The organism is Streptomyces sp. NPDC059875, from assembly GCF_042731085.1.
In the GTDB taxonomy this organism is placed as follows: Bacteria; Actinomycetota; Actinomycetes; order Streptomycetales; family Streptomycetaceae; genus Streptomyces.
Genome location: NZ_JBHWJZ010000032.1, coordinates 1 through 57,497, shown reverse-complemented (window position 1 = coordinate 57,497; position 57,497 = coordinate 1). Strand labels below are relative to the sequence as shown.

At 71.4% G+C, this 57,497-nt stretch carries 47 protein-coding genes and 3 pseudogenes (1 of these 50 running past the window's edge); 25 read left to right on the top strand and 25 right to left on the bottom strand.

What is annotated here, in order from left to right; translation table 11 throughout:
• Positions 1-2,305, bottom strand: the beginning of a protein-coding gene (locus ACFV9D_RS30890) for an RHS repeat domain-containing protein (RefSeq protein WP_385153474.1). It extends 4,163 nt beyond the left edge of the window; 2,305 of the gene's 6,468 nt are visible here — the first part of the coding sequence; its start codon is at positions 2,303-2,305; the stop codon falls past the left edge of the window.
• A gap of 469 nt (positions 2,306-2,774) precedes the next feature.
• On the opposite strand from ACFV9D_RS30890, the gene ACFV9D_RS30885 reads away from it, so the two are divergent.
• The 5 genes from ACFV9D_RS30885 (at position 2,775) to ACFV9D_RS30865 (ending at position 12,353) form a co-directional block, all read left to right on the top strand.
• Positions 2,775-6,347, top strand: coding sequence for a ricin-type beta-trefoil lectin domain protein (locus tag ACFV9D_RS30885; protein ID WP_385153471.1), 3,573 nt, complete (start codon positions 2,775-2,777; stop codon positions 6,345-6,347).
• A 101-nt stretch (positions 6,348-6,448) separates the two neighbouring features.
• Positions 6,449-6,898 carry a DUF1992 domain-containing protein gene (locus tag ACFV9D_RS30880; protein WP_385153468.1) on the top strand — a complete coding sequence of 150 codons (450 nt, stop codon included), beginning with the start codon at positions 6,449-6,451 and terminating at the stop codon, positions 6,896-6,898.
• Positions 6,899-7,092: 194 nt separating this feature from the next.
• Entirely contained in the window at positions 7,093-7,608 is a 516-nt protein-coding gene (locus ACFV9D_RS30875; RefSeq protein WP_385153465.1) for a DinB family protein, read from the top strand.
• A 157-nt stretch (positions 7,609-7,765) separates the two neighbouring features.
• Entirely contained in the window at positions 7,766-10,018 is a 2,253-nt protein-coding gene (locus ACFV9D_RS30870; protein WP_385153462.1) for an FG-GAP repeat domain-containing protein, read from the top strand.
• A 106-nt stretch (positions 10,019-10,124) separates the two neighbouring features.
• On the top strand, positions 10,125-12,353 hold the full coding sequence (locus ACFV9D_RS30865; RefSeq protein WP_385153459.1) for an FG-GAP repeat domain-containing protein: 2,229 nt from the start codon (positions 10,125-10,127) through the stop codon (positions 12,351-12,353).
• Positions 12,354-12,450: 97 nt separating this feature from the next.
• Here the strand turns inward: ACFV9D_RS30865 and ACFV9D_RS30860 are convergent, their stop codons facing one another.
• The 3 genes and pseudogenes from ACFV9D_RS30860 to ACFV9D_RS30850 form a co-directional block, all read right to left on the bottom strand.
• Positions 12,451-12,831, bottom strand: a complete 381-nt coding sequence (locus ACFV9D_RS30860) for a VOC family protein (protein WP_385153456.1) — start codon at positions 12,829-12,831, stop codon at positions 12,451-12,453.
• 552 nt (positions 12,832-13,383) lie between these two features.
• Positions 13,384-14,250 carry an MOSC domain-containing protein gene (locus ACFV9D_RS30855; protein WP_385153453.1) on the bottom strand — a complete coding sequence of 289 codons (867 nt, stop codon included), beginning with the start codon at positions 14,248-14,250 and terminating at the stop codon, positions 13,384-13,386.
• A gap of 37 nt (positions 14,251-14,287) precedes the next feature.
• Positions 14,288-14,994: pseudogene (locus ACFV9D_RS30850) on the bottom strand (class I SAM-dependent methyltransferase).
• A gap of 600 nt (positions 14,995-15,594) precedes the next feature.
• Between ACFV9D_RS30850 and ACFV9D_RS30845 the strand changes: the two are divergent.
• Positions 15,595-16,224 (top strand): HAD family hydrolase, encoded by a 630-nt coding sequence (locus ACFV9D_RS30845; protein WP_385153450.1) that lies wholly within the window; start codon positions 15,595-15,597, stop codon positions 16,222-16,224.
• A gap of 57 nt (positions 16,225-16,281) precedes the next feature.
• Positions 16,282-18,267 (top strand): protein kinase, encoded by a 1,986-nt coding sequence (locus ACFV9D_RS30840; RefSeq protein WP_385153447.1) that lies wholly within the window; start codon positions 16,282-16,284, stop codon positions 18,265-18,267.
• On the opposite strand, the gene ACFV9D_RS30835 is transcribed toward ACFV9D_RS30840, so the two are convergent.
• Positions 18,256-18,666 (bottom strand): Zn-ribbon domain-containing OB-fold protein, encoded by a 411-nt coding sequence (locus ACFV9D_RS30835; RefSeq protein ID WP_385153444.1) that lies wholly within the window; start codon positions 18,664-18,666, stop codon positions 18,256-18,258. The genes ACFV9D_RS30840 and ACFV9D_RS30835 overlap by 12 nt on opposite strands.
• Positions 18,663-19,115 (bottom strand): DoxX family membrane protein, encoded by a 453-nt coding sequence (locus tag ACFV9D_RS30830; protein WP_385153441.1) that lies wholly within the window; start codon positions 19,113-19,115, stop codon positions 18,663-18,665. Before ACFV9D_RS30830 ends, ACFV9D_RS30835 begins: the two co-directional genes overlap by 4 nt.
• A 202-nt stretch (positions 19,116-19,317) precedes the next feature.
• Here ACFV9D_RS30830 and ACFV9D_RS30825 point away from each other — a divergent pair, with 202 nt between their 5' ends.
• Positions 19,318-20,463 carry a flavin-containing monooxygenase gene (locus tag ACFV9D_RS30825; RefSeq protein WP_385153439.1) on the top strand — a complete coding sequence of 382 codons (1,146 nt, stop codon included), beginning with the start codon at positions 19,318-19,320 and terminating at the stop codon, positions 20,461-20,463.
• A 105-nt stretch (positions 20,464-20,568) separates the two neighbouring features.
• Here ACFV9D_RS30825 and ACFV9D_RS30820 read toward each other — a convergent pair whose 3' ends face one another.
• Positions 20,569-21,048, bottom strand: a complete 480-nt coding sequence (locus ACFV9D_RS30820; protein ID WP_385153437.1) for a hypothetical protein — start codon at positions 21,046-21,048, stop codon at positions 20,569-20,571.
• Positions 21,049-21,286: 238 nt separating this feature from the next.
• On the opposite strand from ACFV9D_RS30820, the gene ACFV9D_RS30815 reads away from it, so the two are divergent.
• From ACFV9D_RS30815 to ACFV9D_RS30800, 4 genes are all read left to right on the top strand, one after another.
• Complete coding sequence (locus ACFV9D_RS30815; RefSeq protein ID WP_385153434.1) at positions 21,287-23,518, top strand: acetate--CoA ligase family protein; 2,232 nt, start codon at positions 21,287-21,289, stop codon at positions 23,516-23,518.
• An 8-nt stretch (positions 23,519-23,526) separates the two neighbouring features.
• On the top strand, positions 23,527-24,348 hold the full coding sequence (locus tag ACFV9D_RS30810) for an enoyl-CoA hydratase/isomerase family protein (RefSeq protein WP_385153431.1): 822 nt from the start codon (positions 23,527-23,529) through the stop codon (positions 24,346-24,348).
• A gap of 55 nt (positions 24,349-24,403) precedes the next feature.
• The gene (locus ACFV9D_RS30805) at positions 24,404-25,006 is read left to right on the top strand and encodes a hypothetical protein (RefSeq protein ID WP_385153428.1); all 603 of its coding nucleotides are present in this window, start codon (positions 24,404-24,406) and stop codon (positions 25,004-25,006) included.
• A 135-nt stretch (positions 25,007-25,141) separates the two neighbouring features.
• A complete protein-coding gene (locus ACFV9D_RS30800; RefSeq protein WP_385153540.1) occupies positions 25,142-25,732 on the top strand; it encodes a flavin reductase family protein in 591 nt (196 codons plus the stop codon).
• Positions 25,733-25,781: 49 nt separating this feature from the next.
• Here ACFV9D_RS30800 and ACFV9D_RS30795 read toward each other — a convergent pair whose 3' ends face one another.
• Together ACFV9D_RS30795 and ACFV9D_RS30790 are read right to left on the bottom strand one after the other, a co-directional pair.
• Entirely contained in the window at positions 25,782-27,092 is a 1,311-nt protein-coding gene (locus tag ACFV9D_RS30795; protein WP_385153425.1) for an MFS transporter, read from the bottom strand.
• A gap of 88 nt (positions 27,093-27,180) precedes the next feature.
• Positions 27,181-28,455 carry an MFS transporter gene (locus ACFV9D_RS30790; RefSeq protein ID WP_385153537.1) on the bottom strand — a complete coding sequence of 425 codons (1,275 nt, stop codon included), beginning with the start codon at positions 28,453-28,455 and terminating at the stop codon, positions 27,181-27,183.
• Between the two features lie 75 nt (positions 28,456-28,530).
• Between ACFV9D_RS30790 and ACFV9D_RS30785 the strand changes: the two genes are divergently transcribed.
• Positions 28,531-29,505 carry a GlxA family transcriptional regulator gene (locus tag ACFV9D_RS30785; protein ID WP_385153422.1) on the top strand — a complete coding sequence of 325 codons (975 nt, stop codon included), beginning with the start codon at positions 28,531-28,533 and terminating at the stop codon, positions 29,503-29,505.
• A 38-nt stretch (positions 29,506-29,543) separates the two neighbouring features.
• On the opposite strand, the gene ACFV9D_RS30780 is transcribed toward ACFV9D_RS30785, so the two are convergent.
• The 4 genes from ACFV9D_RS30780 to ACFV9D_RS30765 all read right to left on the bottom strand — a co-directional run bounded on the left by ACFV9D_RS30780 (position 29,544) and on the right by ACFV9D_RS30765 (position 33,000).
• A complete protein-coding gene (locus ACFV9D_RS30780; protein ID WP_385153419.1) occupies positions 29,544-30,281 on the bottom strand; it encodes a hypothetical protein in 738 nt (245 codons plus the stop codon).
• A complete protein-coding gene (locus ACFV9D_RS30775; protein WP_385153416.1) occupies positions 30,281-30,841 on the bottom strand; it encodes a hypothetical protein in 561 nt (186 codons plus the stop codon). Before ACFV9D_RS30775 ends, ACFV9D_RS30780 begins: the two co-directional genes overlap by 1 nt.
• A gap of 138 nt (positions 30,842-30,979) precedes the next feature.
• Positions 30,980-32,041, bottom strand: coding sequence for a Zn-dependent alcohol dehydrogenase (locus ACFV9D_RS30770; protein ID WP_385153413.1), 1,062 nt, complete (start codon positions 32,039-32,041; stop codon positions 30,980-30,982).
• A 44-nt stretch (positions 32,042-32,085) separates the two neighbouring features.
• Complete coding sequence (locus tag ACFV9D_RS30765; RefSeq protein ID WP_385153411.1) at positions 32,086-33,000, bottom strand: SDR family oxidoreductase; 915 nt, start codon at positions 32,998-33,000, stop codon at positions 32,086-32,088.
• Positions 33,001-33,101: 101 nt separating this feature from the next.
• On the opposite strand from ACFV9D_RS30765, the gene ACFV9D_RS30760 reads away from it, so the two are divergent.
• Entirely contained in the window at positions 33,102-34,028 is a 927-nt protein-coding gene (locus tag ACFV9D_RS30760; RefSeq protein WP_385153407.1) for a cyclase family protein, read from the top strand.
• Positions 34,029-34,231: 203 nt separating this feature from the next.
• Here ACFV9D_RS30760 and ACFV9D_RS30755 read toward each other — a convergent pair whose 3' ends face one another.
• From ACFV9D_RS30755 to ACFV9D_RS30740, 4 genes are all read right to left on the bottom strand, one after another.
• Positions 34,232-34,690 carry an ATP-binding protein gene (locus tag ACFV9D_RS30755; protein WP_385153404.1) on the bottom strand — a complete coding sequence of 153 codons (459 nt, stop codon included), beginning with the start codon at positions 34,688-34,690 and terminating at the stop codon, positions 34,232-34,234.
• Between the two features lie 401 nt (positions 34,691-35,091).
• A complete protein-coding gene (locus ACFV9D_RS30750) occupies positions 35,092-36,108 on the bottom strand; it encodes an acyl-CoA dehydrogenase family protein (RefSeq protein ID WP_385153403.1) in 1,017 nt (338 codons plus the stop codon).
• An 11-nt stretch (positions 36,109-36,119) separates the two neighbouring features.
• The gene (locus ACFV9D_RS30745) at positions 36,120-37,259 is read right to left on the bottom strand and encodes an acyl-CoA dehydrogenase family protein (RefSeq protein WP_385153401.1); all 1,140 of its coding nucleotides are present in this window, start codon (positions 37,257-37,259) and stop codon (positions 36,120-36,122) included.
• The gene (locus ACFV9D_RS30740; protein ID WP_385153398.1) at positions 37,259-38,449 is read right to left on the bottom strand and encodes an amidohydrolase family protein; all 1,191 of its coding nucleotides are present in this window, start codon (positions 38,447-38,449) and stop codon (positions 37,259-37,261) included. The genes ACFV9D_RS30745 and ACFV9D_RS30740 overlap by 1 nt, the downstream gene beginning before the upstream one ends.
• 133 nt (positions 38,450-38,582) lie before the next feature.
• Between ACFV9D_RS30740 and ACFV9D_RS30735 the strand changes: the two genes are divergently transcribed.
• Positions 38,583-40,103, top strand: coding sequence for a class I adenylate-forming enzyme family protein (locus tag ACFV9D_RS30735; RefSeq protein ID WP_385153395.1), 1,521 nt, complete (start codon positions 38,583-38,585; stop codon positions 40,101-40,103).
• On the opposite strand, the gene ACFV9D_RS30730 is transcribed toward ACFV9D_RS30735, so the two are convergent.
• The gene (locus ACFV9D_RS30730) at positions 40,090-40,608 is read right to left on the bottom strand and encodes an EF-hand domain-containing protein (protein ID WP_385153392.1); all 519 of its coding nucleotides are present in this window, start codon (positions 40,606-40,608) and stop codon (positions 40,090-40,092) included. The two genes, ACFV9D_RS30735 and ACFV9D_RS30730, sit on opposite strands and share 14 nt — an antisense overlap.
• Before the next feature lie 182 nt (positions 40,609-40,790).
• Positions 40,791-41,156: pseudogene (locus tag ACFV9D_RS30725) on the bottom strand (STAS domain-containing protein); the annotation flags it as partial.
• A gap of 222 nt (positions 41,157-41,378) precedes the next feature.
• Between ACFV9D_RS30725 and ACFV9D_RS30720 the strand changes: the two are divergent.
• Positions 41,379-41,960, top strand: coding sequence for a sigma-70 family RNA polymerase sigma factor (locus ACFV9D_RS30720; protein ID WP_385153389.1), 582 nt, complete (start codon positions 41,379-41,381; stop codon positions 41,958-41,960).
• On the top strand, positions 41,957-43,216 hold the full coding sequence (locus ACFV9D_RS30715) for a zf-HC2 domain-containing protein (protein ID WP_385153386.1): 1,260 nt from the start codon (positions 41,957-41,959) through the stop codon (positions 43,214-43,216). Before ACFV9D_RS30720 ends, ACFV9D_RS30715 begins: the two co-directional genes overlap by 4 nt.
• Before the next feature lie 46 nt (positions 43,217-43,262).
• On the opposite strand, the gene purU is transcribed toward ACFV9D_RS30715, so the two are convergent.
• Positions 43,263-44,114 carry a formyltetrahydrofolate deformylase gene (gene purU, locus ACFV9D_RS30710; RefSeq protein WP_385153383.1) on the bottom strand — a complete coding sequence of 284 codons (852 nt, stop codon included), beginning with the start codon at positions 44,112-44,114 and terminating at the stop codon, positions 43,263-43,265.
• A gap of 46 nt (positions 44,115-44,160) precedes the next feature.
• Positions 44,161-44,607: a hypothetical protein gene (locus ACFV9D_RS30705; RefSeq protein ID WP_385153534.1), complete on the bottom strand. Its 447-nt coding sequence runs from the start codon at positions 44,605-44,607 to the stop codon at positions 44,161-44,163.
• Between the two features lie 203 nt (positions 44,608-44,810).
• Between ACFV9D_RS30705 and ACFV9D_RS30700 the strand changes: the two genes are divergently transcribed.
• Entirely contained in the window at positions 44,811-46,115 is a 1,305-nt protein-coding gene (locus tag ACFV9D_RS30700) for an ABC transporter substrate-binding protein (protein ID WP_385153380.1), read from the top strand.
• Between the two features lie 24 nt (positions 46,116-46,139).
• On the opposite strand, the gene ACFV9D_RS30695 is transcribed toward ACFV9D_RS30700, so the two are convergent.
• Complete coding sequence (locus ACFV9D_RS30695) at positions 46,140-47,714, bottom strand: hypothetical protein (protein ID WP_385153377.1); 1,575 nt, start codon at positions 47,712-47,714, stop codon at positions 46,140-46,142.
• A 166-nt stretch (positions 47,715-47,880) separates the two neighbouring features.
• On the bottom strand, positions 47,881-49,263 hold the full coding sequence (locus ACFV9D_RS30690; protein WP_385153375.1) for a transcriptional regulator: 1,383 nt from the start codon (positions 49,261-49,263) through the stop codon (positions 47,881-47,883).
• Positions 49,264-49,535: 272 nt separating this feature from the next.
• Between ACFV9D_RS30690 and ACFV9D_RS30685 the strand changes: the two genes are divergently transcribed.
• The 5 genes from ACFV9D_RS30685 to ACFV9D_RS30665 all read left to right on the top strand — a co-directional run bounded on the left by ACFV9D_RS30685 (position 49,536) and on the right by ACFV9D_RS30665 (position 53,662).
• Positions 49,536-50,222, top strand: coding sequence for a bifunctional DNA primase/polymerase (locus ACFV9D_RS30685; protein WP_385153372.1), 687 nt, complete (start codon positions 49,536-49,538; stop codon positions 50,220-50,222).
• 69 nt (positions 50,223-50,291) lie between these two features.
• A complete protein-coding gene (locus tag ACFV9D_RS30680) occupies positions 50,292-51,134 on the top strand; it encodes an ABC transporter ATP-binding protein (protein WP_385153369.1) in 843 nt (280 codons plus the stop codon).
• Complete coding sequence (locus ACFV9D_RS30675) at positions 51,131-52,747, top strand: transporter (protein WP_385153366.1); 1,617 nt, start codon at positions 51,131-51,133, stop codon at positions 52,745-52,747. The genes ACFV9D_RS30680 and ACFV9D_RS30675 overlap by 4 nt, the downstream gene beginning before the upstream one ends.
• A gap of 2 nt (positions 52,748-52,749) precedes the next feature.
• Positions 52,750-52,893 carry a hypothetical protein gene (locus tag ACFV9D_RS30670; protein ID WP_385153363.1) on the top strand — a complete coding sequence of 48 codons (144 nt, stop codon included), beginning with the start codon at positions 52,750-52,752 and terminating at the stop codon, positions 52,891-52,893.
• A 325-nt stretch (positions 52,894-53,218) separates the two neighbouring features.
• The gene (locus ACFV9D_RS30665) at positions 53,219-53,662 is read left to right on the top strand and encodes an SSI family serine proteinase inhibitor (protein ID WP_385153360.1); all 444 of its coding nucleotides are present in this window, start codon (positions 53,219-53,221) and stop codon (positions 53,660-53,662) included.
• A gap of 99 nt (positions 53,663-53,761) precedes the next feature.
• Here the strand turns inward: ACFV9D_RS30665 and ACFV9D_RS30660 are convergent, their stop codons facing one another.
• Positions 53,762-54,400 carry a hypothetical protein gene (locus ACFV9D_RS30660; protein WP_385153358.1) on the bottom strand — a complete coding sequence of 213 codons (639 nt, stop codon included), beginning with the start codon at positions 54,398-54,400 and terminating at the stop codon, positions 53,762-53,764.
• Positions 54,401-54,815: 415 nt separating this feature from the next.
• Here ACFV9D_RS30660 and ACFV9D_RS30655 point away from each other — a divergent pair, with 415 nt between their 5' ends.
• Both ACFV9D_RS30655 and ACFV9D_RS30650 read left to right on the top strand, forming a co-directional pair.
• Complete coding sequence (locus tag ACFV9D_RS30655) at positions 54,816-55,916, top strand: amidohydrolase family protein (protein WP_385153355.1); 1,101 nt, start codon at positions 54,816-54,818, stop codon at positions 55,914-55,916.
• Positions 55,917-56,172: 256 nt separating this feature from the next.
• A complete protein-coding gene (locus ACFV9D_RS30650; RefSeq protein WP_385153352.1) occupies positions 56,173-57,372 on the top strand; it encodes a hypothetical protein in 1,200 nt (399 codons plus the stop codon).
• A gap of 44 nt (positions 57,373-57,416) precedes the next feature.
• On the opposite strand, the pseudogene ACFV9D_RS30645 reads toward ACFV9D_RS30650, so the two are convergent.
• Positions 57,417-57,497 (bottom strand): annotated as a pseudogene (locus ACFV9D_RS30645) (DUF1772 domain-containing protein); the annotation flags it as partial.

The window sequence follows — 57,497 nt, the reverse complement described above, 5'->3', positions numbered from 1 at the left end:
AGTCCTTGGTGGGCTCGTTGTCGTTCTCCGGAGTCCACCAGACCGGGTAGCAGCGCTTGGAGTTGGTGACGGGGTCGGGCGCCGCGCCGTAGGTGCACTCGGTCGGCGAGTAGCTGACGAGGGTGTCGGCGCCGGTCTCGTTGCTGATCCGGGTGATCCGGTACTTGTTCAGCGGCGGACGGCCCTCGGCACCGTCGACGCGGTTGGCCATGAGCGTGCCGCCGAAGGTGACCGACGGCATGGCCAGGGCGGTGCGGCCGGCCTTGCCGGTGCGCACGATGGAGGCCAGCCACAGCGAGGGGCCGCCCGAGTCGCCGACGCCCGGGAACTGGTGCGTGAACGTCCAGACGTCGATGTCCGTGTAGGCGCCCGCCTTGAGGGCCTGGGTGGTCACCGAGGTCAGGCGGTACCGGGAGAAGAAGGTCGGGGATCCGCTCAGGCAGTCCTGGCCGAGCACGCAGAGCTGGTCGACCGGGGTGTCGGGCCAGTTCGCGGCGTGTGCCTTGTCGAAGGCGCAGTCCGCGGCGGCGGCGGCGAGGCAGCGGTCGCCGTAGCCGTAGCCGACCTTGCCTGCGGGCGAGGCCGTGTAGACCTGGCCGGCGCGGTGGCCGTACTCGATGCGGGCCAGGGTGCCGCCGCGCACATAGGTGGCGTCGGCCTTGGGCTTGGTGGTGGTGACGCCCGCGGAGTTCTTGGCGTAGGCGTTGGCCTCCTGGTTGTAGAAGAACGCCATCGCGTTGCCGTGCGGGTCGACCACGTAGTCCAGGTTCCAGCGCCACGCCTGGGTTTCGGAGGAGTCCTTGAAGGCGGTGGCGTGGCCCGGCTCGTCGGTGTGGTTGCCGAAGACGGGGGCCGTGTACGTCGACTTGGTCTCCGTCTTGCCGGTGCTCCAGCCGGGCAGCCGGTTCTTGCCGAAGAAGTACTGGGTGCCGTCTGTGGTGGTCACCTTCCAGTACTCGTTGTCCTCGTCTCCGTTGGCGGTGTCGGCCGCCGTGCCCTTGATCCGCTCGACGCGGGAGCCGTCGTCGTCGGCGGGGCGCCAGACGTCGCCCTGGCCGGTCTTGACGAGCGGGCTCGACGAGCCGTTCAGGGACAGGACGGCGTTGTCGGTCTTCCAGCACAGGTCACCGGACTTGGTGCCCGCGTTGGAGCCGGTCGCGTTGTCGTCCTTGCAGGCCATGTACTGGCGCTCGATGAAGCCCGGTTCCATGGACCAGCCATCGCCGACCGCGGACGACTGGTTGTTGCTGGCGGCGGTGCGTCCGTCGATGGACGAGGACGAGTAGCCGAGCCCGAGCTTGGGGGTCAGGTCGCCGGGGACGGGCGGGACCTGGAGCGGGTACGACCAGTTGAAGCCGCCCTGGTTGCCGCCCGCGGTCCAGGACCCGGACGGGGAGAGGGAGGTCGCCTTGAAGTCGCCGCCCGCGCCGCCGGCGCCAGCGGTCGCGGCCAGCACGGTCATGGCCGAGGCAGGGGCGGCAGCCCCCGCCTCGGCGGAGGCCTTGGCTCCGGCGGGGGTGGATTCGGACGTGGCCGCCGTTGCCTTGTCGGGGGCGGTGTCGGGCGCGGTGTCGGGGGCGGTGTCGGGCGCGACGTCCACCTCCGCGGTGAGCGTGCCGGTCCGCGTGTCGTTGCGCGTCGGCAGCGACTTGGCCACCTGACAGGCGGCCTTCTCCGGGGTGGTCAGGGCGCAGGCGGGCAGCTGCACCAGCCGAAGCCGGGAGGCCCAGTCGGCGCCGTAGGCCCCGCGGAAGGAGGTGTAGTCGAGCTGGACGGTGGCGCGGCCGGTCGCCGCCTCGCCGTCGGCGCGTGCGACGCCCATCAGCACGCCGTCGATGCCGGCCTTCTGGGTCGTGGCCCGGTCCGTGATGCGCAGCCGCAGTCGGTCCGGGGCGTCCCCGGGGGCGGTCTTGCGCTCTCCGGTTCGGGTGTCGGACGCGGCGAGTCGGACCGGCGCCCCGGGCGCCTTGGTGAGGGAGCGCGCCGGGGCCCCGCCGCCGCGGGCGCGCGCGTCACCCGCGCCGGACGGGACGGTGGTGACGTCGACCTCGGTCTGCCCGGCCTTCGGCCAGACGATCTTGGGAGCGCGCCACGGCTTGCGGTCCGTCTCCGAGGAGACCGGGGTCTCGACGCCGAGGTCCTTGCCCGGGACCGGGTCCGTCTTCTGCACCGGGCGGACCTTGAAGTCGAAGCGCGGGTCGGCCTGGGCCGAGCCCTGCAGCAACGTCAGAAAGAGCGCGCCGGCCGTGACGAGCGCCACGGAGCCGGCCCGGGCCGCCGGGCCGCCCGGCGCCCGGCCGAACACCGGTCTGCGGGCTCTCCCCCCACTTTTTGATCGAGCGTGAAATATCAAAGACCCCACCCCTGCGTAGGAGTTCGCGCGGAACTCTCCGATTACGGATGAAAAGGGCACCCCAACTCGGAGGCGCCGGAGGGGAATTTAACACCCTTGATTCGCGACCCCCGCTCAGTTCTCGGGCGAATTCGGAATGGTGAATTCCACGTTGGCGCGCGAACCACCCCGACCTCCACACCCGCCCGACCTGGGAGAACCGACCACCCTGTGGGCTTCCTATGAACTCCCTTTGTTGGGGCAGCAGTTGACGCGTCTGGCGACCGTGGGGGACGAAGGAAGGGCGAATACCATTCCGGAATATTGCATTCCGCAGCTACTCTCTCGCTCGCACTACGCACGATCCACAATTGAGGGGGCGGAAAACTTGAGGGGTCATCGATCCAGATGGCTTCGGCACCGGCTGCCCACCGCCATAGCGGTGGCAGCGATCGGCACCGGCGTCCTGACACCCATATCCACGACATCGGCCTTCGCCGTGGACGCCCGGCAGTCGGGCGCGCAGGAGGCCGCCGGCACGGAATCCGGCTCTGCCGGGACGTCCGGGGCCTCCGGGGCCTCCGGGGCCTCTGGGACGTCCGGGCAGTCCGATCAGGACACCGAGGAAGCCCGCGCGCAGCGGCAGGCCGCCGAGAGCGGCAAGCAGGTGGAGATCCTCGGCAAGCGGGACGAGACCACCCAGGTCCTGGCCAACCCGGACGGCAGCTTCACCTGGCGCCAGTACGTCCGCCCGGCCTTCGCCAAGGCCGACGGCCAGTGGCGCAAGGCCGACGCCACGCTCCGGCAGGACCCGACCGGCCGTATCAGCCCGGTCGCGGCCACCTTCGGGCTCTCGTTCTCCGGGGGCGGGACCGACCCGCTGGCCGTCATGGACAAGGGCGGGCGGACGCTGTCGATCTCCTGGCCCGACCCCCTGCCCGCCCCCCGGCTGGGCGGCGACACGGCCGTCTACCCGGAGGTGCTGCCGGGTGTGGACCTGCGGATCCGCGCCGATGTCGACGGTTTCGCCCAGCACTTGGTCGTCAAGACCCGCGAGGCTGCCCAGCACCCTCGACTGGCCGAGCTCTCGCTGGGCCTGAAGACCCAGGGCACCAAGCTCAAGGAGGACGGCGCCGGAAACCTGGCGGCGACCGACGCCAAGGGCGTCAAGCTGTTCAGCGCCCCGGCCCCGGCGATGTGGGACTCGGCCCATCTGGCCGCGCCCGAAGTGGAGAAGCTCCGCAAGGGCAGCACGGCCGAGCCGGCCGAGACGGTCCCGGCCGAGCTGGTCGAGATGGACACCGCGGTGGACGGCGACCGCCTGCGGATCACCCCCGACGCCGCCATGCTCGACGACCCGAAGACCGTCTACCCGGTGGTCATCGACCCGATCTTCTCCGGCGGCCAGCGCAACAACTGGGCGATGGCCTACAAGCAGGCCGGCAACTCGTCCATCGCCAACACCGCGTACTGGAACGGCGGAACGTTCAGCGACAAGCTGGCCCGGGTCGGCCACGAGAACGCGACCGACGGCACGGCCCGCTCCTTCTTCCAGATGAACACCAAGGGCCTGGACGGGGCGACCATCCTCAAGGCCACCTTCCAGGTGTTCAACAGCTACTCCTGGTCCTGCACGGCCACTCCGGTGGAGCTGGGCCACACCGGCCCCATCTCCACCGCAACCACCTGGAACAAACCCCCGATCTGGCACAAGACCCTCCAGACGAAGACGTTCGCCCACGGCTGGAGCCCCACGCAGTGCGGGCCCGAAGGCGAGGACTTCGCGGACGGCAACCTCAAGACGGTCGTGCAGTCGATCGCCGACAGCGGCGCCGACACCCTGACGCTCGGTCTGCGTTCGGCCTACTCGCACGAGTCGAGCGTCAACAGCTGGAAGAAGTTCCAGAACGACCCGTATCTGGAGATCGACTTCAACAGCCCGCCGAAGGTCGACTCCTCGGCCGCCTACCAGGGCTCCTGGAGCCCCTGGGCCACGGGCCACCAGCAGGTGGTCTGCAACACCTCCACCGACGCGGCGAGCTGGCCGCTCGTGGGCAACACCGGGATGACGCTGACCGCCAAGGTCTCCGACCCGCAGGGCGGCCAGGTCACCGGCGCGTTCTCCATCGGCGAGTACGCCGGGCCCAACCTGTCCCAGCCCACCAACGCCGTCACCTCCGGCGGTACGTCACAGGTGCGGGTGCAGTCGTCCGCGCTGACCGACGGCAAGGCGTACCAGTGGATCGTGCAGGCCCGCGACGGCATCGACACCTCCGCGTGGACGGCTCCGTGCCGCTTCAAGGTCGACAAGACCGCGCCGACCAAGCCCACCGTCACCGCAGCGGACGGGTTCGCCCTGGACGTGGCCGAGGTGCCCGCCCGGAAGGCCCGCTCGATCACCTTCGAGTCCAGTGACACCGTCGGCCTCGACGGCTTCTGCTACAGCCTGAACGAGCCGCTGTCCGTCTCCAGCACCACGTGCGCGAACGGCACGTTCGTCGCCGCCGACGCGAACGGCAGGGCGACCGTCACGCTGACGCCGAGCCTCTGGCCCAACAACCGGCTGCACGTGCAGGCGTACGACAAGGCGGGGAACACCTCCTCGTACAGCGGCGTCGACGGCTCCGAGACCGACACCACCCTGATCGTCACCGCCCGCCCCGAGTTCGTCCGTGACGCCGACGGCCGGGCCGCCGGCGACCTGCCGGGCGACGTCGACGGCGACGGCCACATCGACCTCGTCGCCACCGGCTCCGCCGGTGACCTGCTGCTGTACGCGGGCGACGGCAACGGCGCCGGCGACATCCGCAGCAGCAGCGTCCTCGACCGGGGCGGCTGGAACGGCGCGCTGATCACCCACCGCGGCGACTTCACCGCGGCCACCGTCGGCCAGACCAAGGACGGCTACGAGGACTACTTCGTCAAGATCGGGAACAAGCTCTACCTGTACCCGGGCGACGGCACCGGAAATCTCCTCACGAACAAGCGCGTGGAGCTGCTCCACCCCACCGGCAAGCAGACCGGCCGGCTCACCGGCTCCGGCGGCAAGTGCCTCGATGTGAAGTCCGGCGCGACCGCGAACGGCACGCCGATTCAGTTCTACGGCTGCAACGACACCGCCGCCCAGGACTTCCACCTGACCGGCGGGGCCCTGAAGGTCCTCGGCAAGTGCGTGGCCGCGGACGGCGTCGACAACCGGGCGGCCGCCGAGCTCTGGACCTGCGACGGCGGCGCCCGCCAGCAGTGGCGGGACCGCGGCGACGGCTCCCTGGTCAACGCCGCCTCGGGGCGCTGCCTGGACCTGCCGAACGGGAGCGCCACCGACGGAAACCTGCTGCACATCTACGACTGCAACCGCAGCGCCGCCCAGCGCTGGGTCGTCCCCGGCAGCTGGTCCGGCACGGGCGAGATCCTGGCCGCCGGCGTCGCGGACGGCATGCCCGGCAACGATCTGATGGTCCGCGAGGGCGTGGGCATGTGGCTCTACAGCGGCACCATCGAGGGCCCCCTGGACGCCGAGCCCGGCTCGTACAAGCTGCGCCCGGCCAAGCAGGTCGGCTCCGGCGGCTGGGACGCGTACGACTGGATCGCTCCGGGTGACATCAACGGGGACGGCGTGACGGATCTGCTGGGACGGCTCCACTCGGTGCCCTCCACGCACGCGGACTACGGGAAGCTGTTCCTCTACCCGGGAGTCCGGACGACCGACGCCACGGGCACCTCGCACTACCGCACCGGCACGCGGTCGGTGTACGGCGCCGCCAGCTGGCAGCCCGCGAACATCCCGTCGCTCGCCTCGGCGGGCAACGCCCAGGGCACAGTCGTCGACCACGGCACGTACAAGCAGTTCGTGCCCACCGTGGGTGAGGAGACCCCGGACTTCTGGGCCACCCAGCCCGGCGGGGCCTCGGGGACCGGCGTGCTGCGGTTCTACCCGGGGCGGCCGACCGTCCACGGCTCGCCGACCGTCGTCGGCGAAGCGGGCTGGACCTCATCGATCGCCGCCATCTTCTGACCGGCGCCGCCGAGCGGCAGGGCCCCCGTTCCGTCCCGGAGCGGGGGCCCCGCCGTCGCCGGGGCCCTGCCGTCGCCGGGGCCGTTTCGTACGCTGGAGGCATGACCGAACGCAAACCGCCAGGCGTCAGCTTCGAGTCATTCGTGGACAAGCAGATCCGCGAGGCCGCGGAGCGCGGCGAGTTCACGAAGCTGGCCGGCTTCGGGAAGCCGCTCGACGACGACACCGCCCCCTACGACGAGCTGTGGTGGATCAAGGGCAAGATGCACCGCGAAGGCGCGTCCGTCCTCCCGCCCTCCCTGACCCTGCGCAAAGAGGCCGAGGACGCGGTGGAGGCGATCGGCCGGGCCGTGTCGGAGGCACAGGTGCGCCGGATCCTCGGCGAGATCAACACCAAGATCGCCGCAGCCCTGGCCCGCCCACCGGCCGGGCCGCCGCTGAATCTGAAGCCGTTCGACGTGGAGGAGACGCTGGCGCGGTGGCGGGAGGACCGGGAGAACCACCAGGCCGGGCAAGACCTCGAGGACCGGAGCCGCAGGGAGGGCCGGTAGCGCGCCGAGAAGGCCCGCGACCCCGTGTGCCCTGCCGGGCCTCCGGCCCCCGCGCGCCCGCGCACGCCCTGGCCACCGACCAGGTGAACTCGGCCGTCTCCCGGCCGCGTCACCGGCCGTGCCGTCCGTCCCCGCGCCTCCGTGATGGCCCACTGGGTGGAGCACACCCCACCGGCGAGCGAGGAGTGAGTGACATGAGGAGCGCGGACCTGCTGCTGGACGCGTTCGGCCGCGTCCAGGAGGCCGTGTACGGAGCCGTCGAGGGCCTGTCGGAGGACGAGCTGACGGCCAGGATCGACGAGGACGCGAACTCGATCGCGTGGCTGGTCTGGCACCTGACCCGGATCCAGGACGACCACATCGCGGGCGCGTTCGACACCGAGCAGCTGTGGACGTCCGACGGCTGGAAGTCCCGCTTCGGCCTCCCCTTCGGCGCACGGGCCACGGGTTACGGCCACTCCAGCACCCAGGTCGCCGCGGTCCGGGCCCCGGCGGAGCTGCTGCTCGGCTACTACGACGCCGTGCACGCCCGCACCCTGGAACACCTCGGCGCCCTGACCAACGCCGACCTCGACCGCGTCGTCGACGACGCCTGGGACCCGCCGGTCACCCTGGGCGTCCGCCTGGTCAGCGTGATCGCGGAGGACAACCAGCACGCGGGCCAAGCGGCGTACGTGCGGGGCGTGGTGGAGCGGCGACAAAGATCGTGACGGGTGTCGGCCGGGGTTGCTATCCTCCGGCCACAGTCCACGGACGGCGATGATCCGGATGGGGGGAATCCTCCGGCCGCCTCCGTGTTTCCCGACCGCCGTCCCGCCCGCCAGAGGGCGGGCTGCGCGCGGTCGCCTCTAGGGGAGGGCCCGTCCGTTGCGCCACTCGCATGTCTTCCGCCGCAGACTCACCGTCGCGGTGTCCGTCGCCCTCGCCATGACGGCCGCCGCCCCGGCGGCAGCCGCGCCGGCACCGGCGTCTGCCCCCGCACTCGCTTCGGCCACCGGGGCGGAGGATCAGGCGGTGGTTCCGTTCCCGCTCGACTCGGAGATCGTCGGGGCTGGTTCGACGGGCTTCCTGACCCTGGGACGGCTCGGCCAGATGTGGACGACGTTCGCCGACGGAACCGCGACGACACTGCCGTCCAGCGGGCATGCCTACGGCGCCCAGGCCTCGGACGCCGTGGTCGTCCAGACGGGCAACACCCTCACGCTCAAGGACATGACCACGGGTACGACGGTGCTGAGCGTCGACCCGACGACGTACGGCAGTGGCGCCCTGTACGGCGGAGCCGTGGGCTCGACTCTCCTCGTACGGACCGCCAACGGACCCGACGGCGAGGACGTCCATCTCCTCGACAGAGCCGGCGACAAGGTGTCGGACCGCAAGGTGACCGGCCTTCCGGCGAACGCCGTCGGGGTGTTCGCCGAGGAGGGGACGTCCGGCGAGGCACTGCTGACGTACCGCACCGGAAGGGAGACGACGAGCAAGAAGTACTGGGCACTCCTGGACCTCGCCACCGGCGTCGTGAGCCAGACCCAGGAGATCGTCGCGCCGGCGAGGTGTTGTTCGAAGGTCGCCCTGTCGGCCACCCATGTGGCCTGGGTGGAGTACCGCTCGGACTCCGACACGAGGGTGGTCGTCCTCGAGCGGGCGACCGGTGCCCGGCAGGACATCCGGCTGGGCCGCACCACGTCCGCCCTCGACATCGGCCTGGTCGGCCAGTGGGTGACGTACGGGCAGTTCGACGGCTTCGCTTCCTACGAGCCGCACGTGCTGAACTCGGTGACCGCGCGCGACCTCGGGACGGGGACGACGCGGAAGCTGCTGGACCACGTGAAGTCCAGCGCCACCGCGCCCGACGGCACGCAGCTCGTCCGGGGTGGCACGGTCGCGGACGGCGAGGGCCTGTACCGGATCGCCTCCGGGGCCGACGGCACCCCGGTCGCCGCACTCGTGGCGACCACGGGCCGGCCCACCAAGGTCGCGCTGCGGGGCAACCCCAGCGTCCCCGCCGTGGTCGAGCTCGATCTCGAAGCCGACCGGGCACGCATGACCTGGCCGCTGTCCCGGTTCAACGTGCTGGCGGAAGTCACCCTGCGTCACACCCGGACGGGAGCGACGACGACGGAGCACGTGAACGTCGGCGCCGCTCCGGACGGTTCCGGACTCGACGCTGTCGCCGACGTCGAGTGGCCGGGCACCGTGTCGGAGGACGGTCGCGTGACCGGCGCCGCTCCGAACGGGGCGTACACCTGGACGCTCACCGCCAAGCCGCAGAACGGCATCGGCCCGAACCTGGTCGCCTCCGGCTCGTTCACCGTCACCCGCAAGCCGGCCCCGCACGACTACACGGACAACGGCTCACCGGACCTGCTCAGGCGTGACTCGTCCGGCCGGCTGTGGCGCGACGACACGATGCACCTTCCGTGGGGGGACAGCGAGGTCTACCTGCCCAAGAGCGCACTCATCGGCAGTGGCTGGGGCGGCTACGACCAGATCGAGGCCGTCGGCAACATCGCCGGAGCCGCCCACGCGGACATCGTCGCCCGCGACAGGAGCGGTGTCCTCTGGCACTACCTCGGCAAGGGCGACGGCACCTTCGACACCCGCTACAAGATCGGCACCGGCTGGGGCGGGTACAACAAGATCACCGGCGGAAGCGACCTCAACAGCGACGGCAAGCCGGACCTCCTCGCCACCGACGCCGCAGGCGCCGTCTGGCTCCACAAGGGCACCGGCAGCTGGCGCACCCCCTTCGCCGCCCGCGTGAAGCTCGGTACGGGCTGGCACGGCTACAACCAGATCACCGCCACCGGCAACATCGCCGGAGCCCCCGCCGGCGACCTCGTCGGCCGCGACACGGCCGGTGTCCTCTGGCTCCACCTCGGCAAGGGCGACGGCACCTTCGCCCCCCGCATCAGGATCGGCGCCGGCTGGGGCGGCTACAACCAGCTCGTCGCCGTCGGGGACGCCGACCGCGACGGCCGCCCCGACCTGGTGGCACGGCGAAACGACGGTCCGGCGTACGTCTACAAGGGCACGGGAAGCTGGAGCGCACCGTTCCGCGCGCCCGAGGAGATCGGTGGCTCGTGGGGCACGGTGTCCTCGCACAACCACCTCGCCTGATCGCCGCCGCAGGAAACGTCGAACGCGCGTACAACCTTCACTCGCAATCAAGAGTCGGACCAGGCGCAACGCATGGTGCGCCTGGTCTTCCCGAGGAGAACACACTTTGTCCCACGCACGTCCCGCCCGCCGGCGTCTCGCCGCAGCCGTCGTCACCGCGCTCGCCGTCACCGTCGGCTCGACCGCGCTGACCGCCCCGGCGATCGCCGCCCCGGCCGCCGAGAGCGCGACCGAAGCGGCGGCCACGCAGGACGTCCTCTCGCTCCCGCCCGAGACCAGGGTCTTCGGGGTGGGCGCCACGGGCTTCCTGACGTACACCGAGGCCCGGCCGGAAGAGGGCACCTCGGCCACCCGGCACTGGAGGCCGGCGAACGGCTCCCCCGCGACGGAGCTGTTCTGGCGGACCCAGGTCCAGAGCACCGGCTCCGGGGACGTCGTGGCCATGCGCCTGGACAGGGAAGCCTGGCTCAAGGACATGTCCACCGGGCAGCAGCTTCTGCGCATCGACTTCGGCCCGGAGGTCTCCGGGATCGAGTACGCGGGAGCCGCCGGCAAGGCCCTCTACACGACTCTCGGCAACGCGAGCGGGGGCAAGGACCTCCGTCGCCACGGAAGCGGAACGCTGCAGAGCGTGACCGGTCTTCCGGCGGAAGCCACGAGCGTCACCGTCAAGGCCGGCACAGCCGACCACGCCCTGGTGAGCTACTCCACCGGCACGGGCACGGCGGCCAAGCAATACGTGGCCCTGCTCGACCTCGCCACCAACGCCGTGACCGAGACGTACGAACTCCCGGCCGCCGCCGACAAGGGCGTCATCGCCGTCTCGGCGACGCACGTCGCCTGGGTCGAGTACGACGGATCGGCCAACGCCACGGTGGTGGCCGTCGACCGCGCCACCAAGGTGCCCCAGAGCACGAAGGTCGGCCGCGCCTGGCGGAAGGACGTCGAGATCGGCCTCGTCGGCGACTGGGTCACGTACGGCACGCGCAGCGGCCTCACCGAGATCGAGCCGAACGCCCTGCACGCCCTCACCGCGCGCAGCCTGAAGGACGGGACGACCCGCAAGCTCCTCGACCACCTCGTCTCGGACGCCGTCGCACCCGACGGCTCCCAGGTCGTGCGCGGTGGCACGGTCGAGCAGGGCGAGGGCTTCTACCGGATCGCCCCCGGGACCGACGGGGTGCCGACCCCCACGCTCGTCGCGAGCAGCGGCGAACCCACCAAGGTCGCCCTGCTGAGCCACAACGTCCCCAGCACGATCGACCTCGACAAGAACCCTGGCAAGGTGCCACTCGAGTGGCGAGTGTCCCGGTACAACGTGCAGGTCAAGATGACCCTGCGCCACGTACGCACGGGGACTGTCCACGAAATGCACGACATCCAACCGGCAAATGGCGTCGTGCGTTTCGATTGGGTGGGCGATCTCTGGGTCAAGGGGGTCAACCGCAGCGCGTACAACGGCGACTACGTCTGGGAGCTCCGCGCCGAGCCCCTGAACGGCATCGGTCCGGCACTGACGTCGTCCGGCACGTTCAAGGTCGTCCGCAAGCCCGCGCCGCACGACTTCAACGACAACGGCTCCCCGGACGTGCTCATGCGTTTCGGCTCGGGCGCGCTCTACCGTGTCGATTCGCACTTCGACCACTACAACCCCTGGCTGTCGTCGGGGGAGGAGAAGCTCATCGGCAGCGGCTGGGGTGGCTACAACCAGATCGAGGCCGCCGGGAACATCGCCGGAGCCGCCCACGCGGACATCGTCGCCCGCGACACCGCCGGCGTCCTGTGGCACTACCTCGGCAACGGCGACGGCACCTTCGCCGGCCGCTACAAGATCAGCTCGGGCTGGGGCGGGTACAACAAGATCGCCGCCGGCAGTGACCTGAACGGCGACGGCAAGCCCGACCTCGTCGCCACCGACGCCGCCGGGGCCATCTGGCTCTACAAGGGCACCGGCAGCTGGCGCACCCCCTACACGACCCGCGTGAAGATCGGCACGGGCTGGCAGGGGTACAACCTGATCAGCGCCACCGGCAACATCGCCGGAGCCCCCGCCGGCGACCTCGTCGCCCGCGACACCGCCGGGGTTCTCTGGCTCCACCTCGGCAAGGGCGACGGTACGTTCGCCCCGCGCGTCCGGATCGGCGCCGGCTGGGGCGGGTACAGCCACATCGTCGGCATCGGGGACGCCAACCGCGACGGCCGCCCGGACCTGTTCGCGACCAACGCCGCCGACACCAACACCTACCTGTACAAGGGCACGGGAAGCTGGAGCACCCCCTTCGGGCAGCGACAGGCCACCACGATGCCCAACAACAGGCCGAACTCCGTCGTCTGATCCGACGGCCCGCGGCGTCGTCTGATCCGACGGCCCGCGGCCCCGGGCGTGACGTGGTGACCACGTCACGCCCGGGTGCCCGGGGCGTTCGACCGGCTTACAGGTACGGGCGGGTGATCAGCTCGATCGCGTGACCGGCCGGGTCCTTGAAGTACACGCCCCGGCCGCCGTGCCCGTTGTTGATCTCGCCCGGGCGCTGCATCTGCGGATCGGCCCAGTGCTCGACGCCGCGATCACACAGCCGCCGGTACGCCCGATCGAACAGCTCGTCGTCGATCAGGAGGGCGTAGTGCTGCATCTGGATCTCGATGTGCGGCGGCGGCGTCGCGAACTGGAGCAGCACGCCGTCGGTGAGCTGGATGTTGGTGAACGGCCCCCAGGACGGCGCTTCGGGAAGCTCCAGCAACTCCCGGAAGAACAGCGCCGATTCCTTGCTGTCCTTGGCGGCGATGATGGTGTGGTTGAACGAGACTGACATACGGCTGACCTCGATGGTGTTCGACACGAAAGATGGACTCGAAGTGCGGGAGCACTGGGAGGTCCGCGTGCCGAACCGAGGGAGTGGGGGTGCTTCGAACGCACCCGCCGTGCGATCAGTCCACCACCGGGTGGCCAATCCGTGCGTGGCGTCGAAGCGCCGGTCCGGTGTTCACATCGGGTGATGCTACCGATCACCGTCGGGCGGCGCAGGTCATTAACGCGTCATTCGGGGCGGCCGGGGGGCGTGGCCACGCGGGGAGGCCCGGCCCCTTGCGCGCCGCCGCAGGCGGCCGTCGGGTACGTGGGTGGCATTGCGCGGCAGTTGAATGGGGCGGCCCCGCACCGGCTCAGCGTGTGACGGCCAGTGGGCGCCTGGGCCTCATGCCCCGCCGGTCACTCTCCGGCGGGGGTGGGGCGACACTAACCCCGCCGAGTTCGCTTCGTCGGCGCCCCAAGGGGGCCCTGAGCGGGCGATTCGGGGGTGCGGGGGGGTCGACGACGCGTTATGGGCGGGGATCGAGCCGCTGCTGCCCGTACTGGCTAGGTGTTTTTACTCCTCGGCCTTGCCCCAGTCCTGGACGACCACCTCGTCGCCGACCGACAGCTTCCCGGGCTGCACCACCGAGAACTTCGCGCCGAACACCACGCCCCCGCTCGACGCTCGTCGGTAGCTCGCGAGCGTGCGCAGGGGTTCCGGCCCCCGCCGCGCCCCGGCCTCCTGCTCGACCAGAGTGACCGCGCAGCGCACCGCGAGCTTGGCAAAGCCCAACTCGGCACCGCCGATGGTGATGCGGCGTGCGCGGTCCTCGGCGTGCGGTACGGCCGCCCAGTCGTCGCTGTCATGGCCGTGGCGGCTGTCGACGACGATGTTCGGGCGGAAGCGGTTCATGGACAAGGGCGGGGCGCCGCGCTCGGCCATGCGCCGGTTGAGGAGGGTGAGGGAGGCCCGGGACAGCATGTGTACGGCGCTGCTGTCGGCGTAGCCGGAGCGGCCGGGGGTCAGGCCGTCGGCGACCCGGTCGTGCTCCGGCGGCACGCGGACCAGACGACTGGGAGTGGCGAGGAACTCCGAGAACCAGGCGGCGGCGTCGTCGCCCTGGTCGATCCCCTTGAAGGCGGCACCGAACAGATCGACGTCGCGTCGCGGCCCGGACGTGGCCACGTCGAGGCGCACCGTGCCGTAACGGTCGGTGTCGTCGGCCGAGTCGAGCGTGAGCCGAGTGCCGTCGGTGCTGACGGCGGGCCGGATCAGGGCGAGGCGGGGATGGCGGCGCTGGGTGCGGTAGACCCCGTCCTCGCTGATGACCATGAAGCTGCGGTCGTGCGCGAGGCCTGCCGGCGTCAGGAGCGCATCGCTCATCGACGTGCCTGCGCATCCCTTGACGGGGTAGCAGATCAGATCCATGACGTTGGCCATGTGTCGCCTCCTTCGCTCAACTGGCCACATTAGAACGTCAGTCCTGACCAGTAACCTTCAGCCCCGATCCAAGCAGCGTGGTGTCCCGAGGACCATCAGGTTTTCGGGCCATGAAGGTGGCGATCGTCGTGGTCATCCCTGCGCCGGGCTTCTCCACCAGTTGCGCGCTGACGGCAAGCCCGCTCTGGTCCAACAGCTCTGCGATCCGGGCAGGTGGCAGCAGGTGGGACTCGTACGACACGGGTGGCAGCCGTAGGCCTGCGTGAGGCGCCGGAGCTCTCCGTTTCCCACATGGCCGACCATCATCAGGTGGCCTCCGGGCGCCAGAGTGCGATGGAATTCGGCGAACACCATCGGCAGCGAATCCGGAGGCGTGTGGTGCGTGGAGTAGTAGGCGAGAATTCCGCCGAGTTCGTCATCTCCGAGCTCCAGCGCGGTCATTGAGTCCACGCTGAAGCGCAGCTCCGGATAGGCCTCTCGAGCCAGTTCGATCATCTTCGCCGACACATCGATCCCGAAGACCGGCACCCCCAGCCCGGCCAAGTGCGCTGTCACCTTGCCTGGCCCGCAGCCCAGGTCCGCGACCGGTCCTCGGTCAGAAGTCCGCACGAGCTCGGCGAACGCGACCAGCATCGCGCGCGACAGGGGGTCCAACTCGGCGGGAGTCTTGACGCGTGCGGCGTAGGCAGCAGCGACGGTGTCGTACGACTCCCGGATCGCGGCGAGGTAGGCGGATTCAGTCAGGCCGTGAATCTAGAGCAGAGCGTCGACAGAGCCGAGGACGATCGCAAGCACCTTCCGCCGGTCGACCCGTCTGGACAGGTCGGCGAACGTAACTGCTCCCTATCAGCTGCAACTTCCCCGAATCGCCCGCTCAGGGCCCCCTTGGGGCGCCGACGAAGCGAACTCGGCGGGGTTAGTGTCGCCCCACCCCCGCCGGAGAGTGACCGGCGGGGCATGAGGCCCAGGCGCCCACTGGCCGTCACACGCTGAGCCGGTGCGGGGCCGCCCCATTCAACTGCCGCGCAATGCCACCCACGTACCCGACGGCCGCCTGCGGCGGCGCGCAAGGGGCCGGGCCTCCCCGCGTGGCCACGCCCCCCGGCCGCCCTCCGAGTGTGAAAAGGCGGGTGGAGCCGGTGGGTCAAGGGTGGGCGAAGCCCATCGCGCAGCGACGCGACGAAGGAGCGCCCTTGAGGCGCCGGTGGAACCCGCCACACTCGGAGCGAGGGCGGCCGAACCAGAAGCCCACAAGACCCCCGCCCCCGACCACCTCAGAAACCCGCACCCGCAACCACCCCAGGCCCCACCCCCACCCATCCCAGGTCACTACGCTCCACCCTCATGACCGGGAAGTTCATCCTCTTCGACGTCGACGGCACTCTCATGGACGCCGTCGCCAATCAGCGCCGTGTCTGGCACGCCTGGGCGGCGCGCCACGGGCTCGACGGGGACGAGGTGTACGCGGTGGCGCTCCGTACCCGGCCCGTCGAGACCTTCGCCGCCGTCGCGCCCGGCCTCGACCCGGACGTGTGTCTGGCGCTCCTCCACGAGCTGGAGGACGAGGACGTCCGTACGGGCACGTACTCCGCCTTCGACGGCGCGGCCGAACTGCTCACCGCCCTCCCTCCCGGCTCCTGGGCGCTCGTCACGTCCAACTACGAGCACCGGGTCCGGGGCCGCTTCGAGCGCACCGGGCTCCCGTTCCCCGGGCTGATCGTCGACGCCGCTTCCGTGGACGAGGGCAAGCCCTCCCCCGCCCCGTACCTCCTGGCGGCCGAGAAGCTGGGCGCCGGGCCGGCCGACTGTCTGGTGGTCGAGGACGCGCCCTCCGGGGTCCGCTCCGGCCTGGCGGCCGGTATGACGGTGTGGACGGTCAACAGCCCCACGGCCCCTGCGGGTTCACACCGTCATTTCACGACGCTCGCGGAGGCGGCCCCTGAGATCGCTTCAACTGTCGGGACAGTACTGTGACTTACTGACGCCGGGCAGCCATACCGATCGATGGATAGCTCGGATATCCTCCTGCGCATGCAGGGGGAACCGGAAAACAACTCGAGTTTGAACGGCAGCGGCGCCACGCCGCTGGAGTCGGGCGACCCCCGACGGATCGGCGCGTTCAGACTGCTCGGCGTCCTTGGGTCCGGTGGCATGGGGCGGGTCTATCTCGGCGCCGTGCCAGGCAAGTTCGCGGCGGTCAAGCGGGTGCTGCCCGTGCTGGCCGAGGACCCGGACTTCCTGAGCCACTTCGGGCACGAGCTCGACAATCTGGCCCGGCTTCCCGGCGGGGCCAGTGTGCGGCTGCTCGCCAGCGACCGTACGGCGAAGCCGCCGTGGTTCGCGACCGAGTACATCCCGGGGATCACCCTCAACGAGGCGATCCGGCTGCACGGCGGTCCGCTGCCGCCCGAGGCCCTGTGGCGGCTGCTGCGGGAGGCGGCGGCCGGCCTTCGCTCCGTGCACGGCGCCGACATGGTGCACCGCGACCTCAAGCCGTCCAACGTGATGCTCACCTCCGGGGGCCTGTCGCTCATCGACTTCGGCGTGGCGCGGGCGGCCGACCAGAGCCGGCTGACCAGGACCGGCATGGTCATCGGGACGCCCGCGTACATGGCGCCGGAACAGGCGGTCGCCGACCCGCAGCTGACCGGCGCGGCCGATGTGTTCGCGCTCGGCAGCCTCCTGCTGTACGCGGCGATCGGCCGCCCGCCCTTCGGCGACGGCTCCGGGCCGGGCCTGCTGTACCGCGTCGTCCACGGCGAGCCCGACTTCGGGCAGCTCACGGAGACGGCCCCCGACCTGGCGCATCTCGTACGGTCCTGCCTCGCCAAGGATCCCGCGGCCCGGCCGACCGCCGTCCAACTCGTCGAACTCATCGACGGCCACGTGGACGTCGCCGACCGGTGGCCGCCGGCCGTCATGGAGCGGATCGAGGAGCGGGCCGCGTTCGCCGCCACGGCGCCCACGGCCGAGCAGCTCGCGGAGCTCGCCGAGACCGAGGAGGAAGCCGAGGGCGAGCGGGCCGAGGACATCGGGACCGTGTCGCTCACTCCGCGGGACTCGAAGGAGCCGGCGACCGCGGGCCCCGATGCGGCCGCCGCCACCGGAACCGCCGCGGCCGGCAAGCCGCGCGAGCGACGGAACCGGTTCATCATGCTCGCCGTCCCGGTCGTCGTGACCACCGGCACGACCCTGACGCTCGCCCTCGGACCGTACGAGATCGGCCGGCAGGGCGCGGGCCCCCACGCCTCGACTCCGCCGCCTTCCGCCACTTCGTCGCAGCCGACTCCCGGCAACCCCGCGCCCGCGACCGTGGGCCCGTCCTCCGCGCCGCCCTCCTCCACGTCGGGCGCACCCTCGGGCCAGCCGCCGGGACCCACCACGGGCGGTGGCGCGGCAGCGGGTGGCGGTGCGGCAGCGGGCGGCGGTGCGGCAGCTGGCGGCACCGGCTCTCTGCCGGGCAGCGGGGGAGGTTCCTCCGCGACCGGGGGCGGCTCCGGCGGTTCCAGCTCCTCCGGCGGTTCCAGCGGCTCCGGGGGCTCCACGCCCTCCGCCCCGAAGACCACGCGTCCGGCGCCCCCACCGTCCACGGGCGGTTCCGCGCCCTCGGGGACGTACTCCCTGGAGAACGTCTCCAACGGCCAGTGCGTGGGTGAGTACAACCCCGGCTACGGCGACTTCGCCAATACGCACACGTGCGGGGCCGACGACGGCGCCGGCAACCCGATCCACTACGCGTGGACCTACACGTCGGGCGCCAACGGCACCTTCCGACTGGTCAACAAGAAGACCGGTCACTGTCTCCAGTCGGGCGGGAACCCCGGCGGCGTCGGAGTCGGCGCCTGTAACGGCTCCAGCAACCAGGCGTGGAAAGTGCACTCCACAACGTCCTCCGGCCGGACGATCAAGAATGTGGGCAACGGGCAGTGCATGATCGTCGGGCCGCCGTTCCTCTCGACGTCCGCCTGCGACTCCGGCAACCGCGCTCAGCTCTGGCGCAACATCTCACCCGTCTGAGCGGGCGGGGCAGGTGAAGACGGGGACCTGGACGTCCCCCTCCTCGCGGAACGTGACCTCCAGATCCATCCCGATCCGGAGGTCCGTCTCCGCCACCCCCACCACCTCGGTCATCAGCCGCGGCCCCTCGGCCAGATCCACCACCGCCGCCACGTACGGCACCCGGTCGCCGAAGGGCGGCAGGTCGTTTCGGTGGACGACGGACCAGGTGTAGAGCGTGGCCCGGCCGCTCGCGCGCTCCCACCGCACGTCCTCGCTCCAGCAGTGCGGGCAGAACTCGCGCGGGTAGTGGTGAGCCCTTCCGCAGCCGTCGCACCGCCTCAGCAGCAGCCGGCCCTCCCCCGCCGCGTCCCAGTACGGGCGGGTGAAGGCGTCGATGTCGGGGTCGGCGGCCGTCATCGGAAGAGTCCGATCGCGTGGTCGAGGGACCAGGTCTGCCAGGACATCGCGAAGAGCGCGACCAGGGAGATCAGCGCCATCATCGCGTTCTGCCCCTGCTCGGCCCAGTCGTGGATCATCAGGACGAGGTAGAGGAGGTTGAGGAGCAGCCCGGCCACCAGTGCCACGGGGGTCAGGAGGCCGAGGATCAGGCCGAGGCCCAGGGCGAGTTCGGCGTAGACGACGACGTACGCCATGACCTTCGGGCGCGGGGCCACGACCGAGTCGAAGCCCTTCTTCACGAACGGCCACCGGTGCTTGCCCGCGACGTCCGCCGCCCAGGCGATGCCCGTTCCGCGCTCGAACCAGCCCTTCTTGTCCTTGTGGCGCCAGCTCTCCAGCCACCACAGGCCGAGGCCGATGCGGAGGACGGCGAGCCATTCGGCGCCGGTCAGCCAGATGGTCTGCATCGGTCGATACCTGCCCCTCCCCGAACCTGATCTGACGGTACGTCAGTTCAGCGGATCCCGGCCCGTCCGCGCAAGACCCCCGCACATCCCTGACACATCCCCGGCGCACCCCCGCACGGTCCACCCACACGTGACCGTTTCGCAACCGATTCCCCTCTTGACCGAGACCCAACAAGTGAGCAAGTCGTTACGCTGAGCATTCATGTCCAACACCCCCCATTCCAGACCCGATCACCCCGTCTACGTCATCGGCGGCGGCCCCGGCGGACTCGCCGCCGCCGCCGCTCTGCGCGCGCAGGGCGTACGGGCCGTCGTCCTGGAGAAGTCGGACGCGGTCGGCGCCTCGTGGCGGGCGCACTACGACCGACTGCGGCTGCACACCACCCGCCGGCTCTCCGCGCTGCCCGGACTGCCGATGCCCCGCTCCTTCGGGCGCTGGGTCGCCCGGGCGGACGTCGTGCGGTACCTGGAGAAGTACGCCGAGGTGCACGAGCTGGAGATCGTGACCGGTGTCGAGGTCTCCCGCGTCGAGCGGGCCGGCGACGACTGGCTGCTGCACGCGACCGGCGGGCGGCAGCTGACCGGGCGGGCGGTCGTGGTCGCCACCGGCTACAACCACACCCCGCGGCTGCCGGAGTGGCCGGGCCTCGACACGTACGGCGGTGAGGTCGCGCACGCGAGCGCGTACCGCAACCCCGCCCCGTACGCCGGGCGTGACGTCCTCGTCGTCGGCGCCGGGAACACGGGCGCCGAGATCGCGGCCGACCTCGTCGAGGGCGGCGCGGCGCGGGTCCGGCTCGCGGTGCGCACCGTGCCGCACATCGTGCGCCGCTCCACCGCCGGATGGCCGGCGCAGCGCACCGGCATCCTGGTGCGGCGGCTGCCGGTACGCCTGGTGGACAAGGCGGGCGAGCTGATGTGCCGCATCTCGGTGCCGGACCTGTCGGAGCACGGGCTGCCCCGGCCGGACACGGGGCTGTACTCGCGGGTGCGCGAGGGGGCGATCCCGGTGCAGGACGTGGGCCTGATCGACGCCGTACGGAAGGGGAAGGTGGAGATCGTCGGCGCGGTCGAGTCCTTCGAGGGCGACAAGGTCGTCCTCGCGGACGGCTCCGCGATCACCCCGGACGCCGTGATCGCCGCGACCGGTTACCGGCGGGCCCTGGAGCCGCTCGTGGGCCACCTCGGCGTCCTCGACGAGCGCGGGCGGCCGACGGCGCAGGGCGCGCGGACGGTGCGCGAGGCGCCGGGGCTGTACTTCACGGGGTTCACGAATCCGATCAGCGGGATGTTCCGCGAGATGGCGATCGACGCGGAGAAGATCGCGAAGGCGCTGGCAGGGCGGTAGCCGTCAGCCGCGCAGGCGCACAGACGTGCAGCCGCGCAGACGTGCAGGCCCCTGCAGACGAAAGGCCCCCGGCGTCCGCCGGGGGCCTCTCATCTACCGTACGACTCAGCCGCAGTGCTCGGCCTTGTTGGCGTTACCGCCCCAGTACGAGGCGATCCAGCCGTTGGTGGGGTGCCAGATGTTGGCGTAGAGCCGGACACAACGGCCCGCGGCGTACACCTCTGCGGGGCCGGCGTAGGAGCTGAAGCTGCCGCCGTCGGTGTCGCTGTCGTCGGTGTAGCAGGAGGAACCCGGCGCCGAGCCGGCGACACAGCGGTAGATGGTCACGTTCGTCTCACTGGCGATGCCGGCACCGCCAGTCGCGTTCTTCACCGCGGCAACGCAGTTCATACCGGTGGACGAGTTGTAGTACACGTTCAGAGTGCCGTACTGGACGTTCTGGGACGTCCGGATCGACTTCTGAGCGATCAGCGAGCCACTGCAGCCGTAACCGGCGGCACTGGCGGCCGTCGCCGAGACCAGCGAGAAGCCGGCGATGGCGAAGAGGGCGGAGAGAACCGCAACGATTCGCGCCTTGAGCGTCATGAAAAGGCCCTTGTTCCTGAGTACTTACATGGGTCGTTGGCATGAACCGATCAGTTCGACGCGGAGCTTAGCACCCGTGATCCACTTCTCATCCACACCGAATCCGCCAAAGATCGACAGAGGATCTGCTGCACACGTGTTACTGACTGGCCGTCAGTTCTGTAATCTGACTAAGCGTCAGTTCGTTGTTCAGAGACCGGAACGAGCGGGAATCACGAGCGGGAAAGTGGGCGGAACGATGCTTGGATCGACTCACGGCACCTTCACCACCGATCTCCGCGCCCGCGTGGTCGCCTGCGGGGAGCATTCCGGGACGCCGGGCGTCGCCGTGCACGGCGTCACCGCCGTGGACGGCGACCGGGACGTCAGCGGGCGGCCGCTGCACGCCCCCGTGCCCGACCTCGACCGGTTCTTCCGGCCCGGGTCCGTGGCGGTCGTTGGGGCCTCCGACGCCGAGGGGCGGCCCAACACCGGCATCACCCGGCAGCTCATCGCCTGGGCCGAGCGGGTCGGCGCCCGTCTCGTGCCCGTGCACCCCACCCGCCGAAGCGTCTTCGGCATCGACTGCGTACCGTCCGTCGGCGCGCTCGGCGAGCCCGTCGACCTCGCCGTCCTGCTCGTCGCCGACCCGCTGCCCGTGATCGAGGAACTGGCCGAGGCCAAGGTGAAGTTCGCCGTCGCCTTCGCCTCCGGCTTCGCCGAGACCGGCGACGAGGGCGCCGCCGCGCAGGAACGTCTCACCGACGCCGTCCGCCGGTCCGGCATCCGCCTCCTCGGCCCCAACACCAACCTCAACGCCTTCGAGCGCTTCCGCGAGGACCTGGACGGCCCCGCGATCGCGCTCATCACCCAGTCCGGACACCAGGGGCGGCCGGTGCACACCCTCCAGGAGCTGGGGGTACGGCTCTCCCACTGGGCGCCCACCGGCAACGAGGCCGACCTGGAGACCGCCGACTTCATCTCGTACTTCGCGACGCGGCCCGAGGTCGGAGCCATCGCCTGTTATGTCGAGGGGCTCAAGGACGGCCGCTCCTTCCTGCTGGCGGCCGATCGCGCCGCCCGCCAGGGCGTGCCCGTCGTCGCGGTGAAGGTCGGCCGGACCGAGACCGGGGCACGGATGGCCGCCTCGCACACCGGCAAGCTCACCGGCGCGGACCAGGTCGTCGACGCGGCGATGCGGCAGTTCGGGGTCATCCGGGTCGACGGTCTCGACGAACTCCAGGACACCGCCGCCCTGTTGGCCCGGGCTCGCAAGCCGGTCGCGGACGGTGTCGTCGTCTACTCGATCTCCGGCGGCACCGGCGCCCACTTCTCCGACCTCGCCACGGCCGCCGGACTGCGCCTGCCGACGCTGCCGCAGGCCAAGCAGGACGAGCTGCACCAGTGGATACCCGACTACCTCAATGTCGCGAACCCCGTCGACAACGGCGGTCACCCCGTGGGCGACTGGCGGGGGCGGAAGATCATCGACGCGATCCTCGCCGACCCGTCCGTCGGCGTCCTGATCTGTCCGATCACCGGGCCCTTCCCGCCCATGAGCGACAAGCTCGCGCAGGACCTGGTCCACGCGGCCGAGGCCACCGACAAGCTGGTGTGCGTCGTGTGGGGCTCGCCGGTCGGGACGGAGGCGGCCTACCGGGAGACCCTGCTCGGATCCTCGCGCGTGGCCACCTTCCGTACGTTCTCCAACTGCATCGGGGCCGTGAAGGCCTACCTCGACCACCACCGCTTCACCACCGCCTACCGCTCCCCCTTCGACGAGGCCCCGCGCACCCCCTCCCCCTCCTTCCGCAAGGCCCAGGCCCTGATGCGGCCGGGCCGGCAGCTCAGCGAGCACGCGGCGAAGCAGCTCCTGCGGGCGTACGGGATCCGGGTGCCGCGCGAGCAGCTGGTGACGAGCGCGGCGGCGGCGGTCCGGGCGGCCGGGCTCGTCGGCTATCCGGTGGTGATGAAGGCCTCGGGCGCGCAGCTCGCCCACAAGACCGAACTGGGCCTTGTGAAGGTCGGGTTGACCTCGGCGAGCCAGGTCCGGGACGCGTACCGGGAGCTCACCGACATCGCGCGCTACGAGGGCATCGACCTCGACGGGATCCTGGTCTGCCAGATGGTGGGGCGAGGGGTCGAGATGGTGGTGGGCGTGACCCGCGACCCGCTCTTCGGGCCGACGGTCACGGTGGGCCTGGGCGGCGTCCTGGTCGAGGTCCTGAACGACGCGTCCGTGCGCGTGCCGCCGTTCGGCGAGGACCAGGCCAGGGACATGCTCGGCGAACTGCGCGGGCAGGCCCTGCTGAAGGGCGTACGGGGCGCTCCGCCGGCGGACGTGGACGCGCTGGTGGAGGTCGTGCTGCGGGTGCAGCGGATGGCGCTCGAGCTGGACGGCGACCTCGCCGAACTGGACATCAACCCGCTGATGGTGCTGCCGCGCGGCCAGGGCGCGGTGGCGCTCGACGCGCTCGCGGTCTGCCGATAGGAGCCCTGATGGAAGACGCGACCGAGGCACCGGTGGAAGAGCCGATCGAGGACCTGCTGCACACCGTCGAGAACGGCGTCTCGTGGATCACGCTCAACCGGCCCGAGGCGATGAACGCCGTCACCTGGGACCAGCGGGAGCGGATCATCGCACTGCTCGGGGAGGCGTCCGCCGACCCGGACGTACGGGCGGTGGTGGTGACGGCCACCGGACGGGGCTTCTGCGCGGGCGCCGACCTGCGGGGGGCGCCGTCGTCGGGCGCCCGTGTCCCCGGTGACGTGGCGCGGACGATCCGGCAGGGCGCGCAGCGCCTCATCGGGGCCGTACTGGACTGCGAGAAGCCGGTGATCGCGGCGGTGAACGGGACGGCGGCCGGGATCGGCGCGCATCTGGCGTTCGCCTGCGATCTCGTGCTGGCGGCGGAGCCGGCGAAGTTCATCGAGGTGTTCGTACGGCGCGGCCTGGTGCCGGACGGGGGCGGGGCGTATCTGCTGCCGCGGCTGATCGGGCCGCAGCGGGCGAAGGAGCTGATGTTCTTCGGCGACGCGGTGACGGCGCACGACGCCCGGGAGCTGGGTCTGGTGAACCGGGTGGTCCCGGCCGAGGAGTTGGAGAAGAGCGCGCGGGAGTGGGCCGAGCGGCTTGCCCAGGGCCCGACGCGCGCGCTGGCGCTCACGAAGCAGCTGGTGAACGCCTCGCTGGACACCGACCGTGCCACCGCGTTCGCGGCGGAGGCGGCGGCGCAGGAGATCAATATGACGACGCGGGACGCGAACGAGGGCGTGGCGAGCTTCGTCGAGCGACGGACGCCTCGGTACGAGGGGCGGTAGCCGCCCTGACCGCCCTGCTCGGGCCGCTGGGTCGTACAGCCACGGAGTGGGCATCGTGTCGCACACCACCACCGGCACGCAGTACGACAAGGGCTCGTTCACCGTCGACGCCCCGATCCGGTCCACCGCCGCCCCGGCCCTCACCGGCACGGTGGCGGTCGGCGCCAAGGTGACCGCCGGCAACGGCTCCTGGTCGGTGACGCCGACCTCGTACACGTACCAGTGGAAGGCGAACGGCGTCGCGATCCCGGGTGCGACGGGGGCGGGCTACACCCTCCCCGCCTCGGCCCTGGGGAAGAAGATCACGGTGACCGTCACGGCGCACCGCACCGGGCACCTGAGCGGCTCGGCCACGACGACGGCGGTCGCCGTCGCGTACGGGTACGCCGCGACCGCGACGCGCGCGCCGTACGTCACCGGAACGGTCAAGGTCGGCCGCACGCTGACGCTGAACCGGGGGACGTGGACGCAGGCGCCGACCTCGTACGGCTACCAGTGGTACGCCAACGGGAAGCCGATCAGCGGGGCGACACGTGCCACGCTGACGCTGACCAAGGCGCAGCGCGGCATGAAGATCACCGTCCGCGTGAACGCGTACCGGCCCGCGCACTACGCGGGTGTCGCGTGGACCCCGTCGACGGGTGCCGTCGCGGCCTGATCGAGCTGTGAACCGGAAGACCCCGGGACGGGCTGGTGAAGCCCGTCCCGGGGTCTTTCCGTACCCGTGGTGGCCGGAGGGTATCCATCTGACGCATCGTCAGCTTCAATGGACGGTGTGATGGGACATGCTGGGATGGCGGCCACCGCCGTCCGATACCTCAGGTCGGCCGGGTCGCCCACGGCCGTCGAACCACACCCCAGGCCGCGGCTCCGGGCGGTACGGGAGGACGAGCGGCTGCCCGTCGACCCGGCCGAGTTCCGGCGCGTGCTCGGGCACTTCGCGAGCGGCGTCACCGTCGTGACGGCGCTCGACCCCGACGGCCCGGCCGGCTTCGCCTGCCAGTCCTTCGCCTCCCTCTCCCTGGACCCGCCCCTGGTGGCCTTCATGGTCGCCCGTACGTCGACCACCTGGCCCCGGATCGCCCGCGCCGGCGTCTTCTGCGTCAACATCCTGGGCGCGGACCAAGGGGAGTTGTGCCGGGGCTTCGCGAAGAGCGGGGCCGACAAGTTCGCGGGCGTGGGGTACGACGGCGCGCCGGTGACGGGCTCACCGCGCCTGGTCGGGGCCCCGGCCTGGGTCGACTGCACGATCGCCACGGTCCACACGGGCGGCGACCATCTCATCGTGGTGGGCCGGGTCGAGGCCCTGGGCACCCGGGACGCAGACGGGGACGGCGAGCCGCTGCTCTTCCACCGGGGGCGGTTCGGGCGGTTCAGCGCCTAGGAGACCCAGGGGAGCCAGGAGTCCTGGGAGACCTGGGACACCGGGAGGTCTAGGAGACCTGGGAGAGCGCCACGGGGGCCGCGGGCCGGCGGCGGATCACCAGGGCCATCAGCGCCGCCGCCGCACACAGGGCGCCCGAGGCGTACCAGACCACGTCGTACGAGCCGGTGAGGTCCCGGGCCACGCCGCCCGCGAAGGCGACCACCGCCGCGCCCACCTGGTGGGAGGCGAGGACCCAGCCGAAGACGATCGCGCTGTCCTCGCCGTAGTGCTCGCGGCACAGGGCGATCGTCGGCGGGACCGTGGCCACCCAGTCCAGACCGTAGAAGACGATGAAGAAGACCATCGGCGGGTGCACCGACGGGGCCAGCAGCATGGGCAGGAACAGCAGCGAGATCCCGCGCAGCGCGTAGTACACGGCGAGCAGCCGGCGCGCCTCGAAGCGGTCCGTGAACCAGCCGGAGGCGATCGTCCCGACGACGTCGAAGACACCGATGACGGCGAGCAGCGAGGCCGCGGCGGTGATCGGCATCCCGTGGTCGTGGGCGGCGGGTACGAAGTGGGTCTTGACCAGCCCGTTCGTCGAGGCGCCGCAGATCGCGAAGGTGCCGGCGAGGAGCCAGAAGGGGCCGGTGCGGGCCGCCTTGAGGAGGACGGTCACGGCGCGGCGGGCCGCGCCCGTCACCGGGGCGGGCTTCGGCGCGAACGTGCCGCCGTAGGGCGCGAGGCCCACGTCCGCCGGGTGGTCGCGCAGCAGCAGCCAGACGAAGGGCACGACCGCGAGGGCGGAGAGCGCGACGGTGACCGAGGCGGGGCGCCAGCCGTGGTTCTCCACCAGCCAGGACAGCAGGGGCAGGAAGACGAGCTGCCCCGAGGCGCCCGCGGCCGTGAGGATCCCGGTGACCAGCCCGCGCCGGGCCACGAACCACCGGTTCGTCACGGTCGCCGCGAACGCCAGCGCCATCGAGCCGCTGCCGAGGCCGACGAGGATGCCCCAGTACAGGACGAGCTGCCAGGACGTGGTCATCCACACGGTCAGCAGGGAGCCGAGGGCGATCACGCTGAGCGCGACCGCCACGACCCGGCGGATGCCGAAGCGGTCCATGAGGGCCGCGGCGAACGGCGCCGTGAGGCCGTACAGCGCGAGGTTGACCGACACCGCGAAGCCGATCGTGCCGCGCGACCATTCGAACTCCTCGTGCAAGGGCTCGATCAGCAGCCCGGGCAGCGAGGCGAAGGCCGCCGCCCCGATGATCGTGACGAACGTGACGGCCGCGACGAACCAGGCGCGGTGGACACGGGGCGTACGCGAGGAAGGGGGCGCGGGGGTCTCGGTTGTCTGGGTCACGTCACACAGCATCCTGAGGAAGGACCGCCCGGACCACTGGCCCGAATGCCAGCTTTCGCAAGGATCGGGACACGGCACGCCCTCGGCGCCGGCTGACGGGCTACACCCGCGGCAGCGTCCTGATCGGCCGCACCACCAGTAGCGCCACCACCACGAGGACCGCGATCCCCGCCCCCGCCAGGAGGACCTCCTCCGTGCCGACCGCCTCCGCCACCGGCCCGGCCAGCGCCCGGCCCACCGCCATCATCAGCAGCGATCCGGCCACGTCGTACGCGTGCATCCGGTTCAGCGCGTCCTGCGGCACATGCGTCTGCACCGACGTCGACCACATCACCAGCCAGAAGGCGAAGGCCGCCCCGCCCAGGAACTGCCCCACGCCGAGCAGCACCACGGACACCCCCGAGCCGAGCAGGAGGAGGTTCACCGGCAGGCCGAGCAGCGCCACCGCGCCCGCCGCCAGCGGGCGGCGCGGGCGCAGCCGCAGGGCGAGCAGACCGCCGACCGCGCTGCCGGCGCCGTTGACCGCCATCAGCGTGCCGTACGCGGCCGAGCCGTGGTCACCCGTCACCAGGGTCGCGGTCAGCGGCACCATCGGGCCGGCGACCGTCAGGCCGTACACCGTCCAGATCGCGATGACCCCCCAGAGCCAGCTCCGGGCCCGGAACTCCCGCCAGCCGACGCCCATCTCGGCGCGCAGCGAACCCCGGGCCGCCGTGTCGTTCGGCGCCGCGGGTATCCGCATCAGGGCGAGGCAGAGGGCGCTGACGGCGAAGGTCGCGCCGTTGGCACCGAAGGCCGCCCCCGCGCCGGAGAGCGCGACGAGGAGGCCCGCCACCGCCGGGCCCGCCATCGTCATCAGGGACTCGACGACCCGCAGGACCGCGTTGGCGCGCTGCACGTCGGGGGCGATGCGCGGGATCGTGGAGGCGACCCCGGGCTGGAAGAGGGCGGCGCAGACGCCGCTGACGGCGGTGAGCGTGTACACGGCCCACAGCGGCGGGCTGCCGACGGCGAAGGAGACGGCCAGGACGGCCGCGCCCGGCAGCCGCAGCGCATCCGCGATGATCATCATCCGGCGGGCGGTGAAGCGGTCCGCGAGGACGCCGCCGAAGACGACGAACAGGGCGAACGGGCCGATCCAGGCGCCCAGCGCGTACCCGACGGAGGAGCCGGGATACCCGGCGCCGAGCAGACCGGCGGCGAGGGCGACGGGCACCATGCCCTCGCCGAACACGGCGGCGGCGCGAGCCACGAAGAAGAGCCGGAAGTTACGGTTCCAGAGGGCGGGTACGACCAGGGGGTCCGGCCCCGCCACCGCGGGAATGCACTCCTCGGCCTCGGGCTTGTAAGGGGAGTGCTCCGCCTGCTTGTCCATCCGCTTGTCCGTCACGGACCCGACTTCTAGCAGCAAGTGGTCTAAACCACAAAGGGAATTTCAAGGGGTCTGCTCGTGCCGCACCGAATTGCCGTCCTCGCCCTGCCCGGCCTACTCCCCTTCGAACTGGGCATTCCCCACCGGATCTTCGGCCGCGCCAAGGACGCCGGGGGCCGTCCGCTCTACGAGATCGTGACCTGTGCCCCGGCCGCCGGGCCGGTCCGGACGGACGCGGACTTCGCCATTCAGGTGGAGCACGGCCCGGAGGCGCTCGCGACGGCGGACACGGTCGTCGTCCCCGCCTCGTACGAACTCGGTCCGGTCTACGACGAGGGCAGGCTGACCGACGAGCTGGCGGCCGCCCTCGCGCACATCCGGCCCGGCACCCGGCTCGTCTCCATCTGCACCGGCGGGTACGTGCTCGCCGCCGCCGGCTACCTCGACGGGCGGCCGGCCACCACGCACTGGGCCTCGGCCGAGCACTTCCAGCGGCTGTTCCCGAAGGTACAGGTCGACGCGGACGTCCTCTTCGTCGACGACGGGGACGTGCTGACCTCGGCGGGCGTCGCCGCCGGGCTCGACCTGTGCCTGCACATGGTGCGCCGCGACCACGGGGCGGCCGTCGCCAACGACGTCGCCCGCCGGACGGTCGTACCGCCGCACCGGGACGGCGGACAGGCCCAGTACATCGAGCGCCCGCTCCCGGCGCCGGGGACGGCGACCACGACGACGGCCCGCGCCTGGGCGCTGGCGCATCTGCACGAGCCGATCCAGCTGCGGGACCTGGCGGTACGGGAGTCGATGAGCGTACGGACGTTCACGCGCCGGTTCCGGGAGGAGGTCGGCATCAGCCCCGGCCAGTGGCTCACCCAGCAGCGGGTGGAACGGGCCCGCCACCTCCTGGAGTCCACCGACCTGCCGGTCGACCTGGTGGCGCGGGACGCCGGCTTCGGCACGCCCCAGTCGCTGCGGTCCCACCTCCAGGCGGCGATCGGCGTGACACCGACGACCTACCGGCGGACGTTCAGGACGGGGGCGGCGACGGGGTAGGGGCGTCGGGGCGGCGCGCCGCGCGTGGCCGCGGGCCGTCAGTCCGTCCCGGAGGGACAGCGACTGTCCGCGCTCGCCGGGGCATCCGCCGGAGGTTCCGGTGCCCGTCGCGCCTTCTCGTACGCGCCCTGACGCACACGGCGCCAGTCGCCGGCCGCGCCGATCGCCGTGAGGAGCAGCGTCAGGCCGACGCCCCACAGGATCGCCGTGGACGGCGCGACGACCTTCAGCAGGCCGCCGGCCAGCGAGCCACTCGCGGCGTAGCCGGCGCCCACGGCCGCGTACATCACCGAGTACCCGGCAGCCAGGGCGTTCGGCGGGAGGATCCGGCGGAGGGCCAGGTTGCGGGTGAGCATCGCCGGGGCCTGGAGCAGTCCGGCGAGGACGAGGGCGAGGGCGATGGCGCCCGCCCACGGCAGGACGGCGACCAGCACGACGCCCGCCGAGACGCCGAGGATGAGGACCAGGCTCTGCACGGGAAGCCGGCCCGGCCAGCCGCCGCGGAGCCCGTAGACGAACGCGCCGACCGCCGAGCCGATGGAGAACCCGGCGAGCAGGGGCCCCGCCCAACCGATCCCGATCGACCGCTGTTCGAGGAGGGCCGGGAGGATCAGCTCGGCGAGGGCGAGCAGCGTCAGGCTCGCGGCACCGGTCACGTACACCGGCCAGGCCCGCACCAGTACGCGCCGCATCGGTTCGCCCTGCTCGTCGCCCGCGCCGCCCTCGGCCTGCCAGCCGGCGGGCAGCGCCCACAGGCCCGCGACGGACGCCGCCATCAACCCGCCCTGGAGCAGGTGGGGGTCCCCCCACGCCCCCAGGGCGTAGGGGGAGGTACGCCGGGGCCGACGCCGAGCGCCAGGCCGGTCGTGAGCGCGGGCGCGGCGGCCCAGATGCCGAAGGTCAGCACGGACTCCATGGAGAGCGCCTGCGTGACGGCCTTCTCCGGGACCATGCCGGTGAGCACAGCGCGCAGACCGCCGGGCGCGGCGGCGGGCCCGGCGCCCGCGAGGAAGGCGAGGACGCCGAGGACGACGGGGTGCGCGGGCCCGGCAAGCCCGAGCCCGAGGCCGGTGAAGGCGAGCGCGCCCACCGCGAGACCGACGGCGAGGTGCGGCCGGGCCCGTTCGGCGTTCATCCGGATGCCGAGGACGGGTGCGGCGACGATCTCGCCGAGGACGTACGCGGCGGCGAGTACGGCCCCGAGGGTGTACCCCCCGGGCCTCTCGCGTACCAGGAACACCAGCGCGAGCGGCGCCATCGCCACCGGCAGCCGGGTCGCGACGGCGACGGCCGACCAGACGAGGACGGGGCGGGTGACGATGTCGCGGTAGGCCATGGCCACGACCGTAACGGGCCGACGGTGGTGGCCGATACGGGGTTTCGAGGTCCTGTGCGCGGGCGGCGCGACGCCTCCCCGACCGGGTCGAAGGCCTCTACGGTCCAGGCGCCGACGGACGCCTGGACCGCGTGGGTACTAGCTGCCGAAGGTCAGCACACCCCGTGCGACCTTCCCCCGCTCGGCGTCCTCCGCCGCCTTCGCGAACTCCTCCACCGGGTACGTGGCGGTGACGAGTTCGTCGAGGAGGAGGCGGCCCTCGCGGTACAGCTCGGCGTAGAGCGCGATGTCCTTCTGCGGGCGGGAGGAGCCGTACCGGCAGCCCAGGATCGACTTGTCCAGGAACATCGCGGCCGGCGGGAAGCTCGCCTCGGCGGTGGGCGCGGTCATGCCGAGCAGGATCGCCTGGCCGTGCCGGTCGAGCAGGTCGATCGCGGTGCGGACGAGGCCGGTGTGTCCGACGCACTCGAAGACGTGGTCGGCGCCGGTGGGGAGGATGTCCCGGACGGTGTCGGTCGAGTTCAGGAAGTGCGTGGCGCCGAAGCGGCGGGCGGTCTCCTCCTTGGCCGGGTTGGTGTCGACGGCGACGATCGTGAGCGCGCCGGCGATCCGGGCGCCCTGGAGGACGTTGAGGCCGATGCCGCCGGTGCCGATGACGACGACGGTCTCGCCGCGGTCGACCTTGGCGCGGTTGAGTACGGCGCCGACGCCGGTGAGGACGCCGCAGCCCATGAGGGCGGCGGAGGTGAGGGGGATGTCCTGCGGGATCTTCACCGCTTGGACGGCCTTGACGACGGTCTTCTCGGCGAAGGAGGAGTTGGAGGCGAACTGGAAGAGCGGCTCGCCCGTACCGGTGCGGGAGAACGGCTGCTTGGGCATGCCGATCGCCTTGCGGCACATGGTGGGGCGACCGCGGTCGCAGTCGGCGCAGGCGCCGCAGTTGGCGAGCGTGGACAGGGCGACGTGGTCGCCGGCGGCGACATGGGTGACGCCGGGGCCGACGGCCTCGACGACGCCGGCGCCCTCGTGACCGAGAACGACGGGGGCGGGGAAGGGGATCGTCCCGTCGATGACGGACAGATCGCTGTGACAGAGCCCGGCGGCGACGACCCGCACGAGCACGTCACCGGGCCCGGGGTCCCGTACCTCCAGGTCGTGCACGACCTGGACCTGCTTGCCGTCGTAGACGACACCTCTCATGTGCGTGCTCCTTTGCTGCGCGAGTTGTGGGCAGGTGGGCGCCGCTACCCGTTCGGCCTGGCGCCTTCCGCCGCCGCTTTCGCCATCTCCTCCAGCCGCGCCAGCATCGGCATCGGGTCCACCCCCACCGTCCCCGGCAGGAAGTCCGCGATCCGCTCCGGGGTCCAGGCGCCGGACTCCGCGTACCCGGCCCGGAGCTCCCTCGGCTGCGCCCACACCGCGATCTTGGGGCCCGCGATCGTGTAGACCTGGCCGGTGATCTTCTCCGCGCGCGCCCGCTCCGACAGCAGGTAGACCACCAGCGCCGCCACGTCCTCCGGCTCCCCGATCTCCTTCAGCTCCATCGGCACGTTCGCCGACATCCGGGTGCGGGCGACCGGGGCGACGGCGTTCGCCGTGACCCCGTACTTGTGCAGCCCCAGCGCGGCGCTCCGCACCAGCGAGATGATCCCGCCCTTCGCCGCCGAGTAGTTCGCCTGCGCCACGGACCCCTGGTGGTTGCCGCTCGTGAAGCCGATCAGCGTCCCGGTGCCCTGCTTCCGCATCACCGCCGACGCCGCACGGAACACGGTGAACGTGCCCTTCAGATGCGTCGCGACGACCGGGTCCCACTCCTCCTCGGACATGTTGAACAGCATCCGCTCGCGCAGGATCCCGGCCACGCACACGACCCCGTCGATCCGCCCGTACTCCGCAAGGGCGACATCGACGATCCGCTGACCGCCCGCCATCGTCGAGATGTCGTCGGCGACCGCGACCGCCGAACCCCCCGCCGCCTCGATCTCCTTCACCACCGACAGCGCGACCTCCGACGTCGGCTCCCCGCCCTCGATGGAGACGCCGTAGTCGTTGACGACGACCTTCGCGCCCTCCGCCGCGCACGCCAGGGCGACGGCGCGACCGATCCCCCGCCCCGCGCCCGTCACGGCGACGACCTTGCCTGCCAAGAAGTTCCCCACGCCCGGCCCCTTCCCGCACTTTCTGACGGTCCGTTAGATTCGTTCGTCAGCAGGATTCTACGACCCGTCAGATACCGGAAAACAAGACCCGCGGAGGACCGATGTCACTTCCCGCCGAGTTCCACGACATCGCCAAGCGCGTGAACAACTGGGGGCGTTGGGGCCAGGACGACGAGATCGGCACCCTCAATCTGATCACCGACGACGTCGTACGGGACGCCGTCACGACCGTCCGCTCCGGCCACCGCGTCCCGCTCGCCCTCGACCTCGAGCAGGACGGCGTACAGACCGGCATGATCCCCGGCCGGGTCAACCCGCTCCACGTCATGGTCCAGGTCAACCAGGAACTCTTCGGCCCCGGCACGGTCGCCACCAGCGACGACGCCGTGACCTTCGGCCTGCAGGCCGCCACCCACTGGGACGCGCTCACCCACGTCTCGCACTCCGGCAGGATCTACAACGGCCGGCCCGCGTCCACGATCACCCCGCACGGCCGCTCCGAGTTCAGCGGCATCCACACCGCCCGCCACATCGTCAGCCGCGGCGTCCTGCTCGACGTGGCCGCCGCCAAGGGTGTGGACCGGCTGCCCGGCGACCACGCCGTCACCCCCGAAGACCTCGACGAGGCCGCGGAATTCGGCCGCGTCACCGTCCGGGCCGGCGACATCGTCCTCGTACGGACCGGGCAGATACGGCAGTACCTGGCCGGCGACAAGCACGCGTACGCGTTCCCCTCCCCCGGCCTCTCGATCCGTACGCCCGAGTGGTTCCACGCCCGCGATGTCGCCGCCGTCGCCAACGACACGCTCACCTTCGAGATCTTCCCGCCCGAGGTCGAGAACCTCTGGCTACCCGTGCACGCGCTCGACCTCGTCGAGATGGGGATGCTCCAGGGCCAGAACTGGAATCTGGAAAGTCTGTCCACAGCCTGTGCACAACGTGAGCAGTACGCGTTCCTGCTCTCCGCGATGCCCGAGCCCTTCGTGGGCGGTACGGGCACACCGGTGGCCCCGGTGGCAGTCCTGTGATCGAAGGGTGGCGGCGCACTCGCACGCGCCCCGAGCACGGCGAGCGCAGCGAATGGGGGTCCCCCCGCGTGCGAAGCGCTGCGGGGGACGCCGCCACCCCGGACACGACCCGCACTCGTCGAGGGCAGCGGAACGTCCGCGCCCCCTCGTCGTCCCCTCACGACGAATCGCTCACCCCAGGGTGAACAAAACGGCATGAACCGTCAACAGTGCACCGAGGCCGTAGGCGTGGCCGACGACGTCGGAGGCGTCACCGGAGGCGGTGCCATAGGCGCCCCGCGGTCCACCTCGCACCAGATGCTCTTGCCGACGCCCTCGCGCTGCCACCCCCACCGGTCGGCCAGGCCGTCCACCAGCTCCAGGCCACGACCGTTGGTGTCCTCGCCCTCCGCGTGCCGGGGCTGCGGCGGCCGGTCGCTCGTGTCGGCGACCTCGACCCGCACCCCGCCCCCTGCCGCGAACAGCATCCGCAGCACGGCCGGACAGCCCGTGTGCACCACGGCGTTGGTCACGAGTTCGGAGATGAGCAGCACCAGCGTCTCGGCCAGCGGCTCGTCATCCTCTATGCCCGATCCGGCGAGCCTCGAGCGCGCCCATCGCCGGGCACGCCCCACCTCCGCCGGGTCGGGCCCGACCTCCAACTGAACCTGAAGCACCTGCACCGCTCACACCATCCGAACCGGCGGACACATCGCCTCGCGCCTCACAGCCATCGACGCCCTCACGGAACGTGATTCCCTTGTGAGACAGCATGGTTGACGTACAGTCACCGCAACAAGCGCTTCGGGCATATTCCAGCGCGAAGGAGTACGCATGGTCCATACTGTGCGACGCACGCTGCGGGGAGTCGAACAGGAGGGCGCCCAGCGCCTCCACGGGGTGCGAACGGCGGGCATCGCCGGATCCGGAGCCGCCGCATCGGCGGCACCGGGACGATCCGGGCCCACAAGCACTCGCATCCCACGGAGCGTACCGGAGCGGGACCCCGACTCCGGGCCGTGACGGACCGGCCGAAGGACACAACCCGATATCGACGCTCCGTGAGCGACCGGGCACGCGCCGCCTACAAGTGGGCCGCCTCGACCTCCTCCGCCTGCGCCTTCGACAGCCCCCGCTCGGCCCGTACCCAGGCCCGCTTCAGGTGCAGATGCACATCGGCCTCCCAGGTGAAGCCCATGCCGCCGTGAACCTGCAGACAGTCCCGCGCACAACCCACCGCCGCCTCGTCGGCGAGCAGCTTCGCCCCGGCGATCTCGACGGGGTCGCCGGTCACGGCGGCCGCGTAGACGGCGGCGCGGGCGACCTCCGTTCGCACGAGCATCTGCGCGCACAGATGCTTGACGGCCTGAAACGCCCCGATGGGCTGCCCGAACTGCTCCCGGGTCCGGGCGTAGGAGACGGCCATCTCGGTGGTACGGGAAGCACTCCCCAGCTGCTCGGCAGCGGTGAGGAGGACCTCCGTTGTGGGCATACGTTCCGCTGCCCCTCCCACCCCCTCGCCCGTTGTGGGCAATCGTTCCGCTGGGGCGATGGGGGTCCCCCCTGCTCGAGCGAAGCCGAGAGCTTGGGGGAGGGTGGGCACAACGGAACGGCGCCCATGCGGGCCCGTTCCGCCCATGACCCCGGCGCCCACGGGACCGGGCAACCGGTGCAAGGGCGTAAGCGGGTCGACCGACCGCACGGCGACGGCGCCCGTCACATCCCCCAGAACCACGTCCGCCTCGTCCAGCCACTCGACAACGCCCCCGTCGACCGCAGTAACGACGACCTCCCCCTCCGCGGCACCATCCACACTCCCCGCCGCCACATGCGTGGCGATCAACGGCCCCGGCAACAACACCCTCCCCGCCTCCTCAAAGACGAGCACCGCCTCCGGGAGGCCAAGCCCCACACCCCCCTCCGCCTCCGGCAGCCGCAGCGCGAAGAACCCGGCGGCCCCCAGCTCCCGCCACAACGCGCGGTCCAGCCCGCCGCCCGAGTCCACGGCGGCCCGCAGCGCGTCCCGGTCGAAGCGCCCGGCGAGCAGTTCCCGTACACCCGCCTTCAGCGCCTTCTGGTCGTCCGTCAGCCGGAAGTCCACGACACCACCCCTCACCGCCCCTTCGGCAGGCCGAGGATCCGCTCGGCGACGATGTTCTGCTGGATCTGACTCGTGCCGGCGGCGATCGTGTACGAGAGCGAGGACAGCCGGTCCAGGTTCCACTCCCGCCCGAGGTCGAGCGCGTCCGGCCCGAGGACGGCGGCGGCCGCGTCGTACAGCTCCTGCCGCGCGTGCGAGTAGCGGAGCTTGAAGACCGAGCCCCCCACCCCCGGCACCCCGCCCGTCCCCTGCGCCTCCGCCTCGCTGACGTTCCACTGGGTGAGCCGCCACAGCGCCCGGAACTCGGCGCTCAGCCGGCCGAGGCGCCTGCGCACCTCCGGGTCGTCCCACGTGCCGTTCTTCCGCGCCGTGCCCGCGAGTTCGGCGAGCACGCGCCGGCAGGCGACGACCTCGCCGACGAAGGCCGTGCCGCGCTCGAACGACAGGGTCACCATGGTCACGCGCCAGCCGTCGTTCTCCTCCCCGACGCGGTTGGCGACCGGCACCCGGACCTCGTCGAGGAACATCTCCGCGAACTCCGTCGACCCGGCGAGCGTCCGCAGCGGTCGTACGGTGATCCCGGGCGCGTCCATCGGCATCGCGAGCCATGTGATCCCCCGGTGCTTGGGGCCGGAGGCGTCCGTCCGTACGAGCAGTTCGCACCAGTCGGCGACCTCGGCGTGCGAGGTCCAGATCTTGGAGCCGGTGACGACGTAGGCGTCCCCGTCCCGTACCGCCCTCGTCCGCAGCGACGCCAGGTCCGAGCCGGCCTCCGGCTCGCTGAAGCCCTGGCACCACACCTCGTCGCCGCGCAGTACCGGCGGCAGCCAGCGGTCCCGCTGTTCGGGCGTCCCCTCGGCGGCGATCGTCGGCCCGGCGTGCAGCAGTCCGACGAAGTTCGCGCCGACGTACGGGGCTCCGGCGTGCTCGGTCTCCTCCAGGAAGATCAGCCGCTGGGTCGGGGAGGCGTCCCAGTGCACGTCCGCGTACCCCGCGTCGTACAGCGCCCGCTGCCAGCCGCAGTCGTACGCCCGCCGCCCCGGCCAGTCCAGCGGGTCGGGCTTCGGCGGCAGCGTGGGCAGGACGGCCGCGAGCCACGCCCGAAGCCCCTCCCTGAACTCCTCCTCTTCTTCGCCGTACGCGAGGTTCATCAGACGATGCCCAGGTCGAGCATGCGAATGGCGTTGCCGCGCATCAGCTTGTAGATCGTCTCGTCGTCGAGTCCCTTGACGTGGTCGAGGGCGACTTCCTTGGTGTGCGGGAAGGTGGAGTCGACGTGCGGGTAGTCGGTCTCGAAGGTGGCGTTGTCCCGGCCGACGACGTCCAGCGAGGCGATGCCGTGCTTGTCGCGGAAGAAGCAGCAGAAGATCTGCCGGTAGTAGTACGTGGACGGGGGCTCCGGGATCAGGTCCCTCACCCCACCCCAGGCCCTGTGCTCCTCCCAGACGTCGTCCGCGCGCTCCAGGGCGTACGGGATCCAGCCCATCTGGCCCTCGCTGTACGCGAGCTTGAGCGTCGGGAACTTCACCAGGACTCCGGAGAAGAGGAAGTCCATCATCGAGGCCATGGCGTTGTTGAAGCTGAGCGAGGCCTGGACGGCGGGCGGGGCGTCGGGTGAGGCGGCGGGCATCTGGCTGCTGGAGCCGATGTGCATGTTGACGACCGTCCCCGTCTCCTGGCAGACGGCGAAGAACGGGTCCCAGTAGCCGGAGTGGATCGAGGGGAGACCAAGGTACGTCGGGATCTCCGAGAAGGTGACCGCCTTGACGCCCCTCGCCGCGTTGCGGCGGATCTCGGCGACCGCGAGGTCGATGTCCCAGAGCGGGATGATGCAGAGCGGGATGAGCCGGCCGCCGCTGTCGCCGCACCACTCCTCGACCATCCAGTCGTTGTAGGCGCGGACGCAGGCGAGGGCGACCTCCTTGTCCTTGGCCTCGGCGAAGGTCTGGCCGCAGAAGCGCGGGAAGGTGGGGAAGCAGAGGGATGCCTCGACGTGGTTGAGGTCCATGTCGGCGAGGCGTGCCTTCGGGTCCCAGCAGCCGCGCCGCATCTCCTCCCTGGTGATCCCCTCCAGGGTCATCTCGTCGCGGTCGAAGCCGACGGCGGCGATGTTGCGCTTGTACGGGAACTTGAGGTCCTCGTAGATCCACCAGTCGGTCGGGGGTCCGTCGGGGTCCATCGTGATCTGGTACTTCCCGCCGACGTAGGCGAGCTCCCCGATCCCGGCCGTCAGGGGCTGGGGCCCACGGTCGCGGTACTTGGCCGGGAGCCAGGTCTCGAAGAGGTGGGCCGGTTCGATCACGTGGTCGTCGACGCTGATGATGCGGGGCAGTTCCGTCATGAACCCACTCCCATTTCTGATGACCCGTCAGATTCTGTTGGGTCTCAGGCTAGCTCCGCACCCCTGGACCGACAAGCGGCGGACCTCTACGCTCTCCGCACGATCTGACTGACCGTCAGCTAGGAGAGTCGTCGTGACCGACACCGCACACGCCCTGGGCGCCTCCCGCACCCTCTGGGAGCTCGTCGAACGCCGCGCCGCCCTCACGCCCGACCGGCCCGTCCTCCTCCAGGGGGACCGCACCCTCACCTTCGGCGGGCTGCGCGAGCGCGCCGAGCGGTGCGCCGCCGGCCTGTACGGGACGGGGGTGCGGCCCGGCACGGTCGTGGCCTGGCAGCTGCCCACCCGGATCGAGACCGCCGTGCTCTCCTTCGCGCTGGCCCGGATCGGCGCCGTGCAGTCCCCGGTCATCCCCTTCTACCGGGACCGCGAGGTCGGCTTCGCGCTGCGCGAGTCCAAGGCCGAGTTCTTCGCCGTGCCCGGGGTGTGGCGCGGCTTCGACCACACGGAGATGGCGCGCCGGCTCGGGGCGCGCGGGATCTTCGAGGCGTACGACTCCGACTCGCTGCCCGACGGCGACCCGGCCGTCCTGCCGCCGCCCCCTTCGAACGGCACCGACGTGCGGTGGATCTACTGGACCTCGGGCACGACCTCCGACCCCAAGGGCGTCCTGCACACCGACCGTTCCCTCATCGCGGGCGGCTCCTGCCTCGCCCACGCGCTGCACCTGACCGAGGACGACATCGGCTCGATGGCCTTCCCGTACGCGCACATCGCGGGGCCCGACTACACCGTGATGCTGCTGCTGTACGGATTCCCGGCGGTGATGTTCGAACAGTTCGCGCTGTCCGACGCGCTGGCGGAGTACCGCCGTCACGGCGTGACCGTGGCCGGCGGATCCACCGCCTTCTACTCGATGTTCCTCACCGAGCAGCGCAAACAGCCCGGGGAGAAGCTGATACCGACCCTGCGGCTGCTCGCGGGCGGCGGGGCGCCGAAGCCGCCGGAGATCTATCACGCGGTGACGAGGGAGATGGGGTGCCAGCTCACCCACGGGTACGGGATGACCGAGGTCCCCATGATCACGATGGGGTCGCCGGACGACACGACGGAGAACCTGGCGACCACGGAGGGCCGGCCGCCCGAGGGCATGGAGATACGGATCGCCGAGGGCGGCGAGGTCCGGCTGCGCGGCGAGGCCGTCTGCCGGGGCTATCTGGACCCCGCCCAGTCGGCGGCCGCCTTCGACGAGGACGGGTTCCTGATCACCGGTGACGTGGGGCACGTGACCCCGAGCGGGCACCTCGTCCTCACCGGCCGGATCAAGGACATCATCATCCGCAAGGGCGAGAACATATCGGCCAAGGAGATCGAGGACCTCCTGCACGAGCACCCGGCGGTCGGCGACGCGGCGGTCATCGGCCTCCCGGACCCGGAGCGCGGCGAACGGGTCTGCGCGGTGATCGAGCAGCCGCCGGGCGCCGGGCCGCTGACCCTCGCGGCCGTCACGGACTTCCTGCGCACCGCGGGCCTCTCCGTCCACAAGCTGCCGGAGCAGCTGGAGGTGGTGGAGGCCCTGCCGCGCAACGAGACCCTGCGGAAGGTGCTGAAGTACAAGCTCAGGGAGCGGTACGGGGCGACTACTCCGTCATGAAGTAGTGGGCGAAGGCGCTCACCGCCGCGGCCTCGTCGACCTGGCCGGAGGCGACGGTCGGCAGCGTCCGGGCGCTCAGGGCCGCCGCGACCGGGGCGATCCCGAGCGCCAGGAGGGCGCGCTCCACGTCGGCGGGGGTCGCGGCGATGGCGAGGACGGCGTGCAGGAAGGGCCGGGCGATCTCGGCGAAGCGCTCGGGGTGGTCGTGCAGCCGCTTGACCGCCCCGCCGACGAACTCCTCACGGCTGACGCGCTGGTCGCCGTCGACGTCGGCGATCCCGGCCATGCCCTGCCAGAAGGCCTCGGCGCCCTCGCACAGCGCCTGTCCCCGGTCGGAGCGGAACGAGACCTCGAACTCCGTCAGGAGTCGTTTCGCCGCCGTGCCGAAGTCCTCGCGCGAGATCGTCCCGTCGCCGTCCTGGTCGAAAGCGGCGAAACGGGAGGCGATCCGGCGCTGGTAGAGCTGTCCGGGGTCCTGGTCCTGCTCGGGTTCCATGGGCTCCATGTGCGGAGGGTACGACGAGGAGGGGCGCCGTGCCGAGAGGGGCGGCCCGCCCGAGAGCCGTGCCGTGGGCGACGGCCGGGCCTGGCGGGCGGCTATGCCGAGAGGGGGCGTGGCGTGTCCTGCCGCGAACGGAACGGCTGGGCGGGCACGGACGCGGTCTGTCCGACCAGCGAGTCCACGGGGAGGGGCCGCGCCCGCTCGTCGACCGCGTCGGTGGCGTCCGCGTACACCTCGAAGAGCCGGCGGACGCCGAGCGCGGCCAGGACGCGGTTGACGTGCGAGCCCTCCAGCGCGCCGCGCGCGGGCAGCACGATCCGCAGCCGCCCGCCGCAGGAGCGCATCAGCCGGCGCGCGGCGATCAGCACGCCCACGCCGCTGGAGTCGCAGAACAGCACGCCCGACAGGTCGAGGACCACGTCGTGTCGGCCGCCCGCGACGGCGTCGTGGACGCGTCTGCGGACCAGGGGCGAGGTCACCAGGTCCAGTTCGCCCTGGATGCGCAGCACGGTCCAGGGATCCCGCTCGTCTTCCTCGACATGGAGCGTCACGACTAGCGCCCTTCAAAACGGAGGCAGTGCTTCCTGTCCCCTCCCGCTGCCCCGCCACGGCGGAACGAAACACCCCGGATGAAAGGTGACGCTTTCTCTACCATCCCCGGCCCCCTCCAGGGCGTACTTGTCACAAAGGGGAGTGCGCTGTCGGTGCGGCGCATTACTTTGGACAGTGAACTCGGGTCGGGAGGGCCGCCGAAGAGCTCCGGAGGGCTTCGTATGGCGAAGGACACACCACCGCGCTGGGACCGCAGGATGCAGCAGCGGCTGGCGCGCGGTGAGGCCGCGGCGCTCGGCGAGCTCTACGACCGCTTCGCCTCTCTGGTGCACAGCCTCGCCCACCGGGTGCTCGACGACGACGCGGCCGCCGACCAGGTCACCCGCGAGGTCTTCGGCTACATCTGGGAGAACCCCGACGCCTACGACCCCAAGCAGGGCAACATGCGCTCGTGGGTCGCCAAGCTGACCCAGCGGCAGGCCGTGCACCGGCTGCGGCAGACGGAGGCGACGGCGTACGCGGAGACCGGCGAGGGCTCGGCGGAGGAGCTGGAGCAGAAGGTGCGCCGGGCCTCGGTCGCGGCCCGCGCCGACTACATCGTCACGTCGATGCCGGCGCCGCTGCGGGCCGCGCTCGAGCTGGCGTATTTCCAGCGGCGGGACTACCGCCAGACCGCCGCGGACCTGGGTGTGACGGAGGACGAGGCGCGGCGCCGGCTGCGGCTCGGCCTGCAGCTGCTGTCGACCGCGAACACCCGCCCGCTGGAGGGGACCTCACCGCCCGGCTACGGACGCACGCTGTGAACGGGGCGAACGGCGACTCGGACGGGGTCGCGCGCGCTCCGTGGATACCGGGACCGCGGTCGGCCGCGGACGACCACGCGGACCTGACGGGACCCCCTGCCGTGAACACCCCCGAGCCCGTCGAGGAAGCCCCTCCGCCGCCACCCCCGCCGCCTCCTCCGACGCACGCCGTCCTCAAGTCCCTCCTCGGGGCGTGGGCGCTGTCCGCGTGCTCGGCGGAGGAGACCCAGGCGGTCGAGGAGCACCTCACCGTGTGCGCGCCGTGCGCGGACGAGGCGCTGCGACTGCGGGACGCGGTCGGGCTGCTGCACTCGGAGCGGGACCTGGACCTCGATCCGCTGCTGCGCTCCCGGGTCCTGGAGAACTGCCTGGGCCGGCGCCCCGCCCGTATCCCCGTGCCCACCTGGGCGACTCCGTACGACGCGGAGACGGCCCGGCTCGACGCGCTGCTGCGGGACATCGGCGAGTCGGAGTGGCACGCGCCGGTGCGCCTGAAGTGGTTCGAGGGCGAGCGGCCGGTGAGCCGCAAGACGACGGTGGCCGGGGTGATCGGGCACCTGCTGACGGTGGACGGCCTGGTGTCGACGGCGCTCGGCCTGGACGATCCGCTGGGGCCGGCGGTCACGGCGGTGTCGCCGGCGGAGCGGACGGAGGCGTACTGGCAGGGCTCGTACCATCCGCCGACGCGCGGGGTGCGCGAGCCGTGGCGCGAGCAGAGCCACACGCTGATCCGCACGGTCTCGTTCGCGGGGCGGGGAGTCGCGGACCTGACGGTGACGTACGGCGACTTCGCGCTGCCGATGCGGGACTCGCTGCTCGAGCGGGCCTTCGAGTGCTGGGTGCACGCGGACGACATCGCGAACGCGGTGGCGTATCCGTACGATCCGCCGAGCGGGGCGCATCTGCACGGCATGATCGATCTGGCGGCCCGGCTGCTTCCGGCGGCGCTCGCCGACCGCCGTCGCTCCGGTCTTGCGGCCCCGTCGCGCCATCTGGTCGAGGCGGGCGCCCCGGGCCGCTCGCTCCACCTGGAGGTCGAGGGCTCGGGCGGCGGCCACTGGTACATCGCCCTGGACTCCCCGGCGGCCGTCGGCTCCCCGGACCACGCGGTGGCCCAGGTGGCGATGGACGGCGTCGAGTTCTGCCAGCTCGTGGCGGGTCACGTCCCGCCCGAGGAGGCCGCGGCGGGCCAGGACGGCGACCGCGAGGCGATCAGGGACGTCCTCTTCGCGGCGGCGTCCCTGAGCCGGCTGTAGGAGACCCGGCCGTGAGGGGCGTTACGCGAAGACGGCCGTGCGTGCGTTACGCGAAGACGACCGTGCGGCGGCCGTTGAGCAGGATCCTGCGCTCGGCGTGCCACTTCACCGCGCGGGCCAGGGCCTGGCACTCCACGTCGCGGCCGACCGCCACGAGCTGGTCCGGGGTGACCTCGTGGCCCACCCGCTCGACCTCCTGCTCGATGATCGGGCCCTCGTCGAGGTCCGCCGTCACGTAGTGGGCCGTCGCGCCGATCAGCTTCACGCCGCGGGCGTGCGCCTGGTGGTAGGGCTTGGCGCCCTTGAAGCTCGGCAGGAAGGAGTGGTGGATGTTGATGATCCGGCCCGACAGCTGCTTGCACAGGTCGTCGGAGAGCACCTGCATGTAGCGGGCGAGGACGACCAGCTCGACGTTCTCGGCGCGGACGAGTTCCAGAAGCTCGGCCTCGGCCTCCGGCTTGTTGTCCTTGGTGACCGGGATGTGCCGGAACGGGATGTCGTAGGAGCCCACCAGCTCCGCGAAGTCCGTGTGGTTGGAGACGACCGCGACGATCTCGACCGGCAGCGCCCCGATCCGCGAACGGAACAGCAGATCGTTCAGGCAGTGCCCGAACTTCGACACCATGAGCACGACCCGCATGCGCTCGTCGGCCCGGTTGATGTGCCAGTCCATCGCGAACGAGTCGCCCACCGCCGCGAAGCTCGCGCGGAGCTTCTCCACGGTCACCGGAGCCTCGGCCGAGAAGTGCACCCGCATGAAGAACAGGCCCGTGTCCCGGTCCTTGAACTGCTGGCTGTCCTCGATGTTGCATCCCGTGATGAAGAGATAGCTCGACACGGCGTGCACGATGCCCTGTTTGTCCGGGCAGGAAAGCGTGAGGACGTACTGGTCGGTCATCCCCGTAGGGTGCCACACCCCGCCGGAAGGGCAGGGCCGGCGTCCGTCAGGCGGACCCCGTCATGATACGGAGCACGTCCAGGGAGCGCGGGGGCGTGTCCGGGTCCTCGCCGTCCGCGGAGGCCATCCGTACGTGTGCCTCGCGGGCGGCCCGCACGGCCTCCGGCCACCCATGGTGCTCCATGTACGCGGAGAACGGCGCGTCGGGCCCCACCTGGTGCATGATCCGCAGCACCCGCAGCACGGCCACGTCCACCAGCGCGGCCTCGCCGGAGTCGCGGAAGATCGTTCCGACGTACTTCTCGGCGGACCAGTTGTCCAGCCAGGTGTCCTCGACCAGGCGGTAGACGGCGTCGGTGACGTCGCCGTACCCCTCCTGGCCGGTCAGCCAGGTCGTCTCGTGGAACCCGGGATCGGAAAGCATGTGCAGCGCCGAGCGCACGTTGCTGCGCCAGCGCCACCACGGCAAGTCGTTGAGCGGCATGCCGCCCATGGTGGAGGAGCGACGGCCGCGACGGGAAGAGTTCACCGAACTGGAGACTGGACTGGACACCGTTCGATCGTACGTTCCCCTTCAAGATCGGTGGACCGGCCCCCTCCCCGGCTGTATACGACCCCCGCAATTCACCTTCACGTCACTCCGCGTTGAACTACCCACATTTCTGCGTTACCCGTGAGGCGGAATTGTGCATGCCCATGACCGGTAGGCGACGCACGACCTCACTCCTCGCGTATGTCACGACGGCGGCGGCCTGTGCGTCGCTGCTCACCGGCTGTGGCGTGCTCCCTGGGACCACGGGGGGATCCAGGGAGCCCGTCACGGTGATGACCTGGGCTCCCGACGGCACCCGCGCCACCAACCAGCCCGGCATGCCCGCCATGGCCCAGGCCTACGCCCGCTGGGCCAACGCCAACGGCGGCATCGACGGCCACGAGCTGCGCATCCTCACCTGCAACGAGCAGAACACCTCCGCCGGCGCCGCGGCCTGTGCGCGCCGGGCCGTCCAGGAGAAGGTCGTCGCCGTCGTCGGCTCGTACAGCCAGAACGGGCGGGCCTTCATGGCCCCGCTGGAGGCCGCGGGAATCCCGTACATCGGCGGCTACGGCATCTCCGAGGACGAGTTCACCAGCCCGCTCTCCTACCCCGTGAACGGCGGTCAGGCCTCCCTCATGGCCGGCCACGGGATGCAGCTGGCCGAGTCCTGCCGCAAGGTCTCCCTCGTCCGGCCCGACACCCTCGCCGGCGACAAGCTGCCCGACCTCCTCAACTCCGGTCTGCGCAAGAGCAGCCACAGCGGCGCCACCGACATCCCGGCCCTCGAGGACGCCGCCGAGTACACGCAGCAGGCCGAGCGGGCCCGCACCAAGGCCGGGCGCGAGGACGGCTGCGTCGCGGCCGTCCTCGGCGAGCGCACCCAGACGTTCTTCGACTCCTTCCGGCGCCTGCCCGAGAGCGGCGAGGCGGACGGCGGGAACGACGACGGCGGCGGCGAGGACGGGAAGACCGGCGACTCGGTGCGGATCTCCTCCGTCCTCGGCAGCGTCAGCCAGCCCGTCATCGACCGGACGGGCGGCGCGCACAGCCCCTTCGAGGGCGCGTACGTCACCGGCTGGTACCCGGAGGCGAACGACGCGCGCTGGGCTCCGATGCGCAAGGTGATCAAGGAGCACGCGTTCGCGGACAACCGCGTCGACCCGACCGACGCGGGCGTCCAGACCACCTGGATCGCGTACACCGCCCTGCGGAAGGTGATCGAGTCGCTCGACAGCGACACGATCACGGCGGGGGCCCTCTCGCACGCCCTCGACCGCGGTGTCCGGATCGACACCGGCGGCCTCACGCCCGAACTGCGCTGGCGCTACGAGGACATGCTCGGCGCCCCCCGCTTCCCCCGGATCGTCAACCACGAGGTGACGTTCCAAGTGGTGCGCAAGGGGCAGCTCGTGGCGCAGAAGTCCGGCTTCGTCGACGTCGGCGACACCGTGCTCGGCGCCCCGTAGCCGCGCCCGCCACGGAGCCCCCTCCTACAGCTGGTGGGGCTCCCGCTTCGTCAACGAGTACTTCTGGGCGGTCGGGTTCCACAGCCCGGCCGCCTCGCGCTTGGCGATCGTGGCCTCGCCGCTCTTCTTGTTCGCCTCGACCGTCTGGTTGGTGCTGCGGGCCTTGCCGCCCTTGCACGCCTTCTTGGCCTTCATCTGGTCGGCCCAGGCGGCGTAGTGGTCGTCGGCGGCGGCGGATGCCTGCCACGCCTTGGTGAGGGCGGCGGTGAGGGCGGCGTTGGACGGCACCTTGTCGACCTGCAGCGCCTGCAGCCGGGTCACCAGGTCCCGGCGCTGCTGGGCGGCGCCGCGCAGATCGGTGGCGGCCTGGTCGAGGTTCTTGCACTGCTTGATGGCCTCGACCGAACGGATCACCGCGTCGCGGCTGTTGTTGCTGTCCGCGAGCAGCTTGTCGAGCTCCTTCGCCTGCGGCTCGGCGGGGTCGGCGGCCTTCTCGGTCGCGCCCGCGGACGGGGCTCCGGAGCTGGCGGCCACGTTCTGGCCGGGCTTCTTTCCCTTGTCCTCGTCCCCACCGCTGAGCAGCGCGCCCGCGCCGAGGCCGACGATCGCGCAGCCGACGACGACGGCGGCGATCAGGGCGACGGGCGACTTGCGGCGCGGCTCGGGCTCGTCGTCGTACCCGTCCTGGTACCCGTCCTGGCCATAGGCGCCCTGGAAGGGGGACTGCTGCGACGGCTGGTGGAACTGCTGCTGCGGCGGGGGCTGCGGGCTGTACTGCTGCTGCGCCCGGGGCGGCTGCGGCTGCGGAGGCTGCGGGAGGTGCTGCGTCGCGTCGCTGCGGAAGAGGTTGTCGAACTCGGCGGGCGGCTGCCGCTCACCGGGCATCTGCGACGGTACGGGAGCGATGTACTGGGTCGCGTCGGAGGCGCCGGCCGGCTGACCGGGCGTACCCGGCTGCTGGTGCAGCGGCCCGGTGCCGAGGAACTGCGTGTCCGACCCGCCCTGCGCCGCCGCGACCGGCGGGATGTGCTGGGTCGCCTGCATGTCGGCGACGCCCTGGCCGGGGCCGCCCTGCCCACCCGCGACCGGCGGAATGTGCTGGGTCGCCTGCATGTCTCCGGCGCCCTGCGCGGGCGCCTGAGGGTATCCGTAGCCACCCTGAGCGGAAGCCTGGGGCGGGTATCCGTAGCCACCCTGCGCGGGCGGCGGGAAGCCGTAGCCCCCCTGCGGCGGCAGCGGGTGCGCGCCCGGTATGTCCCCAGGTGTCCCGGGCATGGCGCCCGGCATGGGGCCCGGCAGCGGGCCCGGTCCGGCGGCCGGGGGCGCGCCCTGCGACGGGACCGGCGCGATGTACTGCGTCGCCTGCATGTCCGCGGCCCCGCCCGGCGCGGCCTCCGGCGGCAGCGGCTGGGCGGCCGGCGGCATGGGCTGCCCCTGCGGCGCCCCACCGGGGCCCCAGGCGCCGCCCCACGGCCGGCCGCCGGCCGGGCCTGCGGCCGGGCCGGTCTCCACGCCGCCCTCGGCGGGCAGCACGACACCTTCGTGCGTGGGCCGTACCGCCGGATACTGCGGCTCCGGACCCTGTCCGCTTTGCGTCACCGGGACTCCTACTGATGGACCTACGGAATCGTCGGTTCACGCTACCGGGTGCGTCCAGGGCCGCGCACACACGTGTGAGACCGGTAACAGAACCACAGCAACCCCACACGCAACTACCGCACCACAGAGGCCGATCGACCCACCCGGTGACCGTGGTCACACGGCATCAGGCCGCGAGCAGCTCCACCCGCGCCCCGAACTCCCGCACCGCCGCCTCCCCCGCGTACGGCTCCAGTCGCTCCTTGAGATCGTCCAGATACTCCGCCCCGCGCGACGACCGCAGCGTGGCCAGGAGCTCCAGCGCCTGCGTACCCGTGGCGCAGGCCTGCTCCACCTCGCGCCGCTGCACCTGCGCCGACGCGAGCAGCACCAGACCGATCGCCCGGCGCCTGGCCCGCGTGGGCGGATGACCGCTCAGCGACTCCTCCGCCGCCCGGGCCGCCGCCTCCGACCGGCCCAGGTCCCGGTGGCAGTGGGCCAGTTCGTCCGCGAGATACGCGTGGTCGAAGTGCGCGATCCAGTCCGGGTCGTCCCCCGACTCCGGATCGGCCCGCTCGAGCGCCCCTCCGGCCCGGCCCGCGACCGCCTCGAAGGAGTGGGCGTCCCCGAGCAGCGCGTGGCCCCGCGCCTCCGCCGCGTAGAACATCGCCTCCGCCCGTGGCGTGACCCGCCCCCGCGCGCCCTCCTGCGCCGCCCGCGCCAGCTGGGCGATCTCCCGCGGGTTCCCGAGCTGAGCGGCCAGGTGACTCATCGAGGCCGCCAGCACATAGCCGCCGTACCCCCGGTCGCCCGCCGCCTGGGCGAGCCGCAGTGCCTGGATGTAGTACCGCTGGGCGAGCCCCGGCTGCCCGGTGTCCACCGCCATGTACCCGGCCAGCTCCGTGAGCCGCGCGACCGCCGCGAACAGCTCCCGGCCCACCGCCTCCCGGTACGAGCCCGACAGCATCCCCGCCACCACACTGTTCAGGTAGTGCACCACCACCGGCCGGACGTGCCCGCTGCCGAACCGCCGGTCGAGGTCGACCAACGCACGTGTCATCGCCCGGACCGCCTCCACGTCCGAGACCCCCACCCGCGACCCGGCCGAGCGGGCCACCTGCGCGTCCGCGCCCGTGATCAGCCAGTCCCGGCTCGGCTCCACCAGCGCGGAGGCCGCCACCGTCGAACCGGAGAGGAAGTCGCGGCGCCCGACGTCGCTGCGCCACAGCTCGCAGACCTGCTCGATCGCGCCGAGGACGGTCGGCGCGAACTGCAGCCCGACGCCGGAGGCCAGGTTCTTGCCGTTCGCCATGCCGATCTCGTCGATCGTGACCGTACGGCCCAGTTTGCGGCCCAGCGCCTCGGCGATGATCCCCGGCGCCCGGCCGCGCGGCTGCTGCCCGCGCAGCCAGCGCGCCACCGACGTCTTGTCGTAGCGCAGATCGAGGCCGCGCTCGGCCCCGACCATGTTCACCCTGCGGGCGAGGCCGGCGTTGGAACACGCGGCCTCCTGAATCAGCGCCTGCAGCCTTTCGTTCGGCTGACGGGCGACGAGTGGCCTGGCTGCCATCACTACAACTACCCCCTGAGGCCGGTGTGCGTTCGATGGAGAACTGATCACTGCCCGGCGAATATCCGGTCAATGCCGATGTGAACACGCGAAACCGGACGCATCACCCAGTCGTGCAGAACCCCGGGCGACACCCCCCGACTGTGGCTACCCACCCACCGCTTCCCGTCCTCCCGCGCGCCCCCACCCGTGCACCCATGCGCCCCGCATGCAGGATCGATGCTCCACACCGCTCTTCACCGCGCCCGTAACCCCAGGTGACGGCGGGAGTTGTGCTCACCGTGGAAGAGACCATCGGAGTCACGGAAGCCGCACACATCCCCAAGCAGCGAGGCGAGCTGCTGCTGGACTGCGCCGTGCGGTATGCGGAAGAGCGGCACTGGGACGTGTTCCCCGGGACCTGGCTGGAAGCCGTGGAGGGCAGGGAGCGCTGCTCCTGCGGCGTCGACAGCTGCGCCACCCCCGGCGCCCACCCGGCGAGGCCGGACTGGTCGACCCAGGCGACCGGCAGCGCCGTCGGGGCGCGGCGCATGTGGTCGAAGCAGCCCAAGGCGTCCATCCTGCTGCCGACCGGCCGCACCTTCGACGCGATCGACGTGCCCGAGTCGGCCGGCTTCCTGGCGCTGGCCCGGATGGAGCGCATGGAGCTCACGCTCGGCCCGGTGACCTGCACCCCCGACCGCCGGATGCTCTTCTTCGTCCTGCCGGGCGCCGCGACCAAGGTCCCCGACCTGGTCCGCAAGCTGGGCTGGGCCCCGGCCTCGATCGACCTGGTCACCCGGGGCGAGGGCCACTACGTCGCCGCGCCGCCGACCCGGGTCGGCGGGTCCGGGGCCGTGCAGTGGGCCCGGCGGCCCACCCCGGCGAACCGCTGGCTGCCGGACGCCGAGGAGTTGATCAGCCCTCTCGCGTACGCGTGCGGCCGGGAAGCGGCGGCGGCCAGGGCTCGTCGCCCCTGAGAGGCGCAGCTCAGGGCCCTTAGGGTGTGCTCGTACGAGTTACGGGGACAACCGAAGGGTTGACGGAACATGCCTGACCAGGCATTTGACGGAGTGTTCGAACAGGCGGGCAGCGCACCGGGATCGGGTGCGGTGCCCGCCGTTCGCGTCGAGGGGCTGTGGAAGCGCTTCGGCCAGCAGATCGCGGTGAACGGCATCGATCTGGTGCTGCCCGCGGGCAAGTTCATCGGTCTCGTCGGGCCCAACGGCGCCGGCAAGACCACGACGCTGTCGATGATCACCGGTCTGCTGCGGCCCGATCACGGGCGGATCCTGGTGGCCGGACACGACGTCTGGGCCGACCCGGAGTCGGTCGCCGAGGTCAAGGCCCGGATCGGGATCCTGCCCGAGGGACTGCGGCTCTTCGAGCGGCTCTCGGGCCGTGAACTCCTCGCGTACAGCGGGCGGCTGCGGGGGCTGCCCGGTGCCGAGGTGGACAAGCGGGCCGCCCAGCTGCTCGACGTCCTGGACCTGGCCGGCGCGCAGAACAAGCTGGTCGTGGACTACTCGACGGGTATGCGCAAGAAGATCGGGCTCGCGGCAGCACTGCTGCACAACCCGGAAGTCCTCTTCCTGGACGAGCCGTTCGAGGGCGTCGACCCGGTGTCCGCGCAGACCATCCGGGGCGTCCTGGAGCGGTACACCGGCTCCGGCGCGACCGTCGTCTTCTCCAGCCACGTGATGGAGCTGGTGGAGTCGCTGTGCGACTGGGTCGCGGTGATGGCCGCCGGGCAGATCCGGGCCCAGGGACCGCTGGCGGAAGTACGGGGCGAGGCGCCGTCGCTGCAGGCCGCGTTCCTGGAGCTGGTGGGCGCCAACGGGCGCGAGGCGGCCGGCGACTCCCTGGACTGGCTCGGAGGTTCGGCCCGATGACCACGGCCGCCGCCCCTGCTTCTCCTTCCCTGACATCGGTCTTCGTACGGCTCAAGCTGTCGCTGCTGCGCAACGGGCTGCGGCAGTCCGCCGGCCGGACCGCCGCGTACGTCACCTCCCTCGTGGTCACGGTCGTGTTCGCGGCGGCGATGGTGCTCGCCTTCGTGCTGATGCGGGGCAACGCGGACGCGGACTCGATCGTGGTGCTGCTGACGGCGCTGCTCGCCCTGTCGTGGACCGTGATGCCGTTGTTCGTACCGGGCGGGGACGAGACGCTCGACCCGTCCCGGCTCGTGATGCTGCCGCTGCGGCCCCGGCCGCTGGTGCGCGCCCTGCTCGTGGCCTCACTGGTGGGCATCGGCCCCCTGTTCACGCTGTGCACAGCGCTGGGCGCCTCGCTCGCCCTGGCGCACGGCGCGGCGGGCATGACGGCCGCGGCGATCGCCGTGCCGCTGGTGGTCGTGGTGTGCGTGGCGCTGTCGCGTGCGGTCGCCGCGGCCAACGTACGGCTGCTGACCTCGCGCAAGGGCCGTGACCTGGCCGTCCTGAGCGGTCTGGTGATCGCGGTCGGCATCCAGCTGGTCAACTTCGGTGCGCAGCGGCTCAGTCGGGCCGGGGGTCTCTCCTCGCTCGAACCCGCGGCGGCCGTCGCGAGCTGGCTGCCGCCCGCCTCGGCGATCGCGGCGGTGGACTCGGCGAGCAAGGGCGACTACGCGGTGGCGGCGGGCCGGCTGCTGCTGACCGTGGCGGCCCTGGTGGCGCTGGTGTACTGGTGGCAGCGGAGCCTGGTGAAGCTGATGACGACACCGGACGGCTCCACGATCGGCGCGGCGTCCGATGCGGGCCCGGACCGGGCCGGTACGGGATTCCTGGGACGGCTGCTGCCGGGCGGGCGTACGGGAACGGTGATGGAGCGCAGCCTGCGCTACATCTGGCGCGATCCGAAGACGAAGTCGGCGTGGATCACCTCGCTCGCGATGGGTGCCATCGTCCCGATGTTCAACGCGCTCCAGGGCGCGGGGTCGGTCTACTGGGCCTGCTTCGCCTCAGGAATGCTCGGCATGCTGATGTACAACCAGTTCGGACAGGACACCTCGGCGTTCTGGATGGTCGCTCAGACGATCTCGACGAAGGCGGACGCGTACGCCGAACTGCGGGCGCGGGCGCTGGCGCTGCTGCTGATCACCGTTCCGTTCACGGTGCTGGTGACGGCGGGTACGGCGGCGGTCGCCGGCAACTGGTCGGCACTGCCGGAGGCACTGGGCCTGGCCTTCGCGCTGCTCGGTTCGATGCTGGCGGTCGGCGCGCTGGCCTCGGCGATGTTCCCGTACTCGATCCCGCAGGACAGCGCGTACAAGAACGTCGCGCCGGGGCAGGGCGGCCTGGCCTGGATCTCGATCTTCGGCGGCATGCTCGTGGCGGCGCTGCTGTCCGCCCCGGTGATCGGCGCGACGGTCTACCTCCACCTCGCGGACAAGGAGTCGCTGCTCTGGCTCCTGTTCCCGGTCGGCACGCTCTACGGCGCGCTGATCACCTGGGGCGGCCTGAAGCTGGCGGCGCCGAGGACGGCGGGGCGGCTGCCGGAGATCCTGGCGGCGGTGAGCAAGGGGTAGCGGTGAGCCGTAGCGGTGAGAGCGGCGAGTGGGCGATCTTCCGGGGGCAGTTCGGCTCGACCGCCCAGCCGGTGAAGATCGCCGACGTGCCCGAGCCCATCGACGGCTCGGACGACCACGAGATCACCCTGCCGAGGTGGAGCTGACGGACGCCTTCCGACCGGGGGCCCTGAGCGGGGCCTTCCGGTCGAACAGCGCCGTCGATGAGTGCTCCGGAATCGAACCAATTCCGGGTCCTCGCAGGTCAAGGGCTTGTTCGAGCTTGGACCACTCACGCGATTCCACAGGACGGGCGACCCTCGGCGGGGCCGCACACCCGCCCCCAGCTGCCCGAACGACCGGTCGGCCGGGGCGCGACGGGGCCCACGGGGCGGGTGCGGCCGGAAAGCGGCGACCGATGTGCGATCACCCTCCGCATCGGCGAGACTCCGGCGCGCAGTCAGATCGCACCCGTCTCGAAGGGACACCCCCGTGCGTTACGTCCTCCGCAACACCGCTTTCACCACCGCTCTCGCCACCGGCCTCGCCCTCGTCGGCGTCGCGGCGACCCCCGACCTCGCCCAGGCCGAGCCCGCCGGCCTCTACCCGCCGTCGGCGCTCGTCCTCGCGGTCGGCAACGGCGAGGACGCGGCGACGGCGACGGTCGCCAGGGCGGTCACCCTGAGCTGCGCCCCCACGCCCAGCGGAACCCACCCGGCGCCGGAGTTGGCCTGCGCCGACCTGAGCTCGGTCGACGGCGACCTCGCCCAACTGACCGTGGCCTGGAGCAACAGCCCCTGTACCAAGATCTGGGACCCGGTCACGGTGACCGGCGACGGCGTGTGGGAGGGCAAGCGGATCAGCTGGTCGGCCACGTACGGCAACACGTGCGAGATGAACGTCGGCATGTCGAGGAGCTCGGTCTTCACGTTCTGACGGCCGGACCGCCCGCCCCCGACGGCCGCGATGCCCCCCTCGGGGGGCATCGCCGCGGATCGGGCCGGACCGCATGAGCCCGACTGGCTTCGGTCCTGATCAGGGCCAGTCATCGGTGACGGGATACATGTGGGCGTAGGGGTCGGGCTCGCCGGTGGAAGGATCCAGTCCGGCCCTGAGCCGTCGATGTTGCTCTCGCCAGCTGACGAAAGTGTCCGTCTGCTTCCAGAGCGACGCATCGCCGAGCGGGCAGGCGTCGAACTGGCCCAGCATCATGCGGGTGATGAACTGGACCATGCCGCAGTCGAACAAGGCCCAAGGTGACTCGCCCCACGAGTGGTGCCGTCGCCAGGCTATGACAGGCCACTTGTCCGGATCCGGGTCGTTCATGAGCCAAGCCATCTCGTTGGCGTTCATTCCACAGCCCCAGGGCAGGACGGCATCGGCACCTAGCGCCACATCCGGGAGACCTGCGTCCTCCTCCCAGAGCCCGCGCAGGCCGTCTGTCCTGCCTCCGATGTGACACCCTTCCCACCCGCGCACATCACTCGGGAGTGGCGGCAGGATGACGAGGTCTCCGATATCGCCCACGCCGTACGTGTCCAACAGAGCCTTGTAGTCACTCGGCAGCCCGGTGCCCAGCGCAACTTCGGCCGCAGCCCAGTCGATCCGCTCGCCGCCTGCGAAGTCCGCCGGCACGAGGTCGAGCAATACGGCCACGTCAGGATGAATGCCCATGGTGAAGCCCCTTGAGGTCAGTGGTCGGCAACCCTAAAGGTTGTCCCGTAACTGGTGTGGCTGCTGCGGCGTTGACTGGGCATGAGTGGGGTGATCGGCTGGCAGCGCGGTCCCGTCGTCCGGGACCGGCATCATCTGAATCGCCGGGCCGGCAGCAACGCACGCGGCAACGACACCGCGACCGCCACCTGCTGCTGATCACCCGGAACGGGGGCCGTCGGACGCGACGGCCCCCGACTTCGTACGTGAGCCGGCCGTGAAGGGATCCTGGCCTGGGATTTCGTGGCAGACGGTGGGCTGGACCGCGTCCGTCCGAGGGAACCGACCTCGAACAGGGCACGCCGTGGTGATCGTGGGCCCGCCGACGAGCCATCGTGGTGCGGCAAACCGATGGCGCTACGGATGGGGAACGCGGATGTCCGAATCGACCCGGGCCATGAGCCGGCGCAGTCTGCTCATCGCCGGCGGGGCGTTGGCGACCACCGTCGCTGCCACGGGCGAGTCCAGCGCTCTGGCCAGGGGGGAAGCGGTGCCGCGGGGCTCGGGGAGCGGCGATGACGCCGGCCGGGCAAGGATCGACGTCCACCACCATTTCACCGCTCCGGCATGGGTGGACTGGGCGGAGCGTGAGGGCCTGGTGCGGCGGCAGGAGCTGCTGTGGTGGGCGCGTTGGGATCTGGACTCCACCCTGGCGCTGATGGACCGGGTAGGAATCGCGACCGCGGTCCTCAACCCGACCATGCAGGACCGGTACCGCACCGCGGCACAGGCCAGGGAAGGTCTCACCGTCGTCTTCGAGGCGATGGCCGACCTGGTGGCCCTACACCCGGGCCGATTCGCCGTCCTCGCTCCTGCTGTCCTGGACCATCCCGAAGTGACCACGTGGGCTCTCCGCCGCGCCTTCGACGAGCTCGGTGCCGTCGGAGCCAGCGTGAAAGCCAACCACAACGGTGTCTACCTCGGTGATCCCTCGTACGACCGCTTCCTCGCCGAACTCGACGAGCGCGCCGCGGTCCTCTTCACGCATCCGCTCGACCTCCCGGGCGGAACACCCGGCGTGCCCACCGTCCCCGGAATTCCGAACTTCATGTGCGATTTCCTGCTGGACACCACGCGTGCTGCTGTGAACCTGATCCGTACCAGGACACTCGACCGCTACCCGCACCTGTCAGTCATCCTGCCGCACGCCGGAGGATTCCTCCCTCAGATCGCCACCCGCATGGAGGCCTTCGGCGGCTTCTGCACTCCACCCCTCGATGCTGCCCGTGTACGGGACTACCTCCACCGCTTCTACTACGACACGGCGGGCCCGTCGGCCCCCTCGGGCACTCTGGTGGCCACCGCCGGCGCCGACCGGATCCTCTTCGGCACCGACTGGCCGGCCGCCTCCGCAGACATCATCACCGACTTCACGGTGCCGGCCATCGAGACCGACCCCGTCTTCACCAACCGCCAACGACGCGGCATCAACCGCGACAACGCGCTCCGCCTGTTGCCCGCGCTGAGGCGCGCCTAAGGGCTGTTCCGCTGATCCACCAAGGATTACGGGACAGCCCTTAGTTGTGCGGGCTGACACCGTTGCTCTGGGCAGCGAGGCTGCCGGTCCGACAGCGTGATCACGAGTGCCCTCGTCGACGACGAGGAACTCGCCCGTTATGGACTGCCGACTTTCACCCGATCGGTGACCAATCCCCTCGGCGAGTAGCTTTTCCATTGCGCGAATTCTCGGGCGTGCTCTCAGTAGACTCCCGAGAGTTACTGGTGCGGCGCCGATGATTGGACACGAATTGACCGTCGAGGCTGGTGCGAAAACCGTACAGGTAGTTCCGCAGAAGTCGCGGCGGAGCATTCTTGGTCGACGTGTCATCTTGTCGTATCGAAGCGCCAGACCGGCACTCCTCTGCTACCTGGCATGCAAGGTCCTGGGTGTCTCCTGGATTGCCATGCAAGCAAGCGAGGGTGGCAAGCCTCTTGTCACATTGATGGGCTATGTGTGGGATGCGCAGTGGTACATGGGAATTGCGCAGAATGGCTACGGGCAGGCAGAGCTGATTCCCGGCTACGGCGGTGGCCCGGCCGGCCGATGGCAGGACCTCGCCTTCTTTCCGTTGTATCCGGCTGTCGTGCGAGCGGCCGGCGAACTGCTGCCGATGACGCTCGTCGGTACCGCACTGCTGATCACATGCGTGTCCTCCTGTGTCGCGGCATGGGGGATCCACGCCCTCGGAACAGTCCTGCACGGCAAGCGCGTCGGGCTGCTGCTCGTCATCCTCTGGGGTCTGCTGCCGCAGGCTTTCATCCAGTCCATGGCCTACCCGGAGGCAATGTTCACCGCGCTGTGCGCCTGGTCGCTGTACGCCCTGGTGACGCAGCGTCTGATCCCGGCGTCCCTTCTCGCCGTGGCTGCGGGTCTGACCCGCCCGTTGGGCATCGCCGTAGTAGCTGCTGTCGTCATTACGGCGCTGCTCGCTTCTCCGCGCGGGCGTCGAACGCTCTCCGCGATCCTCATCGCGCCGCTGGGGTTGCTCAGCTATTTCGTGTGGGCCGGAGTGTGTACCGGGCGACCGCTGGGCTACTTCGATGTCCAGCGCGACTGGAAGACGCACGTCGACTTCGGCGAGTCCGTGATCGCGGCCACAACCAGGGTGGCCGCCGGCCACGTGAGCGCGGTGGAGCAAACCTCCGTGCTCATCGTGATGGCAGGCCTCGTACTTCTGTGGGCCCTCCTGAGCTCGCGTCCGCCGGCGGCCGTAATCGTCTTCACCTTGGTCCTGGCAGCCGTAGCTTTCGGCGTGAGCGGCTTCATTCAAATCAAGCCCCGCTTTCTGCTGCCCGGGTTCACTCTGCTGCTGCCCGCGGCCACCGCTCTGGCCAAGGCCAAACCGATCACACTGGCTATGACGCTCGGCGTACTGGCGTTTATTTCTTTCACGTACGGGGCCTACTTCGTCACCTCCGGATATACGCCGTAGCGCAATTTCCGGGCGAGTACGGCCCGTAGTGTCGGTCCGCGGTGTCAGGTGAGGGCGGCGGCGAGCAGGGTGAAGGCGGCGATGATGACGGCGACGCGGATGTAGTGGAAGCGGTTCCAGCGGTT

Excerpts from the sequence above, each read along its gene's own strand:
- ACFV9D_RS30880 (WP_385153468.1), top strand. The coding sequence starts at position 6,449 with ATGACCGAACGCAAACCGCCAGGCGTCAGCTTCGAGTCATTCGTGGAC.
- ACFV9D_RS30875 (WP_385153465.1), top strand. The coding sequence starts at position 7,093 with ATGAGGAGCGCGGACCTGCTGCTGGACGCGTTCGGCCGCGTCCAGGAG.
- ACFV9D_RS30860 (WP_385153456.1), bottom strand. The coding sequence starts at position 12,831 with ATGTCAGTCTCGTTCAACCACACCATCATCGCCGCCAAGGACAGCAAG.
- ACFV9D_RS30855 (WP_385153453.1), bottom strand. The coding sequence starts at position 14,250 with ATGGCCAACGTCATGGATCTGATCTGCTACCCCGTCAAGGGATGCGCA.
- ACFV9D_RS30845 (WP_385153450.1), top strand. The coding sequence starts at position 15,595 with ATGACCGGGAAGTTCATCCTCTTCGACGTCGACGGCACTCTCATGGAC.
- ACFV9D_RS30840 (WP_385153447.1), top strand. The coding sequence starts at position 16,282 with ATGCAGGGGGAACCGGAAAACAACTCGAGTTTGAACGGCAGCGGCGCC.
- ACFV9D_RS30835 (WP_385153444.1), bottom strand. The coding sequence starts at position 18,666 with ATGACGGCCGCCGACCCCGACATCGACGCCTTCACCCGCCCGTACTGG.
- ACFV9D_RS30830 (WP_385153441.1), bottom strand. The coding sequence starts at position 19,115 with ATGCAGACCATCTGGCTGACCGGCGCCGAATGGCTCGCCGTCCTCCGC.
- ACFV9D_RS30825 (WP_385153439.1), top strand. The coding sequence starts at position 19,318 with ATGTCCAACACCCCCCATTCCAGACCCGATCACCCCGTCTACGTCATC.
- ACFV9D_RS30820 (WP_385153437.1), bottom strand. The coding sequence starts at position 21,048 with ATGACGCTCAAGGCGCGAATCGTTGCGGTTCTCTCCGCCCTCTTCGCC.
- ACFV9D_RS30815 (WP_385153434.1), top strand. The coding sequence starts at position 21,287 with ATGCTTGGATCGACTCACGGCACCTTCACCACCGATCTCCGCGCCCGC.
- ACFV9D_RS30810 (WP_385153431.1), top strand. The coding sequence starts at position 23,527 with ATGGAAGACGCGACCGAGGCACCGGTGGAAGAGCCGATCGAGGACCTG.
- ACFV9D_RS30800 (WP_385153540.1), top strand. The coding sequence starts at position 25,142 with ATGGCGGCCACCGCCGTCCGATACCTCAGGTCGGCCGGGTCGCCCACG.
- ACFV9D_RS30795 (WP_385153425.1), bottom strand. The coding sequence starts at position 27,092 with ATGCTGTGTGACGTGACCCAGACAACCGAGACCCCCGCGCCCCCTTCC.
- ACFV9D_RS30790 (WP_385153537.1), bottom strand. The coding sequence starts at position 28,455 with ATGGACAAGCAGGCGGAGCACTCCCCTTACAAGCCCGAGGCCGAGGAG.
- ACFV9D_RS30780 (WP_385153419.1), bottom strand. The coding sequence starts at position 30,281 with ATGGCGGCGTCCGTCGCGGGCCTGTGGGCGCTGCCCGCCGGCTGGCAG.
- ACFV9D_RS30775 (WP_385153416.1), bottom strand. The coding sequence starts at position 30,841 with ATGGCCTACCGCGACATCGTCACCCGCCCCGTCCTCGTCTGGTCGGCC.
- ACFV9D_RS30770 (WP_385153413.1), bottom strand. The coding sequence starts at position 32,041 with ATGAGAGGTGTCGTCTACGACGGCAAGCAGGTCCAGGTCGTGCACGAC.
- ACFV9D_RS30760 (WP_385153407.1), top strand. The coding sequence starts at position 33,102 with ATGTCACTTCCCGCCGAGTTCCACGACATCGCCAAGCGCGTGAACAAC.
- ACFV9D_RS30745 (WP_385153401.1), bottom strand. The coding sequence starts at position 37,259 with ATGAACCTCGCGTACGGCGAAGAAGAGGAGGAGTTCAGGGAGGGGCTT.
- ACFV9D_RS30740 (WP_385153398.1), bottom strand. The coding sequence starts at position 38,449 with ATGACGGAACTGCCCCGCATCATCAGCGTCGACGACCACGTGATCGAA.
- ACFV9D_RS30730 (WP_385153392.1), bottom strand. The coding sequence starts at position 40,608 with ATGGAGCCCATGGAACCCGAGCAGGACCAGGACCCCGGACAGCTCTAC.
- ACFV9D_RS30720 (WP_385153389.1), top strand. The coding sequence starts at position 41,379 with ATGGCGAAGGACACACCACCGCGCTGGGACCGCAGGATGCAGCAGCGG.
- purU (WP_385153383.1), bottom strand. The coding sequence starts at position 44,114 with ATGACCGACCAGTACGTCCTCACGCTTTCCTGCCCGGACAAACAGGGC.
- ACFV9D_RS30705 (WP_385153534.1), bottom strand. The coding sequence starts at position 44,607 with ATGGGCGGCATGCCGCTCAACGACTTGCCGTGGTGGCGCTGGCGCAGC.
- ACFV9D_RS30700 (WP_385153380.1), top strand. The coding sequence starts at position 44,811 with ATGACCGGTAGGCGACGCACGACCTCACTCCTCGCGTATGTCACGACG.
- ACFV9D_RS30690 (WP_385153375.1), bottom strand. The coding sequence starts at position 49,263 with ATGGCAGCCAGGCCACTCGTCGCCCGTCAGCCGAACGAAAGGCTGCAG.
- ACFV9D_RS30680 (WP_385153369.1), top strand. The coding sequence starts at position 50,292 with ATGCCTGACCAGGCATTTGACGGAGTGTTCGAACAGGCGGGCAGCGCA.
- ACFV9D_RS30675 (WP_385153366.1), top strand. The coding sequence starts at position 51,131 with ATGACCACGGCCGCCGCCCCTGCTTCTCCTTCCCTGACATCGGTCTTC.
- ACFV9D_RS30660 (WP_385153358.1), bottom strand. The coding sequence starts at position 54,400 with ATGGGCATTCATCCTGACGTGGCCGTATTGCTCGACCTCGTGCCGGCG.
- ACFV9D_RS30655 (WP_385153355.1), top strand. The coding sequence starts at position 54,816 with ATGTCCGAATCGACCCGGGCCATGAGCCGGCGCAGTCTGCTCATCGCC.
- ACFV9D_RS30650 (WP_385153352.1), top strand. The coding sequence starts at position 56,173 with ATGATTGGACACGAATTGACCGTCGAGGCTGGTGCGAAAACCGTACAG.